Raw genomic sequence first — 56,417 nt, 5'->3', positions numbered from 1 at the left:
TCCCGTCGTGCCTACGACTTCATCTGCATGGCGATCGCCGAGGAAAACCTCAACGTCAAGATCGTCTGCGGCTTGCCGGGCCTTACCACTGGTTACGGCCCCAGCCACCAGGCCACGGACGACCTGGCGATCTTCCGCGCCATGCCCAACCTGATGATCGTCGACCCCTGCGACGCGCTGGAAATCGAACAGGCCGTGCCCGCCATCGCCGCGCACCAAGGCCCGGTCTACATGCGTTTGCTGCGCGGTAACGTGCCCCTGGTGCTGGACGAGTACGGCTACACGTTCGAAATCGGCAAAGCCAAGACCCTGCGCACCGGCAACGATGTGCTGATCGTTTCCACCGGGTTGATGACGATGCGTGCTCTGGAAGCCGCAAAGCAATTGCAGGCAGACGGCGTCGACGTCGCGGTACTGCACATGCCGACCATCAAGCCGCTGGATGAACACACCCTCCTTGCCGAGGCCAGAAAGCCGGGACGACTGGTGGTGACCGCGGAAAACAGCTCTATCATCGGCGGGCTCGGCGAAGCGGTTGCCGGGGTCCTGCTGCGCAACGGCGTGACGCCGACGTTCAGGCAAATAGCCTTGCCAGACGCCTTCCTCGACGCGGGCGCGCTGCCGACACTGCATGATCGCTACGGCATTTCCACCCAGGCCGTTTGCGCGCAAATCAAAGCCTGGCTTTAACGGCAAAGCGCCGGGTACCGGCAACAGGTACCCGGCGGTTTCAAACAAAGGGGAGCGAAACCTGATGCCTGATCAATGGCTCGATCCCGCATTTCGCGGCCTTGTCGCCTCGGGTGCTGAACAATGGTCGCTGAACACGCTGCCGGCCATCCGCACCCGAGTCCATTCGGGCTTCAAACCCGAGCATCGCGCACGATGCGAAGTGCGCTGGATCTCCGGCCCCGATACCGCACGCTTGCGTCTGTGCCTCTATCGGCCGAAAGGCCTCGGGCCAGACGCAAGCCTTCCGGCGATCCTGTCCATCCATGGCGGTGGCTTCGTACTCGGAAGACCCGAGATGGCCGATGACTTCCTGGCCGACCTGGCCGACGAACTGAGTGCGTTCATCGTTGCAGTGGATTATCGACTGGCGCCAGAACATTCCTTTCCAGCGCCCCTTGACGACTGCTACAGCGCCCTCGCCTGGCTGTTCGAAAACAGTCAGGACCTGAGCCTGGATCCCCGGCGCATTGCCGTGATGGGCCATAGCGCCGGCGGCGCCCTCGCCGCCGCATTGGCCATCATGACCCGCGACAGAGCCCGGTTTCCGCTCGCCGGCCAGGTCCTCATCTATCCCATGCTCGATCACCGCACAGGCTCAGCGCAATCACCCTATCCCAGCGGGCAGACCGGGACGTTCAGTTGGTTGCCGGAGCCCAATCAGTTCTGCTGGAGATGCCTGCGCGGTGGCTACGCCCTGGACGATGAACGTGTCGGTCTGTTTTCCCCGGCCCTGCAACCCGACCTGCGCAACCTGCCGCCGACGTTCATTGCCGTCGGCTCTCAAGACCTGTTCCTTGAGGAGGACGTCGATTTTGCAATGCGGCTGTCTCGCGCCGGAGTTGCCATGGAACTCCACGTCTATCCTGGCGCCCCGCATATGTTCGACCAAGTGCCAGGGCGCATCGCGGATCAATTGACCCTTGATATCGTCCGGGCGTTGAAAGGACTTTTGAGCAGCAGTCATGCTTGCCCTCCCTGTCCATCAGCCAGCGCCGCGCCGTTGAGGTAATGGTCGCCCAGCAGCCGACGCTGGGTCAGCAACGCCGGCTCGGCTGCATCCGGCAACGGCCGCGGCAAGCTGCGCCCGGCCAGCTCGAAGAATAGATGGGCGCCGACACGCGCCGCCTCGGCAGCAGCCAGACGAAAGGCAATGGCGGACGATTGGGAAGCGTTGGCGCGTTCGAGCAACGCATCGGCAGCGTCGATACGGATACGCAGGTCACCGACCGCGGCGACCACCAGGGCTTCATGTCGCGCGCTCTGCCCGCGCAGGTAGTCAAGCAGAGCCGCCTCGACGTGGCGGGCATGGGCGAGGTCGTTGCGACCCTGGGAGTGTGAATGGGACATGCGCGATACCTCAGTTCCAGGAGTGACGTTGCGGCTTGATGTCATTGAGAAGCTGGTTGCCGACCAAGTGATATTTCCAGCGCACCGGGTCATGCAGGGTGTGAGTCCGCGCATTGCGCCAGAACCGGTCCAGGCCCTGGCTGGCCGAGACGCTGCGCGTGCCGCCCAGCTCCAGCAGGCGGCTGGAAGCCTCAAGGGCAATCTCGGTGGACAGCACCTTGGCCTGGCCTACGACCACAGAGGCTTCGGCGACCCGTTCCTCACTGGGCTCGGCGACCGCAAGATCGACCGCTTGGGCCGCGCGCTGCAAAATCGCCTCGGCCGCTTGCAGCCGCCAGGCCAGCTCGCCGATCAGCGCTTGGCCTAGCGGATCCTGCCAACCGTGTTGCAGGCCGCTGTCGACCCAAGGACGCGCCTGGCGGGCGACACGCAGGGTCTCGGCGAAGGCACCCCGGGCAATGCCGGTGTCCACCGCGGCCTGGATGATCTGCGAAATCGGACCATCGGCAGTGGGCTGGTCATAGGCTTTCCAGGCAGGTACCACGTCGCGGGCAGGCACGCGTACGCCTTCGATGCGCACCTGGCCGCTGGCGGTGATGCGTTGGCCGAAACCGTCCCAACTGTCGATCACCGTCAGTCCGGCGGCATCGCGCGGAACCAGCGCGATATGCACATGCCCCGCCTCGTCCACCGCGGCTACCGGCACGATATGAGCGAACAATGCACCGGTGCAGTAGGCCTTTTCTCCATCAAGTACCGCCGTGTCCCCCTCGAAGCGAATCTGCGTCTGGAACGTGGTGACGTATTGGCTTCGCGCTTCGGAAAAAGCGTTACCAAAGCGATACCCCTCGAGCACCCTGGCGTAGTAGCGCCGCTTCTGCTCTTCGCTGCCGGTCAAGCCAAGATTGCTGAGTACACCAAAATGGTTTTGCGGCAACTGGCCGAGGGAGGAATCGGCTGCGGAGATGATGGCGATCACTTCGCTCAGCGTGACATAGGACACCCCGGCGCCACCGTAGGCCTTCGGCACGCTGATCGCCCACAACCCGCTTTCGGAAAAGCGTTCGAGTTCTTCCCAGGGCAGTCGTCGTTCTTGGTCGCGGGTTGCCGCCTCGCGAGCAAAATCCCCGGCCACACGGTGCGCCACCGCGATCGCCTCGGCGTCGCTGCGAATGAGATGGGCCGGGCGCCGAGGCACCGGACGAACCTGCTCGGACGGATCAATAGTCGCTGAATGGCTCATGTGCTGCTCCTTTCGTAACGGGTTCATCAACAGCCAGAGCACAGTCCGTACCAACCCGTTAAACCCTTTCTCTTCAAAGAGGTGTGAACCAGCAGCGGGCTGGACAAAGCCCCTGCGACAGCAAACTGCGGATTCACTGTTGCCCACAAGACAGCGGAAAACCGGCACTCAACCGGTCTTGCCGCCCAGATAGAACTGCTGAATGTCTTCCCGCGCCGCCAACTCCGCACCGCTGCCCTCACCCACGACCCGACCGTTTTCCAGGACGTAGGCGTAGGTGGCATGGCGCAGCGCAACGTTGATGTTCTGTTCGGCCACCAGGAAGCTCATGCCTTCCTGGGCATTGAGCTGGGCGACGATGGCAAAAATCTCCTCGACGAGGATCGGCGCCAGCCCCATCGAAGGTTCATCCAGCAATACCAGCCGAGGTCGGGTCATCAGCGCCCGACCGATGGCAAGCATCTGCTGCTCGCCACCGGAGGTCAGCCCGGCCTGGGTCTTGCGCTTGGTCTTGAGACGTGGGAACCAGGCGTAGATGCGCTCCAGATCCTGTTCCAGTTCCCGGCGCGTCGGGTTACGCAGGAAACCGCCGGTGCGCAGGTTGTCCTCGACGGTCAGGTGGGCGAACACGTGGCGCCCCTCCAGCACATGGACAATGCCCTGGCGGGCCAGCAGGTTGGCTGCGACGCCGGCGGTATCCTGCCCCTGGAAAGTGATCCGGCCGCGGCTGACTTGCGCACGGTCAGCCTGGACCAACCCGGAAACGGCCTTGAGCGTGGTGCTCTTGCCAGCCCCGTTGGCGCCCAGCAGCGCAACGATGTCGCCCTGCCCGACCCGCAGGGAAACCCCGGCCACGGCGAGGATCGCGCCGTCGTAGATGACTTCGATGTCGTGTACCGCCAGCAACTCGCTGCTTGCGGTGCCCGCAAGGGCCGCAATGGTCATGGGTTCTTCCTCCTCGTGCGCACGGCTACTGCGCCGCGCAATCGCGGGCCGTTACGCCCTTTTCTTTCGCATACTCGGCGGCCTTGGCGTCGATCAATGGGCGCAACGTCGCGCGGTCGGCCTGGACCCAGTCGGTGATCAGTTTCCATTGCTCGCCGTCCCATTGTTGTACCTTGGCTGCCCCGCCACCTTCATGGTCGCTGCAAGACAGCTTCAGCGGCTGCATCAGTCCAAGGAAACCGATCTCCTCGAGACGGGCGTCATCGAGGTCGAGATGCTCCAGGCCCCAGCGACCTTCCTCACCGTTGAGCGGACGATTGCCGAACTTCTTCTGCCCGGTGCGGATCGCCTCGACGGCAATGGCGGCATTCACCAGGCCGGAGTTGTAATAGACGCTGCCGAAACTCTTCGGATCCTTGAGATCGCTCTTGCCGGTATCGAGGATGTACTGGCGAATGCGTTGGTGGATGTCGAAATCGGCACCGCCTGGATAGGGTGTCAACGCCAGGTAGCCCTTGCCGGCCTCGCCGGCCGGCAACACGTCCTCGTTGGAACTGGCCCAGATGTCACCGACGATGCGCTCCACCGGGTAGCCAAAACGCGCCGCGGTCTTGATCGCCACCGGCGTGGATACACCCCAGGTACGCAGGAACACCCAGTCCGGCTTGAGCTGCCGCACATGGCGCCACTGCCCGGCCTGTTCGTTGCCCGGATCCGCCACCGCGATCTGGATGTTCTCGAAGCCATACTTCTGCGCCAGCAGCGCCAGCGGCCCCTGGGTTTCCCGACCATAGGCCGAGTCATGGTAGACGGTGGCGATCTTCTTGCCCTTGAGCTTGTCCAGCCCGCCCTCACGCTCAGCCACATAATTGATGAATGCCGAGGCCTCGCTGTAGAACGTCAGCATGGCCGGGAAATTGTAGGGGAACACCCTGCCATCGGTGGCCTCGGTACGGCCATAGCCGAGGGTGATCAGCGGAATCCGGTCGGCTTCGGCCTTGTCCGCGAGGGCATAGGCCGCCGGTGCACCGTTGGGCTGGTAGACCGCCACCGGCGCGCCGTTGAGGCCGTTCTTGAAGCGCTCGTAGCACTCGATGCCTTTTTCCGCCGTCCATTCGGTCTCGCACTCCTGCCAGACCAGCTTGACACCGTTGATCCCACCTTCCACCTCGTTGATGTAGCGCAGATAGTCGATCATTCCGGCCCACACCGGAATGCCGCTGGAGGCATAGGCGCCGACCCGGTAGGTGGCCAGGGGGAAGAACTGTTCGTTGGCCGCCTGGGCAACCGGTACCAGCGTTGCGCAGGCACCCAGTGCCAGGCCGATGGCAGCGAGGCTGCGTTTTAAAGTTGCATGCATGTTGGTCTTCTCGATTGGGTCTTGTGCAGTGTTGGAAACCTCCTTTCCCTCGGTAGGGTCAAGGTTCGTTGGGTTGTGGGAAGGCGCTCAGAACCGCAGCGGCCAGACCTTGATGCGTTCACGCAGGTCGCCGAGCAGGCGTGCCAGCCCTTCCGGCTCCTTGATCAGGAACCAGATGATCAGGCCACCGAAGAGCACCTTCTGCAGGTTCTGCAGTTGCCCGGCATCGACGTTGCCGTTGAACAGCCATAGGCCGGCATGGCTGAGCAGGATCGGCACGAGGCTGATGAAGGCCGCGCCGATGAAGCTGCCGGCAATGCTGCCCATGCCACCGATAATGATGATGAACAGAATCTGGAACGAACGATTGATGTCGAAGCTGCCTGCACTGGCCGTCCCCAGGTACGCGAACGCCCAGAGCGCCCCGGCGATTGCGAGGTAGAACGAACTGACGGCGAAGGCCATGCGCTTGTCGCGCTCCACGGCGATCCCGATGACAGCGGCAGCGGTGTCCATGTCCCGGATGGCCATCCAGTTGCGGCCAATCTGGCTGCGCACCAGGTTGACCGCCACCCAGGTCAACAGCACCACGCAACTGAGGGTCAACAGGTAGCGACCGACCGGGGTGCCGAGGTTATGGCCGAACAGCTCCAGGCGTGGCGCGCTGATGGTGCCGGACGAGGCGTAGTTGTAGAACCAGGGAAACTTGGCGAACACCCACTCCAGGAAAAACTGCGAGGCCAGCGTGGTGACCATCAGGTAAAAGCTCTTGATCCGGGAGCTGGGGATGCCGAACAGCAGCCCGACCAACCCGGCAATCACTCCACCGCCAAGCAGCGCCAGTGGCAACGGCAGCACGGGCACGCGCAGCAGCAGGCCGTATGTGGCGAACGCGCCCACGGCCATGAAGCCGGCGGCGCCGACCGAGGTCTGGCCGGTGTAGCCGGTCAACAGGTTCAGCCCCACGCCTGCCAGCGACAGCACCAGGAAGGGAATCAGGATCGCGTTGAGCCAATAGTCATTACCGAGCCACGGCAACCCGATAAAAGCCACCAGTAGCAGCAACAAGAGGCCCGGCCGCCAACGCCGGCGCACCAGGGTCAGGGGTGAGTCGTCGAAGCTGGCAGTGAGGCGCGCAACAGTAGCGGTCATGGCGTCATACCCGTTCAATGATCCGGTCGCCGAACAGGCCGGACGGACGGATGTAGAGGAAGATCAAGGCGAGGAAATAGGCGAACCAGGGCGTGATGCCTCCGCCGATCAGCGGACCGATGTAAGCCTCGGCAAGATTCTCCGCCGCACCGACGATCAGCCCGCCGACGATGGCCCCGCCGATCGAGGTGAAGCCGCCGATGATCAGCACCGGCAGTGCCTTGAGCACCACCAGCGAAAGCGAGAACTGCACGCCCTGCCGCGCGCCCCAGAGCAACCCGGCGACCAGGCCGACCACTCCGGCCACGGCCCAGACAATCTGCCAGATGCGATTGAGGTTGATGCCCAGCGACAACGCCGCACGGGTATCATCGGCCACGGCGCGCAGGGCGATCCCGATGCGGGTCTTGTTGAACAGCAAGGCCAGCACCGCCACCGTCAGCCCCGACACTCCAGCAGCGATCAAGTCGAACTGGCTGACCATGATCTCCCCCACGTACAGCGGGACGTCCTCGATGCCCAGGTCCAGCGCACGCACCTGGGCGCCCATCAGTCCTTGGGCCAGGCCCTCAATGATGAACGACAGGCCGAGGGTGGCCATGAACAGGGTGATCTGCGATCGGTTGACCAACGGCCGCAGCACCAGGCGCTCGATCAACAACGCGCCGACGATCATCACCAGCACCGTCAGGACCAACGCGAGGGCAAAAGACAGGCCCTGCTCACGCAAGCTGACGAAGGTCAGCGCGGCGAACAGCAGCATTGCGCCCTGAGCAAAATTGAACACGCCGCTGGCCTTGTAGATCAGCACGAAACCGATGGCCACCAGTGAATACAGAGTGCCGGCCAGCAGCCCGCCAACCAGGGTTTCCAGAAAGAAATTCATGAGTGCGAGGCCCCCAGGTAAGCGGCGATCACATCGGGGTTGGCCTGCACCTGCGCGGGCGTGCCGTCACCGACCTTGCGTCCGTAGTCCAGCACCACCACATGGCTGGACAGCCCCATGACCACTGGAATGTCGTGCTCGATGAGAATCACCGTGGTGCCAAGGTCGCGATTGATATCGACGATAAAGCGGCTCATCTCCTGTTTTTCTTCAGCGTTCATGCCGGCCATCGGTTCGTCGAGCAACAGCAGGGTCGGCTGCGCGATCAGTGCCCGGCCCAGCTCCACGCGTTTCTGCAAACCGTAGGCAAGGCTGCCCACCGCTACGTCACGCCAGGCCTGCAGTTCGAGGAACTCCAGCACCTGCTCGGCCCGCTCGGCGAACGCCCGCGCCTCGCGCCGGGCGCGCGGCAAGCCCAAGGCCTGCTCGAGAAAAAACGTACGCTGCAAGCGCGACAGGCCAGTAAGCAGGTTGTCCACCACGCTCATTTTCTTGAACAGCGCGTTGTTCTGGAACGTCCGGCCGATACCAAGCCGCGCCGCTTTCAGTGGATGCGGACGGCGCAACGGTTCGGCAGCGAAGAACACCTGGCCGGCATCGGCCCGGTAGACCCCGTTGAGGATGTTCAGCAACGAACTCTTGCCCGCACCGTTCGGCCCGATCAACGCGCAGATCTCGCCAAGCCTGACGCTGAACGAGAGGTCGTAAATCGCTTTCACGCCCCTGAACGACAGCGACACATTACGCACCTCCAACAGCGCATTCATGCTGCTCGCTCCAGATATTCCTGCAACCAGGCCTGGCGCGCCGAGCCTTGCAACAAGGCGCTTGCGGGCGCGCTTGGCACCTCGATCCGGCGCAGCCGCTGGAACCCGAGCAGACGCCGCACCCGCGCCTTGAGCCAGCGGCGCAGACCACGTCGCGGATCATCCAGGGTCCATTCGCAGAGGCGTCGCCGCCAACTGCCTGCAATCGGCAGCCGGGCTTCGATTTCCGCCGCCAGCGATTCGACTCGCGCAGCGGACAACAGCAAGGCCGTCGGGGCAATCTCGCGGCGATCGCGGCTGGCTGACTCGCGCGCTTCCGGAAAGGCCAGGCCTTCGCCGCCCTCCAGCCAGCGACGGAACAGATGAGTCAGCCCATCAGGCCATTCAGTGCCCTCATCGATCCAAACCACCGCGTCCTTGGCGACCTGGGCCCAGCCCTGGCGCTGCGCTGCCGGCGCCTCGGTGACGAACAGCACCGACAGTGACTGCACCTGCCACAGGCCACGACGCGCCGCACTGGCCTGGGCCGAATACAGCCGCAGCGGCCACTCTTCATCCAGGCCGCATTGCAGCCAGTGCGAGACACTTTCGCGGCGCTGGACAAAGGCGAACGCAGGGCGGATCAGACGTAACTGGCGTTGCAGATCCTCGCCCTGACTGTCGCGGTCGACGACCACGCTGTGTCCACCCAGCTGGCGCGCCGCCAATGTCAGAATCAGCAGGCTCGGCTCGAAGGCACCGCTCAATGCCAACCGTGCGCCAGGGACGAAGCCTTGCTGGCGCAGGCCATCGCAAACCCGCTCGACCTCGCGTTGCACATCGATCCACCGCCAGGCCTTCCAGACGCCGAGGCGTCGATGACGCATGGCGATCTGCGTCGGACGCTCCCTGGCCCAGCGCTGCAACGCCACGAGGGCGCTGTCCGTCACGCTTTCGGGCAATGGAGCATTGAGTTCGAAAACACTCATGCGCTTACTCCTCAACCAGGGCCGGCTCAGCGACACGAGCGCGCGGGGCCAGGCGATTCAAGTCCCGATAACCAGCGCCCGGGTGGCTGGCGGGAAGGCGCGGGCCGTCGCCGAACAGCTTCTCGCGCAGGGTGCCAGGGCGATAGTCGGTCTTGTACACGCCGCGTTGTTGGAGTTCGGGCACCAGCAGCTCGACCACGTCGCGAAAGGTCTCATGGGCCAGGGCGTAGGCCAGGTTGAAGCCGTCCACATCGGTTTCCTCGACCCAGGCCTGCAACTCGTCGGCGACGGTTTGCGCGCCGCCGACGATCAACGGACCAAAGCCGCCGATGCCGACCCAATCGGCCAGTTCCTGGACTGTCCATTGTTTGTCGGGGTCGGCGGTGGAGAAGGTTTCCACGGCCGATTGAATGGCGTTGGTATGGATGTGCTTGAGCACCTGGTCGGGTCGGTACTGGCTGAAATCGATGCCAGTCCAGCCGGAAACCAACGCCAGCGCGCCCTCATAGCTGCTGTAGGATTTCAGCTCCCGCCACTTGGCCTGTGCCTTGGCATCGGTCTCGTCGACGATCACCGTTTGCAGGTTGAAGATCAGCACCTTGCGCGGATCACGCCCGGCCTCGGCGGCACGTCGGCGGATATCGGCCACGGTCTTTTTCAGGATGACCTTCGACGGCGCCGCGACGAATACACATTCCGCATGGCCGGCGGCGAAATCCTTGCCACGGCTCGATGCCCCTGCCTGGTAGAGCACCGGCGTGCGCTGCGGCGACGGCTCGCAAAGGTGGATACCCGGCACCTGGAAGTGCTTGCCCTGGTGACGGATCTCATGGACTTTGCCCGGGTCGCTGAAGATGCCGCGCTCACGGTCGCGCACCACCGCGCCCTCCTCCCAACTGCCTTCGAACAGTTTGTAGAGCACCTCGAGGTATTCGTCGGCGTAGTCGTAGCGTGCATCGTGATCACTGAGCGCCTTCTGGCCGAGGTTACGCGCGCCGCTGTCGAGGTAAGACGTGACAATGTTCCAACCGATGCGCCCCTTGGTCAGGTGATCCAATGTCGACAGGCGGCGGGCAAAGGGATAGGGATGCTCGAAGGTCAACGAGGCGGTCAGGCCGAAACCCAGGTGCTCGGTCACCAGTGCCATCGGCGTGATCAGCGCCAGTGGATCATTGACCGGGACTTGGGTCGCCTGGCGGATCGCGGCGTCACCATTGCCGCCGAGCACATCGTAGATACCGATCACATCGGCAATGAAGATGCCGTCGAACTTGCCGCGCTCCAGCAGTTTGGCCAGGTCGGTCCAGTAATCCAGGTCTTTATACTGCCAGGCACGATCCAGGGGATGTCGCCAGAGCCCTGGAGACTGGTGGCCGACGCAGTTCATCTCGAAGGCATTGAAACGAATTTCACGTGGCATGGGAACTCCTGCTCGATGGGTTCAGCACCCCATCCGGGCGCTTTCTCGTTGCTGTCTCAACATGATTCATGCCAGTTCGTAAATTCCTTTATTTACAGTTGGTTACTCACGAAACCGGGCAATCAGGGTGACTGCCTCCCAACACCGGTGTTGATCAATTGTTCGATAACAAACAGTTCGGCGTTCGCTCGGGACCGTTTGCCAACACCCAGCCGACGGCCTGGTCCGGAACCGGCCATCGCTCATCAATGTTCAATGGCTGAAGGCTTGGTTGAAGGACGTGTCGATAACGCCAGCAGTGGCCAGCGGAGCCGGTAGCGCCTTGACCTTGAACAGGAAGTCCGCCGTGCTCTGCAGGTCGGCGGCGGACTGCTGGTCCACCGGACCAACGCTCATGTGGGCCTGGCGCAACCAATGGCGCGAGACGTCCTGGTCAAGATTGGCCTTCTTTGCCCAGAGGTCCGCGTATTGGTCGGTGTGGTTGTCGACCCAGGCGCGGGCTTGTTTCACGCGGCCGAGGAAGTCGGCGATGGCTTCACGCTTGCTGTCGATGGCCGGCGTCGAGGCGGCTATGGCGCTGAGGCCGGGCATGAGGTCCTTCGCCGTCAGGATCGGCCGGGCGCCGGAGAAGAGGATCTGTTGCGAGATGTAGGGCTCCCACACCGGAAAGGCATCGATGCTGCCCTGGGGCAAGGCAGCGGCTGCATCAATGGGCATCAGCTTGATGAAGTCGACGTGGTCTTCCGGCAAGCCGGCCCGTTCCAGGGCGCGCAGTGTCAGTTGCTGGCTCCACGCCCCGGGCCAATAGGCGACCTTCTTGCCCTTGAGGTCGGCGATGGTCTTGACCGGCGAGTCCTTGGGCACGAGCAGCGCGATGGTGTTAGGGTTCTGCCGCGAGACGCCGATCAACTTCACTGGTGCCTGTTTGGCTGCCAGGAACAAAAAGCCCGAATCGCCGAGGAAACCCAGGTCCAGGTCACCGGTACTCAGCGCCTCGGCCAGTGGCGCGGCCGCTTGGAAGTGCTTCCAGTCGACGCGATAGGGGGCGCCCTCAAGCACACCCGAAGCCTCCACCGAAGCCCGGACGTTGTAATAGTTCTGGTCGCCGACATGCAGTACCAATGGCTCGGCGGACTGGGCCAACGGTGCGGCAAACAATGTGCCGAGCAGTAGACGTTGGAAGAATTGGCCGGGCTTCATAAAAAGACTCCTGAATGAATTTCTTAGAACTTAACGCTCTTGTAGTTCAACTCAGAAATTCTTTTAAGGCATAAGCTCATAAGTCACTTGCGACCGCTGACTGCGCTGCAACAGCGCCGCAGCAGACTGTTGACAGGGCAACATCGCCCTCCAGACTTCCACCCCCTCGCGTCCCCGCCAGCCGCCCTGCTGCGGGTGTGGCACGGAGCCTGCAATATTCCATTCCAGCGGGACTTCTTCCTGCTTGCACCGCTCCCTGGAATACCTATCTGCTGCTACCGGCAGACAGGCCGCAAGGCTTGCTGACACAACGGTTCGGGCAACTGATTCATGAAATGCTCACTGCCGTTGCGACGGATTGGCAATGAGCGACGCCGTCGTGGCCTGGGCATTGCCATGGACAGAACGAACCCGCACCCGCAACGCAATCAGCAACGCAGCCAGCAGCATCAGCACAGCCGCCGCGACGAATACGCCGGCGCTGCCACCGAGGCTGAACATTGCACCGCCAGCGGCAGCGCCCGTTGCGATGGCCGACTGCACGGACGCCACCACCATGCCCCCGGCGCTTTCCGCCTGATCAGGCACCGCGCTGGCGACCCAGTTCGACCACGCCACCGGCACACCGCCAAAGGCCAGGCCCCAGATTGCCAGCAGCACCGCCTGGCCCGGCACCGAGGCCGGCAACAGCACCAACGCCAGTGCGGCAACGCCTACCAGCGCCGGCATCAATACCAGGGTGGCCAGCGGATGACGCTCAAGCACCCACCCGGCCAGGAGCGTGCCGGCGAAGTTCGCCACACCGAAACCCAGCAGCATCAGCGACAGCCCTTGCGCGTCGATGCCGGTAGTCCCTTCGAGAAATGGCCGGACATAAGTGAACATCGCGAAATGGCCGCTGTGCACCAGCACGCAAGCGAACATGCCCATGGCGATGCCCGGGCGCCGCAACACTTCAAGTACGGTGCGCAGGCGTGCCGGCCTGCGTGGCGCAAGGCGCGGCAGCGTGAACGACTGGAAAGCCAGGGTCACCACACCTACCGCCGCCGCTGCAAAGAACGCGCTGCGCCAGCCATACAGCCCGCCCAGGTAGCTACCCAACGGGACCGCAACCACCGTCCCGATGGCGATGCCGCTGAAAATGATCGAGAGCGCTCGGGGCAACAAAGCCGCCGGTACCAGGCGCATCGCCACCGCTGCCGCCATGCTCCAGAACCCGCCAAGGGCAATGCCCAGCAAGATACGCATCAGCAACAGCACCGCGAGGCTGGAAGAAACGGCGACCAGTAGATTGGATGCGATCATCAACGTGGAGAAACCCAGCAGCACCCAGCGGCGGTCGATGCCGCGGGTCAGGCCTGGCACCAACAGCCCAGCGAACAACGCAACCACTGCGGTCACCGTTACCGCCTGGCCAGCCAACGCTTCGGACACTCCCAGGTCGGTCGCCATCGGCGTCAACAGGCTGGCCGGAAGGTACTCGGCGGTCAGCAATCCGAACACGCCCATTGCCAGCGAGAAAACGGCCATCCACGCGGGGGTTGTCGGCTCCACATCCGGCCCGACGCCGGAATGGCTGCCGGGTCCGGCATTACACACACAGTCAGTCATTACACGGATCTCCGAATTTCATTGCGACCCGCAGTCTAGGCGCGCGAAACCGGATGATCTATGATCGAGAACCTCGACTTTTTGACCGAAACACCTGAGCCATGCCCACCGATCAGTTTGCCCTCTCCTCGGATCTCATCAACGAGTTGTTGCGCGGCATGCGCCTACGCGGCGTCGAGTACCGGCGTATCCAGGCCGGTCCAGCCTTCGGCCTGGGCTTCGCTGACAAACCCGGACACGCCTGGTTCCACTTCCTGGCGGTCGGCAATGCACTGCTGCGGATGGAAGACGGAACCACCTATGCGCTGTCGGCCGGCAATGCCGTGTTCATGTCCCATGGGGCGGTCCACCAACTGCTGTCCCATGTGGACGCGCCGGTTCAAGACATCGATCGCCTGGACGGCGCTCCCCTCGGCGATGCCGTCAGCGCGGTGGATACCGGAAACGATGCCAGCCCCACGCCGACGACCATTCTGTTCAGCGGCTGCATGGAGTTCGAACTGGGCAGCATCCATGGCCTGGGCAGGCTGATGCCGGGCCTGATGCTGATTGATGCCGGCGGCCAGCGTTACCCTGGACTGATGCCAATCCTGACCACCATGGAACGCGAAGCCAGCGCCGCACGTGTCGGCTTCGCCGGCATTCTCGCGCGGCTGGCCGACGTGGTGGCCGCCATGGTCGTTCGCGGTTGGGTGGAGTGCGCCTGCGGCAATGCCTCTGGCCTGGTCGCCGCATTGCGCGATCAGCGCCTGGCCAATGCACTTCTCGCGCTCCATCAACAACCGGGCCGAGACTGGACCGTCGCGCAGTTGGCGGAGCAATGCAATACCTCGCGCTCGGTCTTCGCCGACCGTTTCCAGGCGACTATCGGCATGGCCCCGTTGCGCTACGTCACCGAACTGCGGATGCGGCTCGCGAGCCAGTGGCTGACGCTCGAAAGGTTGCCAATCGAAGAAGTGGCGCAGCGCCTGGGCTACACCTCCCAGGCCGCTTTCAGCCGCGCATTCAAGCGCGTTACGGGCAAGACGCCTGGGTTGAGTCGTCAGTCGAGGCAGTCGGCTCTCTAGCCTTGACAGGCGGATAGGACGACGAAGTTGAGTCGGCAGTAAGGAGGCTGCTTCCTGCGCCAACCGAACCTTTGCGCCCAAGCATCGTCCGAGCTTAAGCGTTTAAGCTAACTGCTCGCCACGAGGTTTCCGTTTGAAAGCTGCCATCGTCAAAAATTACCGTCTCATCGTCAAGACCATGGGCTACGTGGGCTGGGCTTTGTTCTGGTTGTTGCTCTGGGACATCGCCGTCACGGTGGACTTCATGCTGTTTCTCAACGCCAAATTGAACCTGCCGCTGATGCCGCTGACCTTGCTCGGCTCGGCGTTGGTGGTGTTGATCAGCTTCCGCAACAGCAGTGCTTACAACCGCTGGTGGGAAGCACGGACGCTGTGGGGAACGATGATCAACAGTTCACGCAGCTTCGCTCGTCAGGTGCTGACGCTGCTGGACGACCCCGGCAGCGAGGTGAATCCGGTCAAGTCGACCTTGTTGCGTCGCCACGTCGCTTATGTGAATTGCCTCGCCGCGCATCTGCAAGGCCAGCCTTGTCCCGAGGAGGTGCGGGCGTTTATTCCGGACGAAGAGTTTGCCCGCAGTGGCACGACCAATAACTTTGCCAACGATATCCTCACCGGCTCGGCGACGTTGCTGGCACGCGAATACAAGGCCGGACACTTGGACAGTATTCGCCTGGCGCGTCTTGAGTCGACGCTGGTGGACCTGTCCAACAGTCAGGGCGGCATGGAGCGGATCGCGAATACGCCGCTGCCCTACCCTTATGTGTATTTTCCACGGCTGTTTATTTCGCTGTTCTGCCTGATTGTGCCGGTTGGACTGGTGGAATCCCTGGGCTGGTTCACGCCGCTGGCTTCGAGCGTGGTTGGGTTCATGCTGCTGGCCATCGAGCGCATCGGCACCGATCTGCAAAGCCCGTTTCGCCACAGCGAACATCAGATCCAGATGGAAGCGCTGTGCGAAACCATCGAAAAGAACCTGCAGTCGATGCAGCGCGATTCCTTGGGTGATGTGCGCAGGATTGAAGAGAACGCTTGAGGTAAGGCAATCAGTCGAGCATGCCGAATCAACCCTTGCTGTGCCTGGCCTCCAGCTTGTTGAACGTCACCTGCCCGCCTTCGCTCTTGTAGCCGGTATTATCCAAGGTGTATGCGCCAGCCTTGAAATACAGCTGTTTGCCCTGCCAGCTTTTGCTGAGCTGCCTGCCCCACCGATTTCCTTGCGAAATCACATGCAGGTAGCCCGCCGAGCTCAAACGAACCTCGTAAGTGAACCGCTTGTTCAACTCGACATCCTCGACAATCACCACCTTGGTGTCCGTACTGCCCGGCTTGAGGCGATAGTTGGCAATCACGCTACCGGTCTTCCTGGCCTTATCGTAGACATATTCGACCTTCAACAGCGGGCCCTTGCCCTGGTAGGTATGAATCTGCCCGATCACCACCCTGCCTTCCGACGGCACCAGGTTGACGGACAGGCTGGCCGTCATCCGGTGATCCGCTTCGGGGTACGTCCAATTGCGCAGCTCACCGTTCTTGTACGTCTCGCGAAGTTCGCTACGTGGAAACTCGGATCTGGACGTAGTCCCGCCCGTCACCGGCGCCCAGAAAAACAACGTATTGCCGGAGCGGAAATACGCATCCGAGTAACCGTCCACCAGGCGTGGCGTCTCGATGACTCGGGCAGGCGTGCCGACCGGGATGGTCAGGTTCCAAGTGCTTAGATCGATCATGGCATGGGCTCCCTGATGGGTCGTGGCTCAATTTTCAGGTATGGCAAAAGCCCTCGTGGACAGGACTTCTGTCGGGCAGTGCCAAGAACCTCCCGTCGTTCCATAAAGTGGCAACCTGATTGAGCCCTGTCTATAGTTTTCGGCGCCAGATAGCTACCGGAGGCATGGACATGAGTCAGAGCATTTCGCCCGCCGCTTCAGCTGCGCGGAACACCGGCATGGTAATCACGACTTTATGGGGCTCGGACACCGTCGCAGGTATTACGGTCGATCCGGACGGTGCCATCTGGCTTGGCGCTTATAGTCGCCTGGGATTAGGAGGCGAAGAAGATTCAGGCTTCACCGCAAGCCTGGTTCGGTTCAATGCCGACGGTAGCCTGGATCGCAACTTCAGTGGAGACGGTAAGTCCCTCCTCCCCGTGTCGCTCGATATCGAGGACGGTGGCAACGCTGCGGTGCAGCCGGGAGGGGGCTACCTGGCGGCGCTCTACGTAAAAGTGGGCGATGCCTGGGTTTCAGGTGTAAGCCGTACCTTGGCTGACGGCAGCCTCGATACCAGTTTCGGGAATGGCGGCACCGCGACGGTGCCTTTCTACTGGAATGAAGATCTGGGCCAGCAAGCGTCGTTCTCCGTACAACGCGACGGCAGCTTTTTCGCAAGCGCCGGGTATCCCTCTGGGGAGATCCATATCGCCCGCTTCGACGCGACGGGGATTTTGGTCTCGTCTTTCGGCGAGGCTGGGGTCCTGCACCTGCCAGCGTCCGTGGGCGTTCAACCCGGCAGCGCGATCGACGTTTCGCTGCAGGGAGACGGGCAAGTATTGGTCACCGGGCGAGATACCCTGACCCGCCTCAACCCGGACGGTACTCTGGATAGCAATTTTGCAAACGGGGGCAGCCTCGCTCTGGATGTTCACCCAGACGCCCTCGTCATTCAGGATGACGGCAAAATCCTGCTGGCGGGCGCCTCGGGCGGCGTGGCGAGCGTCATCCGCCTCAATGCCGACGGCTCGCTCGACACCGGTTTCGGTGATCAGGGTAAGGTGAGTTGGGGCTCGCAAAGCGCTCCTTTCGCAGTCGCCGACATGATCCTGCTGGCCAACGGCAAGCTATTGATTGGCGGAAGCCAAGGAACGAGCGCGGACGGCTATCTGGCCGCCTTGGTCCAGTTGAACCCCAACGGTAGCCTGGACCTCGGCTTTGGCAATCCCGACGATGGCTATCACCACCTTGACGGTGGCCGCGAGGATGACTTCCTGCTCGGTACCGCCTCGTTCGACGATGCGATCTCTGGCGGGGCCGGTGACGATCTGCTCGATGGCCAGCAAGGTCGTGACCTGCTGACGGGCGGCGCCGGGGCCGATACGTTCCGTTACCAGTCAGCCGCAGACAGCTACCGAACCGCAACCACGGCCCATAGCGACCGAATCACCGACTTCGACCCCAGCACCGATACGATCGACCTCTCCTCCCTCGGCTTCCTCGGGCTGGGCAATGGACATGACGGAACGCTGGCGATACGCGTCAATGAAAGCGGGACCCGGACCTACCTCAAGAGTTTCGAGGCCAACGCGGATGGGGAACGCTTCGAAGTGATCTTCGACGGTAACCTGGGCCAAGCGCTGAATGAAACCAACGTCCTGTTTCAACAAGCCAGACTGGTGGGCACCGAAGGGGCTGATCCTTTACAAGGCAACGCTCGAGGCGAAATCATCGAAGGATTCGCAGGCGATGATCGCCTTAATGGCGCACTCGGGAATGATGTATTGGCCGGCGGAAATGGTCGGGACCTATTGGCGGGTGGCGGCAACAACGATGTGTTCCGGTTCGACGCATTGAGCGACAGCTACCGTACCGCCACCGAAAACCACACTGATCGCCTGATTGACTATACCGCGGGTGAAGACACGATCGACTTGTCCGCCTTGGGCTTTACCCGATTGGGAAATGGTTACAACGGCACGTTGGACGTGGTTTTTAATGAGGCCAGGAACCTGACTTACTTGAAGAGCTACGAAGCCGATGCATCCGGGGCTCGATTCGAGTTGAGCCTGGCAGGGGATCACTCCGGTTACCGTGACTTGAACATCATCTTCGCCGAGCCCTTGGAGGAGGATCTCTTTCAGTTGATCGGAGTGGCTGACTCCCTAGTGTGAAACGCAAGCCTGGATAGTTTTGTCTTAGGCAGTTAGCACTCCTGACGCGGGAATGTCATCCAACGGAACAGGTCGCTCTTCGTTACTCCCGCAGTCGTTCTTCCGCGCCGCGAAGCTTAACGTCATCCGATGCGCGAATTTACTTCAACGCAGCCACCACGGCATCGAAGAATACCATCGGGTCGATCGGCTCTTTGTCAACCGGCTTGGGCTGGGCACCGAAGGTGACAATCACGACGTTATTGGCAGGGTTGACGTAGATGTTCTGGCCCTGGATACCGACCGCCGAATAGGCGCCGTCTTTTACCGACGGCTCGGTCCACGCCGTCCACCACATGTAACCGTAGTCCAGGGACTTGCCGCCTTTGAGGGTGGTCGGCAGCGTCGCCTCCGTGACCCAGCCTTCGGGCAGAATCGAGGTGCCATTGATCTTGCCGCCGTTCATGAAAAACAGCCCGAAGCGTCCATAATCGCGCAGCGTGGCACTGATACCACTGCCACCGATTTCCACGCCGTCAGGCGAATCGAGCCACCACCGGGCATCACTCTCCATACCGAACGGCTGCCAGATCTTCTGCGATAGATAATCGGCCAGCGGCATCTTCACAGCGCCACGGACGATCTCGCCGAGTACCTGCGTTTCGCCAGTGCTGTAAGTGTTGGCCGTGCCAGGCTCGGCTGCTCGCGGCAAACTTGCCATCAAGGCCATGGCCGAACGCGGTTTCTGCGATATCTGCGCTTTGAGTAGCGCGCGACGATCGGACGCCGGATCGGTGTAGGTCTCGTTCCACTTCACGCCCGAAGACATCATCAGCACGTTGCGCACGGTCACGCCTTCGTAGGCGCTGCCCTTGAGCTCGGGAACGTAATCTACCACTTGCGCATCAAGGCCCTTGATAAGGCCGTCTTTGATCGCTGCAGCCGCCAGCGTCGACGTAATGGACTTGGCTATCGACATCGACATCCATCGGGTTTTCTCGGTGTTGCCACGCTGGTAGGTCTCGAACACAATCTTGCCGTCCTTGAGCACAAGCATCGCCGTAATGCTGTCCAGTGCGACGAAGTCATACAGGTCGTACTTTTTGTCCCCGACAGTGAAGCGAACGTTGGGCAACTGTTTGTCTGATTTCGGCAGCGCATACGGGTGATCGCTGGCTTTGATCCTGTGGGTAGGGAACAGCCGGTCGATGTTGCGGTAGGTACTGACCGCCAGATCGGGGAGCATGGCGCCGTCATAGATCTGCTCCACGGTGCCAATCGGTTCCTGGGCGTGGGGATAATCCTCAGCCCATGCGCCTGCGGTGATACCCGCAGCGAGCAGACCGAGCGAGAGAAGCAGCGAGCGACCAGCCGCAGCCACACCAAAAATAGCGGATGAGTGCATAACCTATCCTTATTTTGATTTGCTATTCACGCACGTCAAGACACGCGCCCGCTTGAACCATAGCCTACTCATTGAAATCACGCCCGGGCTGAAGGACGATGCTGTTACGCAGAAAAGGGAACAGATTTATTTGCTGGAAACATCTTTCCTCTTTTACTTCGCAGTTGTTGGCTAGCCTTGCGGAGCCCAAAAAAAGCCTGCTTTTGCAATTTCACCACTCTGCCATCGACGTGTTTTCACTGATGGCTGCATCGGACAATTCCGGCCCGCATGATTTCTCACCCTATGAATACCTGTTTCCGAATCAAATTCTGACGTTATGGGATGCCGACGAACCGACAGCCGCCGCCCCAGGGCCCTCTTCCAGCCTCTTTTGAAGCACCTTCTCGTCCAACTGCCCACACCACTTGGCAACCACGATTGTCGCCACCCCATTACCGATCAGATTGGTCAATGCCCGCGCTTCAGACATGAAACGGTCTATCCCCAGAATCAAGGCCAGCGCAGCAACGGGCACATGCCCTACTGACGACAGCGTCGCCGCCAAGACGATGAAGCCACTGCCCGTTACACCCGCCGCCCCCTTTGATGTGACTAGCAAGACCAGCAACAACGTAATCTGGTGCGTAATGTCCATGGGCGTATCGGTGGCTTGGGCGAGGAAAATCGCCGCCATGGTGAGGTAGATGGAAGTGCCATCAAGGTTGAAGGAATAACCGGTCGGGACGACCAGGCCCACGACGGACTTATGCGCGCCGAGCTTCTGCATCTTGACGATCATGAGTGGTAACGCGGTCTCGGACGACGAAGTGCCCAGGACGATCAGGAGCTCTTCGCGGATGTACTTGATGAACCTGAAAATGCTGAACCCATGCAGGCGCGCTATCGATCCCAATATCCCCAGTACGAAGACCACGCAGGTGAAGTAAAAACACAGCATCAGATAGCCCAACTGGACTAAAGAACCGACACCGTACTTACCGATAGTGAAGGCCATCGCACCCAGCGCACCGATGGGCGCGACTTTCATGACCACACCCATGATGCTGAACAACACCTGGGAGATGCTCTCGATGAACTCGAACACCCGACGCCCATAATCACCGATGCGATGCAGCGCGTAGCCAAACAGTACAGAGAAGAACAGCACCTGCAGAATCTCACCCTCAGCAAACGCGCCAACAATCGTGTTGGGGATAATATGCAGGAGGAACTGAATGGTGCTCTGCTCTTTGCCTGCGGCAGCGTACACAGCAATACCCGACGCATCGAGCGTGGACGGATCGATATGCATTCCAGCGCCCGGCTGCACGAAGTTGACCACAGCCAGCCCGATCAACAGGGCAATTGTCGAAACAATCTCGAAATACAGAAGCGCATAGCCACCGGTCTTTCCGACCGCTTTCATGTTTTGCATGCCTGCGATGCCGGTGACCACAGTACAGAAGATGATGGGGGCGATGACCATTTTGATCAGCTTGATAAAACCATCGCCGAGCGGTTTTAACGTGGTACCGGCTTCCGGATAAAAGTGGCCAATCAGGATGCCGATTGCGATCGCGAACAAGACCTGGAGATAAAGAATCTTGTAGAACGGTTTGCGGTTTTGAGTTTCAGCGGACATGACGGAACCTCGTTTGGGACACGTGCGAGGTCCTCGGACCACAGCACCCGTTACATACACCTTCCTTTGATGGAAGAATTTGTTTTGAATGAAAAACAGGAATAACTGAAGTTACGGGCCGCGTGTGTTCGCGGCAGGTTGAAGGTGCTGTCCTGTGGAGACGCCACTGTAAGCGCCCCCTCTATCGGGACTGATTCAGAGAATGACGGAGATGAGCAGCACCCCGTTTATTTGCCGCTCAGATTTTTAATATCCTCAACCAGGCTATCCAGTGTCGGACGCATGATTAATGGATCAGGCGCACCTGCGGGCGCATCGAGCCCTATTCTGTTGTGCCAAAAGGTTGGCAAGCCAACTTTCTGCGTGCCAAACAGATCGTAAGCAGAGCCCGCCACGAATAGGGCGTGAGCGGACTCCACCCCCGCTATTTGCAGGGCGAGCCTGTAAGGTTCCGCATCGGGTTTGTAGAAGCCGGCCTGTTCAGAAGTGACAATTACGTCAAACGGCACTCCCAGAAGATCCGCTGCGATACGCCCCAACCGCTCCGAACAGTTGGTCACCACACCGAGCTTGTAGTGCGGCGCCAACTCGGTGAGCACGCGTTTGGCCTCAGGCCAAGGTTGCAACTGCATCCAGCGTGCCTCCAGATTCTGCGCGGCCTCCTTGCCTAGTCCGACACTGATCGCAGCCTCTTCGACTAACGTTTCATAAGGCCGGTAAGCACCACAGCCGTAAGTCGCCTTCAAATAAGCCATACGCCAGGTGCGGCCCATTTCATCGGAGCCTGCCACGCAATTCCATAGCGTCCATGAGTCCAGCAGAGCGGTGAGCAAATCAAACAGGACGAGCTTCACAGGTGTTTGCTGAAGCTTGTTTTCAATCGAATTCATAACAACTGCCCTTCTTGAAAAGTATTTAAACTTCAGCCACTGCTGAAATTTCCACCAAAGCCCCGTGATGGAGTGGACCACACGGAATGATCGCTCTTGCGGGACGGTGCGGCCCCATCAGCGTTGAATACGCAAGATTCACGGTCGGCCAGTCAGCAACATCAACGATGTATATTTGCACGTTGACCAAGTGACTAAGCGAAGCACCCGCTGCCTGAAGCACCGCTTCTACATTTGCCATTGCCTGAATAGCCTGGGCTTCTACGCCATCGGGGAACTCTTGTGCATCAGGCGGAAACGGCAACTGGCCAGAAATGAAAAGAAGTTTTCCTGCCATGACCCCGTGTGAGTAATGCCCACCGGGTACAGGCAACTTTTCTGCTGTGATCAACTTCATTGGCCCCTCCTTGATCGATCAAAGTGAGTTCAGCTGAATGAATTACCAACCCGCGATGCGTGGCCAGTAGCCCACACTGTGCCCCTCGCTGATAACGTGATAACCCGCGTGCTGCGCCGAGGTGGCGCAGGCGTGGTTCGGCAGGATCCGCAGCAGCGTGCCCAAGGGCAGTAAGCTTGAGGCTTCAAGCTTCCCGGCCCGCGATGAAATGATCCCGTGCTCCTGATTGGTGGCGCTGACGATCAGGTCGCCGATGGGCTGGCCGCTGGCGTCACAGACGATGCCATAGCCCTGATCGACCGCCTGTCTGGCGGTACCACGATCACGGGAAAGTGCCATCCATCCCGCATCTGTAATGATCCAGCCTTTTTCAATCTGATGACCGATGACAGTCGTCAGAACCGAGACGGCGATATCTTGCACCTGACAAACGCCCAAGCCCGCCATGACCAGATCGAAAAAGGCGAATACACCCGCGCGTACTTCAGTCACCCCGGATAGATCCTCGGTAAAAAGTGCCGTGGGTGTCGAGCCGACACTGATGATCGACAGGTCGAAGCCTGCATTCGTCAGCATTTGGCTGGCATCGATAATCGCCGCGCGTTCATGCCGGGCGCTGGCTTCGATTTCAGCGATTGACTGACTGTCGTAAGACTTGCCGGCATGTGTCATCAGGCCGCTGACCCTGACGCCATTGGCGCTCAGCAGCCGCGCGATTTCCACCAGCAGCGGTGACTGCGGGCCAAGACCGGAACGGTGACCGTCGCAATCGATTTCCAGCAGAACATCAAAAACATGACCCGACGTTTCGGCGAATTCGGCCAGTAACCTGGCGGTATCCAGATTGTCGAGTACCAACTTTAGCTGTGCGCCTTTACCGATCAATGCACCGGCATGAGCGAATTTGTTGGGCGCAATGCCGACGCCATACAAGATGTCGGTGAACCCGGCCTCGAAAAAGAAATCGGCCTCCCGCAGGGTTGAAACGGTGATCGGGCCGCGCCCGCCTGCAAACAATCGCTCGGTAACTTCTAACGACTTATTGGTCTTCACGTGTGGCCGCAATACCACGTTGAATGCTGCCAGCTTATTGCGCATCCGTTGGATGTTCGCATCGAGTTGATCGCGATCCAGCAATAAGGCGGGGGTTTCGATATGAGTGAATGCTGTCATGTCTGGTCTCCTGGAATAGCGCTATTCTAAGCCTCCAGTTTCAGATTAAAATTTAAACCTTCTAATTCTAATATTCAGTGATTCTTAATGAACGAGACAGTTGATCTCCGCTTTCTCTTGGTCATCCGGGAAAGCGAGAGTTTGTTGGCCGCGTCACGTAAGCTGGGTCTGACGCCTTCAGCGGTGACCCAGCGACTTCAGCAAATGGAGAAAAAACTGTCGATTCGATTGCTGGATCGGTCAGCCCGGCAGCTGCGCTTTACCGACGAGGGCGAGTTCTTGTGCCAGCGTGGGGCCGAGCTGGTCGAGCAGTTCGATTCCCTATTGGCGGATTTGCAAGAGCGGCGCAGTGGCTTCGTCGGCAAGTTGAAAATCAACGCACCGTTCGGATTTGGGCGACTGCACGTGGCACCCGTCGTGGCAGCTTTCCAGCGCCTGCATCCAGATGTAGAGATAGCATTGAGTCTGTCGGAACAGCCTATGGTCGAAGCGACTGACCGATTTGATGTGGTTATCCATATTGGGGAACTGCGCACCTCCAACCTGGTGGGCCATCCCATTGCCCCCAACCGTCGCTACGTATGCGCCTCACCGGACTTTATTGAACAGCACGGGCTGCCGGAACATCCCGACCAGCTCGCTACCTTGCCCTGCATCGCGCTGCGGGAAAACAACGAAGACGTCACGCTCTGGCATTTCACGCGCGCGGGTAAAACACACAACGTGCGAATCCGCCCAGCGTTGAGCTGCAACGATGGAAGTGTTATTCGGCAATGGGCTTGCGAAGGGAACGGCATCATCATGCGTTCTGAATGGGACGTTGCCGATGCTCTGGCGGAGGGGACGTTGATACGACTATTGCCGGGTTGGAAACTGCCAGAGGCCAATATTGTTGCGCTGACGCATCAACGCGAAGGGCTGCCCGCAAGAACGCTCAAATTTCTGCGCTTCCTCCAGGATCACTTCCGGCCGCAACCACTCTGGCGACAATAGATTTTGCACCGCAAGCCAAGATTGATTATTACCATGGGCTGGAGGCCAAGGGGGATGCCTAGCGTTTGCTCAGCGCAGCCTCAACGGGAATATCAAGGATAAAAGTCGCGCCCTGCCCGGCCCCGTCGCTGTGCACGGTCAAGCTGCCGCCCATTTCCTGCGCGGCGAGCGCGCAGCTGTGCAGGCCGAAACCGTGACCATCCTTGCGAGTAGTGAAGCCATGGGTAAAGATCCGCGCCAAGTGCTCTGGCGCGACCCCGTTGCCGTTGTCGGCCACCGTGATACGCAATGCTGATCCGTCGACAAGGGACGCGCAGAACGTGATACAGGAGCTGCGATCGTTCACGCCATCCAGCGCCTGCCTGGCGTTGCGGATCAGGTTCACCAGAATCAGCAGCACCCGGTGCCGGTCCAGCGACAGCAGGGGCAAGTCGGCGATGTCCTTGACCACCGTCACCTCCTTGCGTGCCAGTGATCCGGCACTCATGCGCAAGGCATCATCGATCAGCTCCGAGACCGGTACTGTCTCGACGACGCTGACAGCAACGGCATAGGACTGCTGGGCAGCGACGATGGTTTTGATGTGGTCGATGCCTTTGATGAGTTGCCCGAGCTCTTCGATGATGCCCTGCTGCTCTTCCGTCACCACTTGCGCCAGCTTGAGCAGGTAATCGGGCAGCATCCTTCCCTTGTTGTCCGTGGTCAGAAAATCGCTCAGGTCGTGGACGTGTTCGTTCATCAGTCGCGCCACTTTGCCCAGCCCCTGGGCCTTGGAGGTGCGCATCTGGCTGCTGACCAGTTCTGCCGATACGTTCACGCTGTTGAGGACGTTACCGACGTTGTGCAGCACAGTCGTGGCGATTTCGGCCATGCCCGCCTGGCGGGATTTTGCCTGCAGTTCGCTTTGCACCTGGCTCATGCGCAGCGCCGCGCGTACGCGAGCCTTGAGCTCCAGCGGCGAGAAGGGTTTGGCGATATAGTCGTCGGCGCCACTTTCCAGCCCGGAGATGCAGGCCTCGCTACCGCCGCGGGCGGTCACCAGGATTACCGGTAAATGGGCAAAACCGGCGCTGGCCTTGATCCTGGCGGTCAGGCCGAAACCGTCGAGCTTGGGCATCATCACATCCGAGACGATCACGTCGATGGGTCGAAGCTGCAGCAGTGCCCAGGCCTGCTCTCCATCCGTTGCGGTGGCGACGATGTAGTCGTTTTGCAGAAGCTCGCTGAGATAACTGAGCATTTCCGGGCTGTCGTCCACCACCAGCACTCTGGATCGCAGGGCATGTTCCGGATGCGGCTCGTCGTCTGCGCCTTGCGTCGAAGCGAGGTCGTTGCGACTGCCCTGGCGGCCATCGTCAAAACGCAGGTGGCGCTGCTCCATCGTACTGGTCGTGCCCGCCGATGATCGCTCAAGCATATGGCTGGCTTCGGTCGGCAGGGTGTTCTGCTCAGCCCCCAGCGGAAGCCGGACAAAGAAGCGCGAACCCCGTCCAGGCTCGCTGTCGACGCCAACTTCGCCGCCCATCAGTTCAGCCAGGTCCTTGACCAGGGCGAGACCGATGCCGGTGCCGCTGTAATGGCGCGTGGCGGAATTGTCGATCTGGGAAAAACGCTGAAACAACAGCGGCAGTTTGTCCGGCTCTATGCCGATTCCCGAGTCTTGCACCGCTAACTCAAATCGCTCGCCTTCGATCGGCGTCACTGCCAGGTGTACGGTGCCGCCGCCGGGCGTGAACTTGATGGCATTGCTCACCAGGTTGAGGAGGATTTTCTCGAAGTGCCGGGGGTCCAGAAACACCGTGCCGAGCGCGGGATCGATGCTGCAAGTCAAGGTGCAGCCTTTGCCCTCGGCAACCATGGCGGCGTCCTCGGCCAGCACCCCCACCGCCTTGTTCAAATCAACCGGCGAGGGACACAGCTCGAACTTGCCAGCTTCGGCCTTGGAAAAGTCGAGGATGTCGTTCACCCGGTTCATCAAGCGCAATGCGTTGCGTTGGGCACGTTCGACCTGCACACGCCAGTCCGCTGGCGGAGTGTTCGCCGCCGAGAGCTGTTCCAGGGGAGCGAGGATGAGGGTCAGGGGGGTGCGCAGTTCGTGGCTGACCGTGGCGACAAAATCGCTCTTTGCCTGGTTGGCCGTCTCGGCCTGGTTGCGCGCCTGAATGAGTTCGACGGCCTGCGCCTCCAGTATGTCGGTCTGTTGGTGCAACGTGTCGGTCCGTTCGGCGACCATTCGCTCCAAAGAGGCCTGGACCTGCTGTCGCTCGGCCTCGGCCTCGGCCTCCAGCACCCGGATGCGCAGGGCATTCTCCTGGAACACCCGTACGGCGCGGGTCATGATTCCAATCTCGTCACCGCGTGCGGCGCTGGCCATCTCGGCGTTCAGGTCGCCGGCCGCAAGCCGGCGCATGACCGAGGCCAGGGCCACGATGGGCTGCGCGACAAATCGTGACGTGCTCCAGGCGATGGCACCGGCCAGCAGGACGGCGACGGTGCCCGCAACTATCGTCGCAAGCATGCCGCGATCGTTGTGGACCAAGGCGTCGGAGCGCGCTTCACCCGCAAAGCGCGCAACCAACAGGCCGGCGCTCCGTGCCTCGTTGCGAACCTCGTCGCGCGCCGCGCTCAAGGCATTGCTCGCCTGATGGAACCTGGCAAAGGCCGCCCGGTAGCCGGCAATCTGATCACTGACCGTCAGGGGCGTCGCCTTGGCTTGCAGTCCTACGGACGACGGCAGAACCCGAGCGAGACGGGAGAGCTCGTCGAGAATCAGGCCGACAGAGCGGGCGGTTTCGGCCGACGGTGACAGGCGAAACGACAAGGTCTGCGCTTCCAGCGTGGCGACACGCTCGGCGAAACGCTTGGATAACGCGGCGGCGTTGTGCAGCAAGCCGGTCGCTGCCTGAATGTCGCTTGCGTCGTGGCCGACGAGCCCATCCGCGTCAGCTAGCATCGCCTCGAGGCGCGCGGCCGCATCCCCGACGGCGGCGAGCTGCCGCAAAGCTTCGTCTCCCTGGCGTCTGGGGGCCTCGCCAAGGTGCTCTACCGCGACGCTGGCAGCAGCGACCGCCGCCGCCAACTGATCAAGGATCTCCGTTGCCTGCGGCGCCCCCATCACCTCGCGCAGTTGCTCGATCACCGGCAGGAGCGCCGCGCAGGCGTTGCGCGCCGCCATGGCAGCCGCCGCATCCTCGGTCACCAACATCTTGGCCACATGGGCGGTGATGATCCGTTCGCCGTTGCGCAGGACATCCAGGATGCGGTGGGCGCTTTCGATGTCGCTCACCCGCGCCTCGTGCCCGGCGGTGCGGGCATCGAGCCCCTTCAGGCCATCGGCGATGCCCTGTTCGACGAGGATCGTCGCCTCTCGCATCCGCCCGTAGTGGGCGGTCATGTTCTCCGTTTCGCCATCCATGGTCAGGGTCGCCGCGCGCAAGGCAGTGATCGCTGCGGCGAGCCGCTCCAGGCTGCCTTTGAGCGATTGCGCCTCGGCCGCCGGAATGGCGCTGAGGCCGGCGATCGCCGTCGCCACCATGCCTTCGGCCTGGGACAGACTCTCAGAATCGCGGGTGGCGATGAAGTTTTCCACACGCCCGGTGGCGCCGTTGACCGAGGCCAGGATCTCCGCCGAATGGCTGGCGGAATCCACCGCGCGGACCATGCCTCGCAAACCGTAGAGGTTCACCAGCGACACCGCCAGCATCAGGAACACCAGCGCGGCGACCGCCAGCCCGATCCTGACGGCAATGGGCCTGTCGGTGACGGGCTTGAATGTCACCATGGCGCTGCGCCTCCCCACTCCCCCGCCACTACTGCTTCGTAACCTCCGGCAAAGGCGTCGCCGGCGGCGCCGTATTGTTGTTGGCCGCGTCGATCATCGCGGCCACGGAAGCCTGGCTGTAAAAAGGATTGGCGGCGCCACCCACCGGCATGGTCGCGAGCCAGGCGTCCAGGTCTTTCGCATCGATACGCACCAGTGGCACTTCGACGAACTTCGGCACCTGCTTGCCCGCCAGAATCTGCTGGGCTACCCAGAAACCTACCTGGGAAACGCTGGGGGAGGCAGAAACAGAGACGGTCTCGTAGCCGTTGGCATCGCGCTCCTGTTTCCACAGGGCGAGTTCGTCCTGACGATTGCCCATCACGATGATCGGCAAAGGCCGCCCCGCCGCCTTGAACGCCATGGCCGCGCCATAACCGTCGCCCCCTTGAGTCGCCACGGCATCAATGCTCGGCAGCGACGGCAGTGCCAGCGCCACCTCCTTGCGGGCGACGGAAGCCGTCCAGTTCCCATACACGGTCTTGGCGAACTTCAGGCCCGGATAGTCGCTGGCGGCCTTGCGAATGCCGTCGCTGATGTTTTTATCGGTGGCATCGCCGGCAATGCCGCGGATCTCCAGCAGCGTTCCGTTGCCCTTGAGACGCTCGGCGATGTAATCCATCTCCACGCGGCCCATGGCGGACCAGTTGTAGTCCACGGTATAAACGCAACTTTCGCTGACCAGGCTGGCCATGACCACCACCACGATGCCGGCATTGCAGGCATCGCGGATCACCCCGTTCAGTGCCGTGTCGGACGCGGCCAGGACGACGATGGCATTGACGCCTTTGACGATCATGTCCTGGATATGGGCCGCTTGTTCCGACGCCGAATTGTTGGCGCTGACCACCGGAGCCTCGCGGATCAACCCATCCTTTTGCGCCTGGAGCGCGATCTCCTGCCAGTTGCGCACCATCACCTTGCGAAAATCGCTGCCTGCGTATGAATTGCTGAAGGCAATGCTATAGCTTGCGGTAGAGCCGCCGGCGACACCGCCGTCGGCCGCTTGGGCTGGATGGGCGGCAAGCATCGCCAGCCCGGTCACGCAACCGGCGAGGCGCCAAAGGACGCTGTGGATCAAAGGCCATTTCAATAATGGAACCGGGCATGAAGTATCAGACACGTACAGACTCCTTTCCTTGGCGGCGACTGAAACCCGTGCAACGACGGTAGTGGCAATGAGCATAGTCCCAACGTGCCTGCTTCGCGCGGCCACGGAGGATTTCAGCCAGCCGAGCCCGCTAATCGCGCCACCTTCACAACGCCGCAGCCGCAACCCCTCGGGCACGCCAGGCAAAAGCCAGCACCATCAGCAGCCCCAGACCCGCCATTGCCGCGCCGGCCAGGGAAATCGCCGGGTAACCCAACCCCGCGTTGATCACCGCGCCGCCCAGCGCCGCACCAATCGCGTTGCCGAAGTTGAAGGCGCCGATATTCACTGCCGAGGCCAGGTTGGGCGCGTCCTTGGCGGCTTCCATCACGCGCATCTGCAATGGCGGTACCAAGGCAAAACTGGCGACACCCCAGATGAGGATGGCAACCGCGGCCGGCAGCGGCCAGCGCATCAGTACCGTGAACGCCAGCAGGACGAGAATCAGCACGCTAAGGGAAACGATCAGGGTGCGGTCTATCGAACGATCCGCGGCCTTGCCGCCCCACATATTGCCCAGCGTCAGCCCCACGCCGAACAGCACCAACATGGCCGTGACAAAGGCACTGGAGGCATGGGTCTCGCTGGTCAGGATCGGAGCGATGTAGGTGAAGACGGTGAACATTGCGCCCGAGCCGACTACCGTCAGGGCCAACGCCCCGAGCACCGGGCCACGGCCCAGCACCCGAATTTCCGCCAGCACCCCGCTGCTTTGCGGCGCCGGCAGGTTGGGCAGCGCGAACCACAACGCAGCCATTGCCATTACGCCCAATCCGGTAATTCCCCAGAACGCGGTGCGCCAGCCAAACAAATCGCCAAACCAGGCCGCCAACGGCACACCGCCGATGGTCGCCAGGGTCAGGCCCATGAACATGGCCGCGACCGCCCCGGCACGTTTTTCCGGGGCGACCACGCTGGCGGCGACGATGGAGCCGACGCCAAAAAACGCACCGTGGTTCAGTGAGGTCACCACCCTGGCGACCATCAGGCTGTAGTAATCGGTCGCCAGCGCTGACATCAGGTTACCCAGGGTGAAAATCGCCATGAGTCCGATCAGCAGATAGCGTCGGGGAATTCTGCCGGTGGTCAAGGTCATCAGCGGCGCGCCGAGCAGCACGCCCAGGGCGTAGGCACTGACCAACAGACCCGCGGCGGGAATGGAAACGCCGAGATCCGCGGCGATGCCCGGCAACATGCCCATGGGGGCAAACTCGGTAACGCCGATGCCAAAGGCACCAATGGCGAGTGCGACAAGCGGTGGATTGATACGCATGGGAAGCCTCCTTATCTATGCCGCAAATGCTACGATTCGGCCTTTGCAAGCGGTAGATAGCATTTCTGGCAAGCACCTTTGCGTACGGAGCACAAATGGACTTCAACGGCAGATCAGGTGAAATGGCCATGTTCGCCACGGTGGCGCAGGAAGGCAGCCTGTCGGCCGCAGCGCGTGTATTGGGGCTGACCCCTTCGGCGGTCAGTCGGATCATCGCGCGAACCGAACAACGGCTCGGCACCCGCCTGCTGTTGCGCACCACCCGCTCGATCACCTTCACCGCCGAAGGCGAGGCTTACCTGCGCGCAGCCCGGCGTATCCTCGCCGACATGGCTGAGGTCGAAGAGGCCATCGCTGACCAGGGCGTGCCCAAGGGCCGTTTGCGGGTCAGTGCCGCCCTCGGCCATGGGCGGCAGACCATCGTTCCTCTGGTGGCCGCATTCAGCGCCCGCTACCCGAACATCGTCGTCGACCTCACCCTTGGCGACGAAGTGGTCGATATTCTCGGCGGCCAGGCCGATGTGGCGGTGCGGTTTGGCCACCTGCCCGACAGCCCGCTGACGGCCCGCAGGATCGGCGACACCGGCCAGGTGGTGGTGGCTTCTCCCGAGTATCTGCAACGACACGGCACCCCTCAGGAACCGGAAGACCTGCTGCGGCACAACTGTCTGCGCTTCAACTTCCGTCGCGCCGAACCCAACTGGCCGTTCACCCGCGACGGCAAAGAGTTTTCCCTGAAGGTCAGCGGCAACATCGAATGCAGCAGTGGCGAGGCGCTGGCACAGTTCGCACGGTTGGGGGCTGGCATCGCCCGTATCGGCGAGTTCAGCGTGGCCGAGGACCTGCAACGCGGCGATCTGGTATCGCTGCTGGATACCTGGAACCCCGGAGACCGGGAGCCGATCCATGCCGTCTTCGTGGGGGGTGCGGCGATGCCGGCGCGGGTACGGGTGTTTGTGGACTTTCTGCTGGAGCAGCATCGGATGTGAGGTTGAGCTGTATCTCACGCATAAACAGATTCGGCCCCTGCGCAGAAAATACCGACAGCGCAGGATGCTTTGACAATCCAGCTGCTAAGCTCAGTTTCGCTCCAGACCATAAGCCATAACAACTCAAAGAAAGGTAAGGCAGCATGAGCACGGTACAGCCTCCGACCACGTCAAAGTCCGCGAAATGGCGCTTCAAGGCAGGCATCGCCATTCTTTGCCTGATGCTCACGTTATGGTTGCTGGTGCCGCTGGCAGCGGCTGCGGATGTACCCCGCTCCACCATCGCGGCGATCACCGGCGCGCTGTTCATCATCAACAAGGTGCTGTTGCTGCTGGTCATCGCGGTGATGGGCAAGGCAGGTTTTCAAGAGCTCAAGCAGAAGGTGTTCGGTTATGTGTCGGGCCTTGTACCCAGTGCCGAGCAGGAGGTCAGCGTCACCCGCCACCGTATTGGCCTGGTGATGTTCTGCCTGCCGTTGCTGTGCTCTTTTCTTGAACCTTATATCGATGCCTTCGCGCCCGGCTTTCGCCCCAACAGCTGGGCGTTGCAACTGCTTGGCGATGTCCTGTTGATCGGCAGCTTCTTCGTCCTGGGTGGCAACTTCTGGGAGAAATTGCGCGCGTTGTTTATCCGCACCGCACGGGTCAATACCGCTGCCGACGCGGTCTGATCCGATACCAGGGTCGCCGCCCCCGGCGCTCTGTCAGCTGTTTTTTGGATGGCCATGACTTGCAGGTGCCGATATGCCCGATTCGCCCAGTTCCGTCGAGCCTGAGTTACAAACCGAACCGCTTCCTGAAAAGCCTGCGCCAGCCAATCCGCTAAGGCGCATTGCCCTGGGCGTTGCAGTGTTGATCGCCGTGCTGTTCACCCTCTCGATTTTCATGGAGCGCCGCACGCCCTCGACGTCACAAGCCGTGGTGCAAGCCTATGTGGTGGAAATGGCTGCCGAGGTGGGTGGCCGTGTGACAGAAATTACGGTGCTCGACAATGCCCGGGTGAAGACCGGCCAGGTGCTGTTTCGTATCGACCCGCAGCCTTACAGACTTGTCGTCAGCGAGGCAGAGGCACGGCTGGAGGAAGCCGGCCAGGCAGTGGGCGCCAGCACCGCCTCGGTGGATGCCGCCCAGGCGCAGCTGGTATCGGCGCGAGCGCAGCGCGACAACATTCGCGAGCAAGCCCGACGGGTGAATCAACTGGTTGAGCGTGGCGTGTTTGCCGCCGCCCGCCAGGATGAAGCGAAAGCCTCGCTGGGCTCCGCCGAGGCGGCCGTCAGCAAGGCCCAGGCCGACCTGGAACGGGCGCGCCAGCAACTGGGGCCCAAAGGCAACGACAACCCGCAGTTCAAGCAAGCCCTGGCCGCGCTGGAAAAAGCCCGGCTCGATCTGGTGCGCACCGAAGTCATCGCACCCGCCGACGGCGTGATCACCCATCTCCAGCTCGCGGTCGGTCAGGTCGTCAGCGCCGGCCAACCGGCACTGACCTTCATCGACAGGGGCACGGTATGGGTGTCTGCCGCGTTCAAGGAAAACAGCCTGGAACATGTGCAGGCCGACGATCCGGCGGAACTGGTGTTCGATGTATTGCCGGGCCGTGTGTTCAAAGGCCGTGTTGAAAGCGTCGGCTGGGGTGTCGCGCAACAGGGCAGCAGCAACTCGGCCCTGCCCTCGGTGCGCAACCAGAGTGGTTGGGTGCGCGACCCGCAGCGCTTTCCGGTACGCCTGATAGTGGAGGAACCGCACCCCATCGGCCCGCGTTACGGCTCGCAGGTGAGCGTGGTGATCTATACCGATGACAACCCCATGACTAACGCACTGGGGGCATTCATGACACGCCTGGGCGCCTGGCTGAACTATGTCAATTGACGGGCAGGCCGAACTTGAGCTGCTGCGGATCAAACGCCAGGGACTGCGTGTCGCCCTGGCAGTGACCGTGGGCTTGTGCGCGGGTCTGGTCCTGGGCGACGTCCTGCCGTTTCTCGCGCCCTTGTTCGCCATCCAGTTCCTCTTGGCCAGCCGCCGCGCGCCAGCGCTGTCTCAAGGGTTGATTACGTTGCTGGTGAGTATGCTCACCGGCGCGCTGCTGGTGGGTGTGACGGGTATGTTCGGTGAACGACCATGGATATTGCTGCCGCTGCTTTGGCTGTTTTATCTCGCCTGTTTTACCGCGCAAGGCCGGCAACCTGGCGGCGCGGGACCAGCGCTGATGCTGGTGATCGCCATTGTGGTGCCGATGCTCGATATCGCGCAGAGCGATCTGGGCGAGTCCATTGTGCTGGTACTGGTCAAGGCGGTCGGCCTGGGTTTGCTGCTGGCCTGGGGCGCCCATGCGCTGCTGCCCGACCCTGCTGGTGAACATGCCAGGCAGGCCTCCGCCCAGCCGCACGAGCAGACGCTGGTGATTCGCCAGGCCATGGCCAGCGCGACAATTCTGCTGACCATGGTTGCCCTGTGCCTGAGCGACCCACGGCTGGCCACGGCGATCGTCGTCCCGATCACGGTGGCCTCGTTGCTTAGCCAGTTTTCCCTGGGCATGAGCAGCCGCACCGCCCTTGGCCTGGTGCTGGTCAACCTGCTAGGCGGGATGGCGGCGTCTGTGGCCTTCACGCTGTTTGAACTGCGCCCGACCCTGTGGCTGGTGGCGCTGATCCTGTTGCTGGTAAGCCTGCTGTTTGCCGGCAAAGCCGCCATCGGCAACGCCACTGGGAAGATATTCGGCGGCGGGCTTATCACCTTCGTTATTCTGTTCGGGCTCGGTGTATCGCCACTGCCAACAGAGACGCCACAGCTGTTTTCCAGCCGAATCGCCTACGTGCTGTTTGCAGTGGTCTATGCCATTGGCCTGGCCGCGCTGCTGTGGCCAAGAGCGCGCGTATCGGAGCCTCGTCCGCAATCGGTGTAGGTGATCCACTCCTGCAGGACGCGCGTCTGCTTGCGGTGCGGCCGTTGTCTAGTCTGGTTTTACAACAGCCGGCACAGCCATTCGGGCAAAGACATACAGCAGCATCCCCACCAGGATAAGTGCCCCGCCTCGCAGCCACGTACCCAAGTCTTGCTGACTCAGCAATAAGAGGCAAGACAGGATCGCCAGCCAGGGTACCCAGGTGGGAACCTGAAAATGTTCTTCCGCAACCTTGTCCTTGCGTAACACCAGCACGGCCATGTTGGTGCTGAGGAACACGAACAGTAAAAGCAGCACCACGGTTTGCGCCAAGGTCGCCAACGTTCCTGTCAGCGTCAGTGCGATGGCTACGAGCGTCGTTGCAATAATCGCCGCCCAGGGTGTGCGCCTATGCGGCAGAACCCTTCCCAGGACATCTGGCAACAGCCCCAGATTGGCCATCCCATAAGTGAGTCGACTGGCCATGATCATGGTCAGCAGCGCTCCGTTGGCCACCGCGATGAGCGCGATAAAGGCAAACAGGCGCGGCGAAATGTCGAGCCCGGAAGCCCGAACCACTTCGAGTAATGGGGCCGATGTGGCAAGCAGTTTTTCCGTTGGCAAAACTGAAGACGCGGCGACCCCAACAGCCATGTAAACCACCCCTGCGGTAATCAGCGCCGCAAACAAGGCCCGTGGGTATACCTTGCGAACATCCTTGATCTCTTCCGCGAGATTGGCGGACGTCTCAAAACCGACAAACGAATAGAACGCGAGCAACGCCGCGCCCAATACCGCCAGCATCGGACTGACCCCAGGCTTGAACTCCAGCGCCCTTGCCAGTTCAGCTTCGCCAGAACTGAAAAAGTAACCCGCAGCCACGATGACCAACATCAGCCCTGACAGCTCGATCACGGTCATCAGCAGATTCGCCCCCAGAGATTCCTTGATTCCTCGCGCATTCAAGAGGGCAATGACCAGCAGGAAAATCAGCGCAGCAACGTGGGGTGATACCTGGATGAATGCGCCAAGATAGTCCCCCGCGAAGGCCAGCGAGAGACCGGCCGCGCTGGTCACCGCCGCGGCGAGCATGCAAAAACCAACCAGGAACGATATCAGCGGTGACTTGAAAGCCTTTTCGGCAAACACCGACGCCGCGCCCGCGTGAGGATATTTCGAGACAAGTTCGGCGTACGAACCTGCCGTCAACATGGCGAAGAACAACGCGATCAACAACGGCACCCAAATCGCCCCGCCTACCTCTCCGGCGATGGTACCCGCAAGGGCATAAACGCCAGCGCCCAGTACATCGCCCAGGATGAACAGAAACAGCATCGGCCCCGTGATGGCGCGGCGCAAAGAGGGCTTGGGTTGTGACCGGTTCACTGTCATTTGAGGCTCTGCCAGGGGGATTTTTTTCGCAAGATTCATTCGAGCGTCATGCCCTCGCATAACCTCTGAGCAGTGGAAAAATTCGCAGGGTAAAAGTTCACTAAATTGCCAGCGGAGGAAGAGCTCCCGCCAGGCACTATCATGCATCTGTAGGATGGCAGTCTTGCTTTAGTGGGCCAATAATCGCTCCCAGGCCCTGCCCACGTCCAAACGACGTTCCGGCCCTCAATGACTTCGTGACGAAAACAATAAGAACGTCGCATAGAGGTACATACGAATGAGCCGTCATGATCATGGTCACGCCTGCCTCCTTGAGGCCTTCAGCGCAATGACACTGGAGCTCCAGCGCCTGGCGCAGGACAAGAACATCGAGCATTTCCACGAAGCGGCGCTGAGCTGCATCAGCCAGCTGTTGCCCTTCGAGAGCGCCTGGTGGGGCCGCGGCGCGTTGGTTGACGGACTGCCTGAAGAACACAGCTCCTATCTACATGAACTGCCCCGCAGCTACCTGTCGGACTGGCAGTCGATTCGCCATATCGATGTGACTGTCGCCAGGGCCCACGATGTTCCGGGGCGAGCGGTCATCGTCGACATGCGCAACCCTGCCAGCGGCTCCGGGCTTAACTGGCTCGGCCAGACGTACGCCATCGGCGAGTTGCTGTGCGTGGTGTACATCGACCCGCAAACCCACCTCAGCGACCACCTCGCACTCTATCGCGCCCCAGACGCGGCACGCTTCACCGAGCAAGACTGCCTGTTGCTGAACAATCTCATGTTGCACCTGGTGGCGGCGGTATCCGCCAATCAGATTCGCACCCTGGTGGCGATGCGCGAGGCCCTCACGCATCCGCGCAACCTCGCGCTCGCCGTGTGCGACCAACGCGGCACCCTGCACTGCGCGGAACGTGGCTTCGTCGACTTATTGTTGAGCGAGTGGCCGGACTGGACCGGCCCTTGCCTGCCGGTGGCGATGAACGCTGACGGCTATGAAGGCAAGCACTTGCAGATCGAGGCATCGACGGTCGGCGACCTGCTCCTGCTGGCCGCTCGCAGCCGCACGGTGCTGATGCAACTGAGCCCACGGGAAAACGCCGTGGCCCAGGGTTTCGGCGAAGGCAAGACCTACAAGGAAGTCGCCCGCGACCTGGGCATGTCTCCCAACACCGTGCGCCATCACATCCGGGCGATCTACAGCAAGCTCGGAGTCAAGGACAAGGCCCGTATCGCCCATCTACTGCATGCCCCATCCGACTAATCCGCACCGCTGACTTGGGCTGAATTTTTCGCTGTCGTTTTGACGGCCTCGGGACGCCTTTGTCCTTTTTTTTTTTTCCCCTCTGCCATCGACAGGCGAGCCATTCGCCGCACAACAACTCAAAGAAGAGATGCAATGCCAATGACCAAGACTTTCACGCGCAATGCCGCACTGGCCCTGATCGGTGGCTTGTCGAGCCTGCACGCCAGTGCCGCCGACCTCAATGCCCGGGATTTTTTCGGCGCGCCTTCAGGCACCAACCTGGGCGTGGTGTATTTGCCGGCGAGCCGCGCTGACGACTTTCACGGCCCGGCCGACAGCACCGGCAAGGCCGACCTCAAGGTCAACGCCATGGCTTACCGTCAGGTATTTTTCACCGACGTCTGCGGCACCCTGTGCACTCCGCAGTTCATCGTGCCCTTTGCCGACATCAACGCACGCCTGCCAGGTGCCAGCCAACACACCGGGGAAAGCGGCTTTGGCGACCCTCAGGTCGGCGGCACGCTGTTCATCATCAATGACCCCGCCTCACGCACCTATAGCGGCTTGCTGACCCTGATCACCCTGCCAATTGGCGAATACCACGGCAAAAATCCAGACGTATCGCCCGGCGCCAATCGTTGGGGCGCGACCTTCGTTTACAACTACACCCAGGGCATCGGCGAAAAATGGGTATTGGAGGCGAACCTCGAAGCCCAGCTCTACGGCAAGAACGACGATTACTTTGGCAGCGAGCTGAAACAGGACCCGCTGTATCGCCTGCAGGCCTTCGCGTCCTACGACTTTACGCAAAGCACCTACGGGGCTTTGCGGCTGATCCACGCAGATGGCGGCGAACTGCGGATCAACGACCAGCGCATCGATGACACCCACAAGCGCTACACCCAGGTGGGCTTCGAAGTCGGCCACTGGCTGGATAAACAGAACCAGGTGATGTTCGGCCTTTCGCAAAACGTTGCCACCGATAACGGCTACCACGGCACTGACGCACTGCTGCGTCTGGTCCACGTGTTCTGAATTCATTCATCGGAGTTTCCCCATGAACACCCAGACCCAACCGCTTGTGGATGAGCGTTTGCGCGCATCATCTGAACGGGCGTTGCTGGCAGCCATCGTGCTGTTCGCCGCCATCACCCCGACCATTCTCATGACCGCACCGGCCATTGCGGCGCAACTGGCGACTCAATGGCAGTTGAGCCCGTCACAGATCGGCGACCTTTTCTCCACCGAACTTGGCGCCATGAGCCTGGCCACCCTGCCCGCCCTGTGGTGGCTGAAACGTATCGACTGGCGCCGCGCCGCATTGCTGGCGGGTGTCGTGTTCATTGCAGCAAACCTTTTATCAGTGCTTGCTGCCGACTACTCGATACTCCTGGCGTTACGCTTTTGCAGTGCCCTGGCGGGCGGTTCGTTGATGATCATCTGCCTGTCCAGCGCCGCGTCAACAGCCAATCCCGGTCGCGTCTATGGGTTATGGGTGCTGGGGCAACTGGTCGTCGGGGCGATCGGTTTGAGCATCCTGCCTCGGCTCTTCGAACACTTCGGGCTATCGGCGTGCTACGTGATCCTCGCAGGGTTGATGACGGTCTTTTTGCCACTGGCCCGCTATTTTCCGCAAGGCAGCCCATCGGCTGAAACAACCGCCGAACATGTCGTCATCGCCTCGCTGTGGAAAGCCGCGCTGGGCATTCTGGGGGTCTTGAGTTTCTACATTTGCCTGGGCGGTGTGTGGACCTTTATCGGCTCCATCGCCACCCAGGCAGGTATCTCCGCCGAGTCCAGTGGCAAGGTTCTGGCGCTCGCCACGGTGATGGGCATTGTCGGAGCGGGCTGTGCCTCACTGATCGGCGACCGACTGCCACGCTTGCTGCTGTTGCTGCTGGGCTACGCACTGATGGCCGGCTCAGTGCTGCTGCTGCGAGGTCAACCCGAAATAATGCAATTTGCCGTGGCGGCCCTGCTGTTCAAGTTCACCTGGACCTTCATCCTGCCGCTGATTCTGGCCTGTCTGGCCGACCTCGACCGCTCCGGGAAACTGATGAACGCCTCCAACCTTGTGATCGGCGGTGGCCTGGCTATCGGCCCGACAGTGGCGGGCCGGCTGATCGAAGCCAGCGGCGGCTTCCAGTCGCTGCTGATCGGCGGGACGTGCATCACCCTGCTCTCCCTGGCGTTGATGCTCGGCAGCCGCCCAAACGCATGAGTGGCCTTATTACCCCTAAAGAAATGGAAGGACGATGAGCCGAAAAAGTGCATTTTTCTTCGACGAACTCAGCCTCTGGCACAGCGCCGGGTTGCATGCCTTGACCTTGCCGGTGGGAGGATGGGTACAACCACCTGCCGCTGCGGGCCACGCTGAATCGCCGGAAACCAAACGCCGTCTGAAGAGCCTGCTGGACGTTTCCGGCCTGACCCGTCATTTGCAGGTACGCAGCGCCAACGCGGCGACCGATGAAGATCTGCTGCGGGTTCATACATCCGGTTACCTGCAACGCTTCAAGACGATGAGCGATGCCGGGGGCGGTGAGTTGGGGCCGCACGCCCCCATCGGGCCTGGTAGTTATGAAATAGCCAAGCTCTCTGCCGGGTTGGCCATCGCCGCGGTCGATGCCGTGCTCGTCGGGGAAGCCGACAACGCATACGCCCTGTCGCGCCCGCCAGGCCATCACTGCCTCGCCGACAGCGCCATGGGCTTTTGCTTCCTGGCCAACATTGCCATCGCCATTGAAGCCGCAAAAGCCCGCCGTGGCCTGGGCAACGTCGCGGTGATCGACTGGGACGTACACCATGGCAACGGCACACAATCCATCTTCGAAGAGCGTGGTGACGTGCTGACCATCTCACTGCACCAGGACGGTTGTTTCCCGGCGGGTTACAGCGGTGAAGCTGATCGCGGCCGTGGCGCGGGGTTGGGTGCGAACATCAATATTCCACTGCCGCCCGGCAGCGGCCATGAGGCTTACCTGTACGCGATGGAACGCATCGTGATCCCGGCACTGGAGCGCTTCGAGCCCGAATTGATCATTGTCGCCTGCGGCTACGACGCCAACGCCGTCGACCCGCTGGCCCGCATGCTGTTGCACAGCGACTCGTTCCGGCAGATGACCTGCCTCGTGCGTAAAGCCGCCGAGCGCTTGTGCCAGGGCCGTCTCGTGCTGGTGCACGAAGGTGGATACTCAGAAGCGTATGTACCGTTTTGCGGGCTGGCGACCCTTGAGGAACTGGCGGGCGTGAGGACTGTTGTCACCGATCCCATGCTGGAATTTGTCCAACTGCAGCAACCGAAGGAGGCGCTTGCGGCGTTTCAGCGGCACTTGATCGATGAGTTGGCCCACACACGCTTGGCCTAGGCGCTGGCACGCCTGAGCGAGAGACAAGAACCGATGCCATGACTGGCATCGGCTCTTGATACGCGCCTGACACTTCTACGCCCGCACGCTGCGAAGCCAACCCTTGAGTCAAGCGTTGGAGGTCGGGCTTGCAAGGTCACTGTTCAGACAAAGTTCCGCACAAACGCCACCGCCCGCCAGGTTGTAAAGGCGTAACGTGCAGCCAATCTTGTTTGTCACCATCTGCACGATGGCCAATCCCAGGCCCGCGCCATTGGCATTGCCGCGACTGTAAAAGCGCTCGAACAGCCTTGCGATTTCCCCTTCATCGATCCCCGGGCCGGCGTCTTCAACCCTCAAGCAGACCCTGCCCGCCTCGTCCTTGCGCACCACCACAGCCACCTCGCTCCCTGGTGGAGAAAAGTTGAGGGCATTGGTCACCAGGTTCTGCAGGACAATGGCCAGTGCTACCGGCTCGGTTTGCAGCCAACACTCTTCATCACACTCCAGTACCAACTCCACGCTTTTCTCCATGGCCAGTGGCGTGAGTTCAGCCAACTCTTCGCGGACCAGTTCGGCGAGTTGCACGCGTTGATACACGGGGTTGTTCAGTTGCGGTTCGATGCGGGCCATGGTCAAGAGCTGGCTGGCGATGCGGGTGGCGCGATCGACCCCGTTGACCAGGAAATGCAGCGCCTCGCGCCGCTGTTCTTCAGTCACCGCGGTTTGCGCGTTCTGGGCATGGATGCGCAGGATCGCCAAGGGTGTACGCAGCTCGTGAGCGGCGTCGGCGATGAAGCGGCGCTCGCGCTCCAATAGACCATCGACCTGGTCCAGCAGGCGATTCAGCGCGGTTTGCATTGGCTCCAGGTCGCTGGGCAGAGGCTTGAGATGCAACGGCTGCAGAGTCTCGGTGGTGCGCCCACGGATAGAAAGGGCCATGGCCCGCAAGGGGCTGAGGCCCCAACCGATGACCAGCCAGATCAACAGCGCCAGCAGCGGCACTCCGATCAGGCTGGGCCAGAGGGTATGACGCACGATGCGCTGGATCAGGTCCTGGCGAATGTCGTCGCGCTCGCCCACCCAGATCAGCAGGTCCTGTTCAGGGTCGGCAAGGAGAAAGGCGCACCAGTCGTTGCCGTTATCGACGATGTCGTGGGAACCCAGGGTGGCCAGCGACGCATCGAGAACCGGTGCGCCGGCGGAGCGCACCAGTAGCTGACCATCCCTGCGCCACACCTGGAAGGTCAAGCGCGTTTCATAAGGATGGGCAACGCCGTTTTCACCGACACGACTCATGGCCTGGTCGAAGGCCTGGTACAGGCGGTCCCAGTCAGCTTCGCCGGGGTCGCGTTGGCGCAGCACGCCTTGCAGCAGCCGCGCGCTTTGGGCCAGTTGGGCGTCGTAGACTTCTTCTATTTCCTGGTGGCTATCGCGCAGCACCAGCCAGCTGATCAGGGCGTCTCCCAACAGGATCAGGGCCAATACAGGAATGAGGATGCGCGCCCGCACGGAGGTCATGGTTTGAGCGCCAATACGTAGCCAACGCCGCGCACGGTGCGGATCAGCTCGCTGGATAACTTTTTTCGCAGGTTGTGGATCAACACTTCCAATGTGTTGCTCTCGACGCGGTCCTGCCAGCCGTACAGCGCGCGGGACAAGCGCTCGCGGGTTACCACTTTGCCGGGGCGCACCATCAGTTGGTGAAGCAGTTGGTATTCCATGGGGGTGACGATGATATCCGCATCCTGATAGCGCACCTGCTGAGTGGCCGGGTCGAGGCTGACGCCGGCGTGTTCAAGCATCGGTTGCGCGCGGCCCTGGCTGCGGCGCAGCAAGGCGCGCACGCGGGCCTTGAGTTCTTCGACGTCGAAGGGTTTCACCAGATAGTCGTCGGCACCAGCGTCGAGTCCCGCGATGCGTTCGGCGGTACCGTCGCGGGCGGTGAGGACCAGCACCGGTAAATCGTGCTGCTCGGCGCGCAGTTGTTGCAACAGGTCGAGGCCGTCGAGGCGTGGCAGGCCGAAGTCGAGCAGCAACAGGTCAAAGCTTTCGCTGCGCACGGCGTGCAGGGCCGCGACGCCATCCTGCAGCCAGTCCAGCGTGTAGCCTTCGGCACCCAGGGCTACGCGAATTCCCTGGCCGAGGGCACGGTCATCTTCGACAAGGAGCAGGCGCATGGCAAAATCTCTGTAGGAATCGGCGGCATCATGCCGAGTTCTGGCCGGGGGCATTTCAGCAAAGTGTTACGACTCGTTGCCAACTAAGGTTGCCCTAAGGTTGGTTTTGCACTGTGCAATCTCCCACATCCGCTGAGAGCTTTTCCATGCGCAAAATTCTCCTGTTGTCCCTGATTATCGCCAGCCCCCTGGCTGTCGCCGGTCCGCAATGCACCACCGCGGAGCGTTCGCAATGGCAAGACGAAAAAGCCTTCCAGGACAAGCTCAAGGCCGAAGGCTACGAGATCAGCAAGTTCAAGGTGACCGATGGCAACTGCTACGAGATCTACGGCTTCGACAAGGACAAGCGCAAGGTCGAAATCTACCATGACCCGGTCACCGGCAAAGCCGTGAAGACCGAGATCAAAGGCTGATGCCAGGCGAATCCTTACGCCTGTGGGACCCGTTGGTGAGACTGTTTCATCTGTCTATCGCCGGGGTCTTTGTCGCCAACTACTTCTTCAACGAAGCAGGCGACGACTGGCACGTCTGGCTGGGCTATTACGCCATGGCCTGGCTGCTGGTACGAACGGTTTGGGGATTCGTCGGACCACGTAGCGCACGGTGGGCGGACTTCTGGCCCACGCCAGAACGTCTGGGTGCTCACGTGCGCTCGTTGCTCAACGGTCGGCCACAACACCGCCTGGGCCATTCGCCGCTTGGCGCGCTGGTGATGTTGTCGATGTTGCTGGCATTGCTGACTATCGGCATCAGCGGCTTCCTGATGCAGGAAGTCGATGCCCTCTGGGGCGCCGATTGGCCGCTGCAACTGCACGAAACCGCCGCCAACACGCTGCTCGGTCTGGTGTGTGTGCATGTGCTGGCAGCCGTTATTGAAAGTATCCAGGTCCGCGACAACTTGCCGTTATCCATGCTCACCGGTCGCAGGAAGCGCCTGCCCGACGAACGTGCGCAGTAAATTTAATGACGCTTCGGTGCCAGCCATCCTGGTTAGCGCGCCGTAATCAACAGATCCTCATTTGACGTACTGAGGCCCTCATGACTGGCCGACCTGCAGGGTGACTATTGATGGGTGTCCGCTTCCTCGGCCGGATAAAACTCGCCCTCCTTCCCCATCTTGTTCAGCCGTTCGCGCGCGATCAGCTCAACGCTGGCCACCGCGGCCTGATCGTCAGGGTCGACCAACTGCAAGCACAGGCGCTGGACATTCTGATCATGGGTGCCCTCGCTGAGCATTTCGTGGGTGAACACCTGGGCACCACGCCATAGGCATAGCTGGGTATGAGTTCCACCGAGCCATATCTCGTTGAATGGTCCAAGGTCGGTGGTAGCCAGCTGATCCACGGTGATTGTCTTATCCATTGCGCTGTACCTTGCCAAGGAGTAGATACAGGTAGACTTACAGGCGCAGCGGGTCGTTCCCAGCGTCTGACGAAAGCCCAAGACAGGTCTGGCTTAAAACACGGATTGAACCCCTTACTTCTCGATGATCTCGCCGCGCATCGGTGCCAGCCGTGCGATCAACCGATTTTGCACCGGCACCGGAACACGCTGTTCATCCATTGCAGCGATCAGGTCTTCAACCAAGGCATTAAAGTCACTGCGGCTGATGTTCTGCCCCTTGTGACTCTCGGCCATGCTGTCACCGGTGTAGGTGCAGGGGCCGCCGGTTTCCAGGCAAAATTGCTCGATCAATTTGTCGCGCAGCCGCTCGATATCAATCTTGCGAAAGCGCTCTACGATACGTTCATCACGCGCGATGTTCAGCAGCATGCCCTCGACGATCCGGGTGATCCCGGCCTGTGCGCCGAGGTCTTGATAGAGCGAGTCGTCCCTGGGCAAGGATTGTGCGCAGGCGCTCAACAGCCCGATCAGCACCAGCAGGACAATGCGCATCAAAAACTCCCCTGCACCGAAAGATATGTGCCGTTCTGGCGGTCGAGCGTCGCGATTTCGCCCAGCCGCGCGTAGGCCAGCACCACCGACAGATGTTTATTGGGAAAGTAACCGACGAACAGATCAGCCCAGTCACTTTCCCCGGCAAAGGACAGATTGTCCGGTTTCTGCCGATACTCGACGCCCAGTGCCCAGCGCGGATTGAGCAGCACCGCCAGGGAGCCCTCCTTCAGCACGCTACGAGTATCGCGACGGTCACCGCCGAACCCGAGCAACCCCAGCTCATTGGCACGGCTGTAGCGCAGGCTGCCATTGAGCAGCAGGTTGTAGCCAAACGCCCCGCCCATGAATAACCGACTGGCAGCCAGATAGCCTTCGGTGTCGCTGTCCCGCCTGGCGCCGACCAGGCTCGGGATCAGGAAGTTGTTCTGGTGTTTGTACTCCAGACCAAGGGAAACCTGCGGCAAATCGTCGTAGATCACGTCACCGAACAAACGCACCTTCATGGCAAAGATGTCCTGGCCGAGGTTATCGTCGGGCAGGTTCAGCTTGTTCACCAGCGAACCCAGGTCGAAACGCTGCCGGGCAAAAGACAGCTCGACCCGGTTGTCGTAGGCCACGGCCAGCCCGGCGACATCCAGCCGATAATCCGGCAGATTGACCGAGGTCGCGAACGCAGTCGCCCCCCATTCGTTTTTTTCGCCGTAACCGGCCAGCACTGCCCACGGCGTGATCCCGCCGCCGGCGGCACCCTCCAGGCTGCTGGCGCCACCGGTCGCGATCAAACGCCCGCCGTCGGCAGAAACAACCTGAAGGGCGAGTCCTGTGCAACAGGCGATCGATAGCCACAAACGTGAACTCATGATGTTCAATGAACCAGCGAAGAATGAAGATTCAAAGGCAACGCCACCCAGGCCTCGAACGCCGCGGCGGTCAGCGGTCGGCTGATCAGGTAGCCCTGCGCGGTATCGCAATGCCAACGCTCGAGTAATCTCAGGCTGTGTTCATATTCAACGCCTTCGGCAACTACCTTGAGCCCCAGGTTATGACTCATTTCGATGGTCGAGCGGACAATTACCGCATCTTCGCTGGTGTCATGCAGGTCTCGGACGAACGACTGGTCGATTTTCAACTCTTGCACCGGCAGTCGCTTGAGGTGCGCCAAGGACGAATAGCCGGTACCGAAGTCATCCACCGACAGACTGATGCCGCAATCGCGCAACAAATGGAGGTTCTTCAAGGCCCGCTCGGGCTCGCGCATGACAGCGCTCTCGGTGACTTCAAACACCAGCTGCTCGGCTGGCAGCCGATGCGTGCGCAGCAACACCACGACCCGACCAGGCAGATCGTCGCTGATCAGGTCTTCGGCGGATATATTCAATGACAGTTGCAAGCGTAACCCTCGCCCATTCCACTCCGAGAGCTGGCGCATGCCCTCGTTGATCACCCAGTGGGTCAGCGCCTGAATGCTTCCGGTCCGTTCTGCCAAGGGAATGAATTCGGCTGGAGAGATCGGGCCCAGTTGCGGATGCTGCCAGCGCAACAGGCCTTCAGCCTGGCGGACATGACTCTTCAGAATGTCCATCTTGGGCTGGTAATGCAGGAGCAGCTCACCGTTGTTCGCCGCGTGGCGCAAGTCTCGAATCAGGGCGATCTGGCGGCGGTGGGCCAAATCACGCCCGTGCTGATAAATCTGTAGATGACCTGGCATCTGCGCCGCGTCTTTCATGGCGATGGAGGCGCGTTCCAGCAGGGTCTGCGCGCTTTGCCCATCCGCCGGGTAGGCCGCTATTCCAAGCCTGCAGTCCAGGGCCAGGTCGTGGCCGTTGATGTGCTGGGGCTTGAGCAATACTTGCTGCAACCGGTCCGCCAAGGCGACCGCCGCATCGCTGTCCATCCCATCGAGCAGAACCAGGAACTCCTCGGCGATCAGATGCGCCACGGTGTCGCCAGGGTGCAACAGGGCTTGGGTTTGCTGGCCGGTCTGACGGAGCAGCCGGTCGACCGTTTCGGGGTCGACCGTTTCGTTGATGGCCCGCAGGTTATGGATGCCCATGCAGATCAGGGCAATCGGCCGGTTGGCGGCAATTGCACTGCCCAGGCGCTCCATGGCCAATGCGCGGTTGGGCAAGCCAGTGACGGGGTCATGGAGGGCGTTGTGGGCCAGCTGCTGCTCCCGCTCGGCGATGCCGCTTTGCATCGAATTGACGGCTTTGGCCAACACCCCGAGTTCATCCTCCCGCTCCAATACCACGGGGGTCTGGTAATCGCCTTGACCGATGCGCTCCGCCGCCAGGGCCAGTGACTTGACCGGACGCGACACACCTCGTGCCAATAGCAAAGCGCCGACCAACGAGGCGATCAGTGCGACCAGGGTAATCGCCAGGATTTTTTCGTCCAGCGGAGCAAACGCTTGCATGGCCACGTCCAGCGGACTCTGCAAGAGTGCTATTACTTGCCCATCGTATTCGTTCGAACCGTCAGCCAGCAGCAGAAACTGACTGAGGAAATTGCGATCCAGGTGCTCCGTCAGTACCGCGCTGTTGCGGTTGGACGAGTTGAGCATCAAGCTGGAGACAGGCCCGCGCAGAACGTCTGGTTGCGTGCTGACAAGCTCACCAGGCCGTTGGTGATCAACGGCAAGAAACGAAACCTCAAGGTTGGTGAGTGAGCGCAACTCACTGGCAAAGGCCTTGTCCATGCTGAAACCCATCACCACCCTGGCAACAGGCAGAGGTGCGAGTACGGGCGTTTCCACCAACAGATGCGGTTTACCCTGCAACGGTACGATTACCATGGCCTGGCGCGCACGTTGTGCCAGGCGCAGCGCGCCATCGTACTGGAACAATGAACCTTCCGGCATGTTGTCGAGGGTACTGGCGAGCACCTCGCCGTCCATGCTCAGCAGAATCATGTCGCTGGCATTGATGCGCTTGCCATGGTTGACCAGCACTGAACGGATGGTTGCAGCATCCCGGCTGGCCACCGCTTCGCGAAAGCCGAAGTCGGCCGCCAATAACTGCACGCCATCGGCCAAGCGTCGGCCCTGCACTTCCAGCAGCCGCTCGAAGACGCGCGTACCGACGTCCAACTGCGCCTCGGACTGGCTACGCACCGCAGAACGGGTCGCTGCATTGACGCTGAAATACAACACGCCGATCACCCCCAGCGACAACAGGATCATCACCGCTGCGACTTGCGCCTGGAAACTATTGCGCAGTTTCACGAGCCGCTCGCTTGAATGTATCGCCGAAGGCACTCGAAGCCGGAGCGGTTGCGGGCTGCTCAGGTAAAGGCTCCAGCGTCAGGGTGTAGTTCTGCTTGAGGCCGGTCGCAGGAAGTTTCACAGAACCGGCATCGATCGGTTGCATCCCCTTGAGCCGGGGATGCCAAAGCGTCACGCGGTACTCGCCGACTGGCAAATCGTTCAGCACCACATTGCCTTGGGCATCGCTGACGGCAAAACGCGGATCGTCGGTGACAAAGACGTAGCCGAGCATCCGGTCATGGATGTTGCAGCCCAATACCACCACGCCGGGCTTATCGAACAGCACCGGCTCGGAGGGGGTGCCCTCGTACAAGCGCAACTCAAAGCGCTTCGCCGGCGAAAACGAGTAGACCTGATGGCGGATGTTGTCGCTGTTGGGGAATTTGATCGGGGTGCCGGTGTGCACCGCCAGCACATGAGGCGCAAATTGCTGGTTGCGCTGATCCATATTGGCGGCGGGAGGCGCCAACGGCGCACCGATCGGGCCTTGCAGCGTGACCACCGCGTCGGGCAGCCGCTGGCCCGTGCCTTCGTGCATCGCCACATCAAGCTTGGCCACCCCCGCCCACCCGACGGGGCACGCGAACAGTAACAGCAGTGCAAAAAGCGGGTTATTCCTGGACATGCCCATTCCATTGAAAACGAGGGTGAATCGTCCTGGTGACGAGACTCCTGATGGCGGCATCGGCAGTCACGCACTGATCGCCCATTTACCTAGGTATCGACCGCGTAGCAAAAACCTGAACAGGCAGGCCCGACATGACCGACTGCCGGCCTTGCGAGCCCCGCTGAAACGGCCGTTGATATTTTTATTCAGCCAAGTGCATCCAGTCCGCGTTCCAGAGGGTAGTACATGTAGCGGCCATGAACCGCTGCACTGATCAAATCCTCAGGAGAAGCTTGTATGAACGCTAAACGATTGTTCTGCATTATCGGTACTGCATTGACTGCCAGTTGCCTGTTCGTCGCGATGCCTGCTGCTTACGCGCAAGCAGGCTTGCCTGAAAGCATCAAGGTCCCGGCCGGGCATAAGGTCGCGCTCGAAACTGCAGGAGTCGGAGAAATCACTTATGAATGCCGTGACAAGGCCAATGCCGCAGGGCAGACAGAATGGTTTTTCATCGGCCCGAAAGCGCTGCTGAACGATCGAAGCGGCAAGGCTATCGGCACTTATTTCGGCCCACCTGCAACATGGCAAGCCAACGACGGTTCCAAAATCACCGGAACCCAATTGGCGGTCGCATCGGTCAGCCCCAAAGACCTCCCCTTGCAGCTGGTCAAGGCCAACCCCGCCGAAGGGAAAGGCGCAATGAGCGGGGTCAGTTACATCCAGCGGCTGGCCGTGAAGGGTGGCGTAGCGCCGATGGCCGAATGCTCCAGCGCCAACAAAGGCAAGCGTGAGGTAGTGAAGTATCAAGCCGACTATATATTCTGGGCTGCCCAATAGATCACGCTCGACGGCCAGTGGTCAGGGCAAAGTCGGCTACTCTTCTCCAATGAATACCCCCTTGCCTCCGGGCTTGGGGTCATGTTGCTGCCAATGGCTGGAAACCTGTCCTTGCCCGAACCTTACTTCGACTATGAAGCCCACCTTGCGGCATGCGCCCAAGGCGACCAACAGGCGTTGCGCGCCTTATACGATCAGGAAAGCGCACGCGTGATGGGCGTTGCTCAGCGAATCGTGCGCCATAAGGCGTTGGCGGAAGACATCCTCCATGACGTCTTCATCAAGATATGGACTCGCGCCGCCAGTTTCGACCCGACCAGAGGCTCGGCCCGTGGCTGGATATTCAGCATAACCCGACACCTGGCCCTCAATGTAGTGCGCGACAACGCCAGGCAAATTCAGCTCGACGAGCACAGTGAAATGGCCTCGGACGCTTTGGCGTCCGTTGACGCGCCGAACAGCGACACGTTTGAGTACCTGACTCGTTCAGGTCGTATCTATACCTGCCTTGAACGATTGGAGCCGGCCCGGCGCAACTGCATACTTCATGCGTACGTGGACGGTTATTCACATTCCGAAATATCGAAAAAAGTGGGCGCACCGCTGGGAACCGTAAAGGCGTGGATCAAACGTAGTCTGGTGGCGTTGCGGGAGTGCATGGGATGACGACGAGCGCAGAGGATGATCTTCCCGAAAGCATCGAAGAACTGGCGAGCGAATATGTGTTGGGGATATTGCCGGCCGATCAGCGCAAGCAGGTTCGACAGCGTCTCGCGCACGAACCCGCCTTGCGCGACGCGGTCGATGCCTGGGAGCAGCGCCTGGCTGCCTTGACTGAGCAGGCAGAACCGCAAACACCTGGGCCCCTTGTCTGGAGGCGTATCCAGAACAGCCTGGACAGTCATGGCCAGCGAGCGCCGAATGCCCCACGGTCGAGATCATTGTGGGATTTTCTTCCGTTATGGCGCGGGCTCGCCGGGGCAGGCATCATTGCAACCCTGCTGCTCGGAACGTTGCTCCTGACGCGCACGACCGCGGTCAGCCCAACCACTTACCTGGTGGTGCTGGTAGCGCCGCAAAACCAGGCACCTGGATGGGTCATTCAAGCGACCGACTCCAAGCAAATTCAACTTATACCGCTGGCGGTGGCACAGGTCCCCAGCGATAAAGCATTGCAATTCTGGACCAAGGCGGATGACTGGAAAGCGCCGGTATCCCTGGGTTTGGTCCGGCCTGGACAAACGCTGTCGGTCCCGCTCGATAAGTTACCGCCGTTGGAGCCCCATCAACTTTTTGAACTGACTCTTGAAAGTGTCAATGGCTCGCCGACCGGAAAACCCACAGGGCCGGTGCAGTTCATCGGCCGGGCCGTGAAAGTCCTCTAGCACCCTCCTCAAAAAATCATGCAGCCCACGCTGGGCATCGGTGGGCACTCGATAGACTCGCTCTCGTGACGCCTACCGGAACGAACTACTGCGCAGACAAGAGCTTTTTCACTTCTGCGATGATGGCGCCTATCTCGAATGGCTTTGGCAGGACTGCATCAAACAGATCCGATCTCTGCATACCTATGTGCGCCTGAGCACCGCTCATGAGGATGATTGGCAAACGATTGATGGACGGAAGTGCTCGCACAGCCGTGGCGAACTCCAAGCCGTCCATGACGGGCATCATGAAGTCGGTAACAATCAACGCTGGACGCTCCCTTTCGAGAACTTCGAGTCCCTTTCGACCATTGCTGGCTTTTACGACCATGAAGCCTTCATCCTCCAGCGCGAAGCTGAGGATGTCAGCGATCAGATACTCGTCGTCGACGACCAGGATGGTGGTCATGTTAATTTTTCAACCTGTCCAAAGACTTATGAAATCGAACCAGGCAAGGACTCAGTGGCAACTGAAGGTTCATTCCTCAAAGCCTTTTTCAGGAAAACATCTTGATCACGAATCACCACCTCGAATCGCGAGGGGTCATAGGAGCTATCTCGTACCTTAAGAATGGAAAGCGTCCTGCTTAGTTCAGCGCGACTCTCAAAGAAACGCATCAGCATCAGGTTGTCGACGATGCTCGACAGGTCGGAGTTCGGTGAGCTGACCTCGGAACCGAACAGGTCGCGCATTTCCCAGGATGCAAATACCGTAACGCCTCTGGAGCGCAGCTCATTCATGAGCGCACTGTAGAAATCGGTAATCCGTCCCGGATTTGTCGAAACGCGTGTCATCCCGCTCAGACTGTCGATGAACAGGCGTTTGATACCCTTTTCCTTGACGATGCTCAGCAGTCTTGAGCCGAGTCCATCCAGCAGCCCTTCGGTGGTTGGCTGCCAGACAATGCTCAACGCCCCGCTTTCCTCCATGGCTTCGATATCGATGCCCAGTGAGGATCCTTTCAGGCGCAGCCGCTGTGGACTTTCATAGAACCCAAAATGCAAGCCTGGGGCATCAGGTGTGGACTTGGCCAGGAATTTGAGACCCAGCGTGGTCTTGCCGATCCCGGAGGGCCCCATGACCAGAGACACACTGGAGCTGTGTAGCCCTCCGCCCAATATATCGTCGAGTGAATCAATCCCACTGGCGATACGCGTCATGTCCGCACTGTCGGACGAGGAAGGACGGCTGTACAGGCTCTCGAGACGCGGATAGACAACCAGGCCGTCATCAGTGATTTCACATTCGTGAAGACCGGTCAGTGCGCTGCTGCCTCGCGTCTTGCGTAGTTGTATACGTCGTACGGAACGAGTGCCGAACAGCTCCTCTCCCATTTCGATCACACCATCAACCATCGTGTGCTCTGGGCTACCGTCGTCAAGCCGTGAACTGGTGAGGAACAGTACGGTACATCCGGCAAACGCTGCGTGGCCTTGCAACTCCAGGATGAATTTCTTGGTGTCGATAGGCGAATCGGCTTTGGAGCGCGCATTGAGCAAACCGTCGACGACCATGACCGTAGCCTTCTGCCGACTGATCTCACGCCGAAGCAGTTTTACTACTTCATCGAGACCTTCATTTTCCAACGTATCGAATGCGCTGACGAACTGGATTTCAGCGCCCACTTTGGATGAGTCGAAAAAGCTCAGGGTAGAGAGAAACTGAAAGAGACGGTCATGCGACTCGGCCAGCAGTGTGGCGACTAAAACACGGCCTCCATTACGCACGTGATGGAATCCAAGCTGATTGGCGAGGATCGTCTTGCCGGAACCTGGACGACCTTGAATTATGTATGAAGCACCCGCGACCAGCCCTCCGTTAAGCAGAGCGTCGAGCCCTTCGATTCCGCTTTGAAGGCGTTTTAGCTTTTCCACAATGTGACCCTGATCTAAAAAAAACAGGCTTTTAAGCCGGATGAATGAAATGCTAACGCCAATTCGAATTCGAGGCCATTCAGGTTCAATAGAAAGTAGACGTGGGAGATCGTTCGCTTTGGGTCGTAAGTAATCATTTGAAATGTCCGATCCCTGGACACCAAGGAAAACTGAAGTGAGCGACAAGGAAAGGCTGCTAAACGATATCTCCGTCATCCTGGGCAGTCGGACGCGCAGGTGCTGAGGAAGATGCCTGGACCTGCGTACCCGCGAGCGGCTGCATCGGTATGCTCTGACCCTGAGCGGCCTGGCTTTGAGGGGTGACCGCGGAGCGTTGCCTCAGGGCCCCAACGCTTTTATTCCAGGCTGACTGGGAGGTGGTGCCAATGGCGCTGGCAACGCTAGTGACTCCATCCCCTACCGCTTGAGCTGCATTTTTTGTGTGGTTGGTCGCTGACACAGCTGTCTCTTTGGCAAATCTGGCGCCGGTGAGCGATGTCTTGAGCGCAAGCTCACCGCCCTTGACCGCCACCCTGCCCGCTGCATCTGCGCCCCCTTCTACCGCTTTTGGTACATGGGCATCGACCACAGCGGTGGCTTTTTTCGGCACTGATCCACCTAGCGAGGCGCCAGCTGCCCAGAGCCCGAAAGCCAGGGTACCCAATACGTTTTTTACACCCTCCGAGGCTGCGGTAGCCGCCATTTTTCCCAGCTCCGTGGACTTCGCCAGGTTGGCTGTGGCGGTTGTAGCCGCGCCCATTGCAGAAAAACCGCCAATCAGCAGACCATTTCCTACGACACTGACCGGGTCTACTATCTCCTTCAAGGCATCGCCGCTGATGACCGCATTCAGCGCCGTCGCCGCGCCTTCACCCAGCCGCGCGGAGACCATCTTGACCAGGGCAGTGGCATCGAGATCCTTTAAAGTCTCGAAGTCATCCAGCCATTCGGTATCTTGATCAATAGGCTTATAACCAGGCTTGAAGCCCGCGATCGTCTTGTTACCGGCGGCATCCGCCATACCGGCATACAAGCATGACATAGCGTTCTCTATAGCCGCTTGGCGTACCGTATTGGCATGCTGGCCCGCTACCTGAAGGATCGACGGTTTGAAATTACCGGCCTCGGTCAGCGCCGCAAAGGGCGTCCCCCCATCCCTGACTTTATGGACGCAAACACTCTGTCGGCCCTGGCTGCGTTTTTTTCCGCCTTCTCCATGTCATGGACGGTATAACCCCCGGCCTCCAGCCGTTGGGCACGGTCATCGCGAATGGCGTTCAGCTCCGCGTTGCGGGCGCTTGAAGCAGGGGCAGCGGGTTGATCGGAGTCAGCTTGTGTTTCAACGTGAGCCTCGAAATGGTTATGAAGCCGCGTGCGCATTGCTACCCCGATATCGCCGAGGACCGGAGAGTGAGAGGCCCGCAGTGTTGTTTCCTGCTGTATCTCATCAGGTGGACGGTTCAGCTCGCGGCTTGCACCTACATTAATCGTATCCATGGCTTTGTCCTATTGGCATCGGCAGATAGATGAATGCGAATGACCCCGGTATGAGCGGCGGCATCCTCACACCTGAGTGGCCGTGCCGGAAGAAGCGTTCCAAGGATGTAATAAATTTGAAAAACCGACGGCCACAACTGAAAGGCTGACCGTTCTATTTTTTTCATCGTAGAAGGCGATTCGAAGGCCAGGCCGGTCCTTGGAAACAAGAATGTCGATGCGATAGCTAAAAGTCGCTGAGCAATGGAGCTACTGATAAGAAAGAACCCATGGCTTTCCCCCAAGACGGGCCCTTCTCATCTGAAAATCTTGCATTCCATGCGCGATGCACACATATTTAGCCCATGAAAGATATGAAACTCGAAAACATAGTTGGGGCGCTGTCGCTGGCGATTTCTGACTCTATCCACCAAGGCACTCAAGACCAAGCTCCGGAAGTTGGTCCGGCAGCTGCGGCTATTGCCTTGCTCGGTCACGAGCCAGGCATGTCCATAGAGCGCTTGAGGCGAGCCTTGGGGTTGTCTCATCCTGGAGCTGTGCGCCTGGTTGATAGGCTTGTCACCCAGGGTGTAGTGGAACGTAGACAAGCAGACGCTGATCGGCGTGCCGTTGCGCTCCACCTTACTACCGCAGGAAATGCGAACTGTGCTGCCGTGCTAGCGGTCCGCCAGGAACGTATAGCTCGTGTATTGGAAGTGCTTGATCCGGATGAGCGCGAACTTCTCGGACGGATAACCGAAAAGCTACTCAACGGCCTGGTGAATGATCTCGATCAAGGCTATTCAGTGTGTAGACTGTGCGACCCTGCGTCTTGCACGAATTGTCCAGTCGCAGATGCGTTGAATGAAAATCCCTGCACTGGCCATCTCTGAAAGGTATGCGTCTGGTCAAGGCATCTGATCTGATCGATACCAATATTGGGGCGATCGAAGCCGAGCTTCAGGCTGTGTGGCCCATGCGCGGCGCAAGTTCTTCGAGTTGCACGCTGCCAACAAGAGCACGCTCGCCGAGCAGGCCTTGCGCTATATCCAAACAATTGGGCTGAAAACCAAAGCAGATCATGGGCTCTTGGGCGCAAGAAATGGCATACGCTCCGACTGACCGAAAGAATAAATATCGGCGGTGTCCATGAAGTTGATTCCTTGCGCCAGAGCGTGGGCGATCAAACTGTTGGCTTCGCCCTGTTCAACCGCGCCGATTGCAGACCACATACCCGGTTGGCATTACCACCGAGCGTCATCGTGCCCAGGCACAGCTCGGATACATACAGGCCCGTACGGCCAAGTCGCTTGTATTTCATGACTTCTCCTTCGAGATCGATGGATGAAAATGAGCACAGCAGCGGGCCAGTATCGTCGACGCGAGTGGACATCAGACAGACTGAGATTTACCGGCTCGGAACTGTCCGGCAATCAATGCGACGCGCGCGCCATACAGACGCGCGGTCTCCAGATCTCCCGATGACATCTCGTCAGGAGAGGCATCCGCCGGCGTCTGCGCCATAGGCGCGATATAAGAACCCATGCGGTTCAAATCGTCGCGTTTCGACGCCTTGACGTTCGCTGGTTTGATGTCCAGACCAACCCAGATCCCGGCGTGCTGCCCAGAGAGCAGGAAGAAATACTCAAGAGTATTGAGCTTGTCGCCGTTGATGCTCGCGCTATTGGTGAAGCCGCCAAAGATCTTGTTTTGCCAT

General features: G+C 60.6%; 53 protein-coding genes and 4 pseudogenes (2 of these 57 cut by a window edge). 21 read left to right on the top strand and 36 right to left on the bottom strand.

Features of this window, described 5'->3' with window-relative positions:
- Together J3P86_RS11450 and J3P86_RS11445 are read left to right on the top strand one after the other, a co-directional pair.
- On the top strand, window positions 1-690 hold the 3' portion of the coding sequence (locus tag J3P86_RS11450; RefSeq protein ID WP_434605109.1) for a transketolase family protein. 333 nt of this gene lie to the left of the window's left edge; 690 of the gene's 1,023 nt are visible here — the last part of the coding sequence; its start codon lies off the left edge, out of view; its stop codon occupies window positions 688-690.
- A gap of 64 nt (window positions 691-754) precedes the next feature.
- On the top strand, window positions 755-1,741 hold the full coding sequence (locus J3P86_RS11445; protein ID WP_434700299.1) for an alpha/beta hydrolase: 987 nt from the start codon (window positions 755-757) through the stop codon (window positions 1,739-1,741).
- Here the strand turns inward: J3P86_RS11445 and J3P86_RS11440 are convergent.
- The 11 genes from J3P86_RS11440 to J3P86_RS11390 form a co-directional block, all read right to left on the bottom strand.
- A complete protein-coding gene (locus J3P86_RS11440; protein ID WP_434700298.1) occupies window positions 1,693-2,079 on the bottom strand; it encodes a hypothetical protein in 387 nt (128 codons plus the stop codon). The genes J3P86_RS11445 and J3P86_RS11440 overlap by 49 nt on opposite strands.
- Before the next feature lie 10 nt (window positions 2,080-2,089).
- Window positions 2,090-3,322, bottom strand: coding sequence for an SfnB family sulfur acquisition oxidoreductase (locus J3P86_RS11435; RefSeq protein WP_434624270.1), 1,233 nt, complete (start codon window positions 3,320-3,322; stop codon window positions 2,090-2,092).
- Between the two features lie 168 nt (window positions 3,323-3,490).
- The gene (locus tag J3P86_RS11430) at window positions 3,491-4,267 is read right to left on the bottom strand and encodes an ABC transporter ATP-binding protein (RefSeq protein WP_434700296.1); all 777 of its coding nucleotides are present in this window, start codon (window positions 4,265-4,267) and stop codon (window positions 3,491-3,493) included.
- Between the two features lie 25 nt (window positions 4,268-4,292).
- On the bottom strand, window positions 4,293-5,627 hold the full coding sequence (locus J3P86_RS11425; RefSeq protein WP_434700294.1) for an ABC transporter substrate-binding protein: 1,335 nt from the start codon (window positions 5,625-5,627) through the stop codon (window positions 4,293-4,295).
- An 87-nt stretch (window positions 5,628-5,714) separates the two neighbouring features.
- Window positions 5,715-6,779: a branched-chain amino acid ABC transporter permease gene (locus tag J3P86_RS11420; RefSeq protein ID WP_434700293.1), complete on the bottom strand. Its 1,065-nt coding sequence runs from the start codon at window positions 6,777-6,779 to the stop codon at window positions 5,715-5,717.
- Window positions 6,780-6,783: 4 nt separating this feature from the next.
- Entirely contained in the window at window positions 6,784-7,665 is an 882-nt protein-coding gene (locus J3P86_RS11415; protein WP_434700291.1) for a branched-chain amino acid ABC transporter permease, read from the bottom strand.
- On the bottom strand, window positions 7,662-8,432 hold the full coding sequence (locus J3P86_RS11410; protein ID WP_434700289.1) for an ABC transporter ATP-binding protein: 771 nt from the start codon (window positions 8,430-8,432) through the stop codon (window positions 7,662-7,664). Before J3P86_RS11410 ends, J3P86_RS11415 begins: the two co-directional genes overlap by 4 nt.
- Window positions 8,429-9,400 carry an AMP-binding protein gene (locus J3P86_RS11405; RefSeq protein ID WP_434700287.1) on the bottom strand — a complete coding sequence of 324 codons (972 nt, stop codon included), beginning with the start codon at window positions 9,398-9,400 and terminating at the stop codon, window positions 8,429-8,431. Before J3P86_RS11405 ends, J3P86_RS11410 begins: the two co-directional genes overlap by 4 nt.
- A 4-nt stretch (window positions 9,401-9,404) precedes the next feature.
- Window positions 9,405-10,820, bottom strand: a complete 1,416-nt coding sequence (locus tag J3P86_RS11400; protein WP_434694606.1) for an LLM class flavin-dependent oxidoreductase — start codon at window positions 10,818-10,820, stop codon at window positions 9,405-9,407.
- Between the two features lie 252 nt (window positions 10,821-11,072).
- On the bottom strand, window positions 11,073-12,020 hold the full coding sequence (locus J3P86_RS11395) for an ABC transporter substrate-binding protein (protein WP_434700285.1): 948 nt from the start codon (window positions 12,018-12,020) through the stop codon (window positions 11,073-11,075).
- 339 nt (window positions 12,021-12,359) lie between these two features.
- Window positions 12,360-13,631 carry an MFS transporter gene (locus J3P86_RS11390; RefSeq protein WP_434700284.1) on the bottom strand — a complete coding sequence of 424 codons (1,272 nt, stop codon included), beginning with the start codon at window positions 13,629-13,631 and terminating at the stop codon, window positions 12,360-12,362.
- A 101-nt stretch (window positions 13,632-13,732) separates the two neighbouring features.
- Between J3P86_RS11390 and J3P86_RS11385 the strand changes: the two genes are divergently transcribed.
- Together J3P86_RS11385 and J3P86_RS11380 are read left to right on the top strand one after the other, a co-directional pair.
- Window positions 13,733-14,698 carry an AraC family transcriptional regulator gene (locus J3P86_RS11385; RefSeq protein WP_434700282.1) on the top strand — a complete coding sequence of 322 codons (966 nt, stop codon included), beginning with the start codon at window positions 13,733-13,735 and terminating at the stop codon, window positions 14,696-14,698.
- 133 nt (window positions 14,699-14,831) lie between these two features.
- On the top strand, window positions 14,832-15,734 hold the full coding sequence (locus J3P86_RS11380; protein ID WP_434700280.1) for a bestrophin family protein: 903 nt from the start codon (window positions 14,832-14,834) through the stop codon (window positions 15,732-15,734).
- 28 nt (window positions 15,735-15,762) lie between these two features.
- Here the strand turns inward: J3P86_RS11380 and J3P86_RS11375 are convergent, their stop codons facing one another.
- The gene (locus tag J3P86_RS11375) at window positions 15,763-16,428 is read right to left on the bottom strand and encodes a polysaccharide lyase family 7 protein (protein ID WP_434700278.1); all 666 of its coding nucleotides are present in this window, start codon (window positions 16,426-16,428) and stop codon (window positions 15,763-15,765) included.
- Window positions 16,429-16,598: 170 nt separating this feature from the next.
- Between J3P86_RS11375 and J3P86_RS11370 the strand changes: the two genes are divergently transcribed.
- Window positions 16,599-18,584 carry a M10 family metallopeptidase C-terminal domain-containing protein gene (locus J3P86_RS11370; RefSeq protein WP_434700276.1) on the top strand — a complete coding sequence of 662 codons (1,986 nt, stop codon included), beginning with the start codon at window positions 16,599-16,601 and terminating at the stop codon, window positions 18,582-18,584.
- A 139-nt stretch (window positions 18,585-18,723) separates the two neighbouring features.
- On the opposite strand, the gene J3P86_RS11365 is transcribed toward J3P86_RS11370, so the two are convergent.
- The 5 genes from J3P86_RS11365 to J3P86_RS11345 all read right to left on the bottom strand — a co-directional run bounded on the left by J3P86_RS11365 (window position 18,724) and on the right by J3P86_RS11345 (window position 24,052).
- Window positions 18,724-19,968 carry a serine hydrolase domain-containing protein gene (locus tag J3P86_RS11365; RefSeq protein WP_434700274.1) on the bottom strand — a complete coding sequence of 415 codons (1,245 nt, stop codon included), beginning with the start codon at window positions 19,966-19,968 and terminating at the stop codon, window positions 18,724-18,726.
- A gap of 304 nt (window positions 19,969-20,272) precedes the next feature.
- Entirely contained in the window at window positions 20,273-21,592 is a 1,320-nt protein-coding gene (locus J3P86_RS11360) for a dicarboxylate/amino acid:cation symporter (RefSeq protein ID WP_434700272.1), read from the bottom strand.
- 227 nt (window positions 21,593-21,819) lie between these two features.
- Window positions 21,820-22,482 carry an HAD family hydrolase gene (locus J3P86_RS11355; RefSeq protein ID WP_434700270.1) on the bottom strand — a complete coding sequence of 221 codons (663 nt, stop codon included), beginning with the start codon at window positions 22,480-22,482 and terminating at the stop codon, window positions 21,820-21,822.
- Window positions 22,483-22,507: 25 nt separating this feature from the next.
- The gene (locus J3P86_RS11350) at window positions 22,508-22,879 is read right to left on the bottom strand and encodes a RidA family protein (RefSeq protein ID WP_434604366.1); all 372 of its coding nucleotides are present in this window, start codon (window positions 22,877-22,879) and stop codon (window positions 22,508-22,510) included.
- Between the two features lie 42 nt (window positions 22,880-22,921).
- Window positions 22,922-24,052, bottom strand: coding sequence for an alanine racemase (locus J3P86_RS11345; protein ID WP_434700268.1), 1,131 nt, complete (start codon window positions 24,050-24,052; stop codon window positions 22,922-22,924).
- A gap of 87 nt (window positions 24,053-24,139) precedes the next feature.
- Between J3P86_RS11345 and J3P86_RS11340 the strand changes: the two genes are divergently transcribed.
- Window positions 24,140-25,045, top strand: coding sequence for a LysR family transcriptional regulator (locus J3P86_RS11340; RefSeq protein WP_434700266.1), 906 nt, complete (start codon window positions 24,140-24,142; stop codon window positions 25,043-25,045).
- A gap of 58 nt (window positions 25,046-25,103) precedes the next feature.
- On the opposite strand, the pseudogene J3P86_RS11335 reads toward J3P86_RS11340, so the two are convergent.
- The 5 genes and pseudogenes from J3P86_RS11335 to J3P86_RS11315 all read right to left on the bottom strand — a co-directional run.
- A pseudogene (locus tag J3P86_RS11335) lies at window positions 25,104-25,397 on the bottom strand (ATP-binding protein); the annotation flags it as partial.
- A 567-nt stretch (window positions 25,398-25,964) separates the two neighbouring features.
- Window positions 25,965-26,252: pseudogene (locus tag J3P86_RS11330) on the bottom strand (response regulator transcription factor); the annotation flags it as partial.
- Window positions 26,253-26,561: 309 nt separating this feature from the next.
- Window positions 26,562-27,455: pseudogene (locus J3P86_RS11325) on the bottom strand (sensor histidine kinase); the annotation flags it as partial.
- Between the two features lie 1,399 nt (window positions 27,456-28,854).
- Entirely contained in the window at window positions 28,855-29,895 is a 1,041-nt protein-coding gene (locus tag J3P86_RS11320; protein WP_434700628.1) for an ABC transporter substrate-binding protein, read from the bottom strand.
- 226 nt (window positions 29,896-30,121) lie between these two features.
- Window positions 30,122-31,288, bottom strand: a complete 1,167-nt coding sequence (locus tag J3P86_RS11315) for an MFS transporter (protein WP_434568835.1) — start codon at window positions 31,286-31,288, stop codon at window positions 30,122-30,124.
- A 95-nt stretch (window positions 31,289-31,383) separates the two neighbouring features.
- Here J3P86_RS11315 and J3P86_RS11310 point away from each other — a divergent pair, with 95 nt between their 5' ends.
- From J3P86_RS11310 to J3P86_RS11295, 4 genes are all read left to right on the top strand, one after another.
- Window positions 31,384-32,277, top strand: a complete 894-nt coding sequence (locus J3P86_RS11310; RefSeq protein WP_434700265.1) for a LysR family transcriptional regulator — start codon at window positions 31,384-31,386, stop codon at window positions 32,275-32,277.
- Window positions 32,278-32,420: 143 nt separating this feature from the next.
- Complete coding sequence (locus tag J3P86_RS11305; protein ID WP_370870930.1) at window positions 32,421-32,948, top strand: transporter suffix domain-containing protein; 528 nt, start codon at window positions 32,421-32,423, stop codon at window positions 32,946-32,948.
- A gap of 73 nt (window positions 32,949-33,021) precedes the next feature.
- Entirely contained in the window at window positions 33,022-34,143 is a 1,122-nt protein-coding gene (locus tag J3P86_RS11300; protein WP_434624335.1) for an HlyD family secretion protein, read from the top strand.
- Window positions 34,133-35,179: a DUF2955 domain-containing protein gene (locus J3P86_RS11295; protein WP_434700263.1), complete on the top strand. Its 1,047-nt coding sequence runs from the start codon at window positions 34,133-34,135 to the stop codon at window positions 35,177-35,179. The genes J3P86_RS11300 and J3P86_RS11295 overlap by 11 nt, the downstream gene beginning before the upstream one ends.
- Window positions 35,180-35,227: 48 nt before the next feature.
- On the opposite strand, the gene J3P86_RS11290 is transcribed toward J3P86_RS11295, so the two are convergent.
- On the bottom strand, window positions 35,228-36,550 hold the full coding sequence (locus tag J3P86_RS11290) for an APC family permease (RefSeq protein WP_434700627.1): 1,323 nt from the start codon (window positions 36,548-36,550) through the stop codon (window positions 35,228-35,230).
- A 277-nt stretch (window positions 36,551-36,827) separates the two neighbouring features.
- On the opposite strand from J3P86_RS11290, the gene J3P86_RS11285 reads away from it, so the two are divergent.
- The 4 genes from J3P86_RS11285 to J3P86_RS11270 all read left to right on the top strand — a co-directional run bounded on the left by J3P86_RS11285 (window position 36,828) and on the right by J3P86_RS11270 (window position 41,155).
- Window positions 36,828-37,805 carry a helix-turn-helix transcriptional regulator gene (locus J3P86_RS11285; RefSeq protein ID WP_434700262.1) on the top strand — a complete coding sequence of 326 codons (978 nt, stop codon included), beginning with the start codon at window positions 36,828-36,830 and terminating at the stop codon, window positions 37,803-37,805.
- 135 nt (window positions 37,806-37,940) lie between these two features.
- The gene (locus tag J3P86_RS11280) at window positions 37,941-38,822 is read left to right on the top strand and encodes a transporter (RefSeq protein ID WP_434700261.1); all 882 of its coding nucleotides are present in this window, start codon (window positions 37,941-37,943) and stop codon (window positions 38,820-38,822) included.
- A 22-nt stretch (window positions 38,823-38,844) separates the two neighbouring features.
- The gene (locus J3P86_RS11275; protein ID WP_434700260.1) at window positions 38,845-40,008 is read left to right on the top strand and encodes an MFS transporter; all 1,164 of its coding nucleotides are present in this window, start codon (window positions 38,845-38,847) and stop codon (window positions 40,006-40,008) included.
- 34 nt (window positions 40,009-40,042) lie between these two features.
- Complete coding sequence (locus J3P86_RS11270; RefSeq protein ID WP_434700259.1) at window positions 40,043-41,155, top strand: class II histone deacetylase; 1,113 nt, start codon at window positions 40,043-40,045, stop codon at window positions 41,153-41,155.
- A 108-nt stretch (window positions 41,156-41,263) separates the two neighbouring features.
- Here J3P86_RS11270 and J3P86_RS11265 read toward each other — a convergent pair whose 3' ends face one another.
- Together J3P86_RS11265 and J3P86_RS11260 are read right to left on the bottom strand one after the other, a co-directional pair.
- The gene (locus tag J3P86_RS11265) at window positions 41,264-42,655 is read right to left on the bottom strand and encodes an ATP-binding protein (RefSeq protein WP_434700257.1); all 1,392 of its coding nucleotides are present in this window, start codon (window positions 42,653-42,655) and stop codon (window positions 41,264-41,266) included.
- Window positions 42,652-43,314 (bottom strand): response regulator, encoded by a 663-nt coding sequence (locus J3P86_RS11260; protein ID WP_434700255.1) that lies wholly within the window; start codon window positions 43,312-43,314, stop codon window positions 42,652-42,654. Before J3P86_RS11260 ends, J3P86_RS11265 begins: the two co-directional genes overlap by 4 nt.
- A 146-nt stretch (window positions 43,315-43,460) precedes the next feature.
- On the opposite strand from J3P86_RS11260, the gene J3P86_RS11255 reads away from it, so the two are divergent.
- Together J3P86_RS11255 and J3P86_RS11250 are read left to right on the top strand one after the other, a co-directional pair.
- Window positions 43,461-43,727 (top strand): PepSY domain-containing protein, encoded by a 267-nt coding sequence (locus J3P86_RS11255; protein WP_048722823.1) that lies wholly within the window; start codon window positions 43,461-43,463, stop codon window positions 43,725-43,727.
- The gene (locus J3P86_RS11250; protein WP_434624355.1) at window positions 43,727-44,272 is read left to right on the top strand and encodes a cytochrome b/b6 domain-containing protein; all 546 of its coding nucleotides are present in this window, start codon (window positions 43,727-43,729) and stop codon (window positions 44,270-44,272) included. The genes J3P86_RS11255 and J3P86_RS11250 overlap by 1 nt, the downstream gene beginning before the upstream one ends.
- A gap of 104 nt (window positions 44,273-44,376) precedes the next feature.
- On the opposite strand, the gene J3P86_RS11245 is transcribed toward J3P86_RS11250, so the two are convergent.
- The 5 genes from J3P86_RS11245 to J3P86_RS11225 all read right to left on the bottom strand — a co-directional run bounded on the left by J3P86_RS11245 (window position 44,377) and on the right by J3P86_RS11225 (window position 49,103).
- Window positions 44,377-44,676 (bottom strand): hypothetical protein, encoded by a 300-nt coding sequence (locus J3P86_RS11245; protein WP_434700253.1) that lies wholly within the window; start codon window positions 44,674-44,676, stop codon window positions 44,377-44,379.
- 114 nt (window positions 44,677-44,790) lie between these two features.
- Window positions 44,791-45,210, bottom strand: coding sequence for a group I truncated hemoglobin (locus J3P86_RS11240; protein ID WP_434624359.1), 420 nt, complete (start codon window positions 45,208-45,210; stop codon window positions 44,791-44,793).
- The gene (locus tag J3P86_RS11235) at window positions 45,210-46,073 is read right to left on the bottom strand and encodes a DUF3034 family protein (protein WP_434568847.1); all 864 of its coding nucleotides are present in this window, start codon (window positions 46,071-46,073) and stop codon (window positions 45,210-45,212) included. Before J3P86_RS11235 ends, J3P86_RS11240 begins: the two co-directional genes overlap by 1 nt.
- A 5-nt stretch (window positions 46,074-46,078) precedes the next feature.
- On the bottom strand, window positions 46,079-48,436 hold the full coding sequence (locus J3P86_RS11230) for a putative bifunctional diguanylate cyclase/phosphodiesterase (protein ID WP_434700252.1): 2,358 nt from the start codon (window positions 48,434-48,436) through the stop codon (window positions 46,079-46,081).
- Window positions 48,420-49,103, bottom strand: a complete 684-nt coding sequence (locus J3P86_RS11225) for a methylamine utilization protein (RefSeq protein ID WP_434624363.1) — start codon at window positions 49,101-49,103, stop codon at window positions 48,420-48,422. Before J3P86_RS11225 ends, J3P86_RS11230 begins: the two co-directional genes overlap by 17 nt.
- Window positions 49,104-49,382: 279 nt before the next feature.
- Here J3P86_RS11225 and J3P86_RS11220 point away from each other — a divergent pair, with 279 nt between their 5' ends.
- The 3 genes from J3P86_RS11220 (at window position 49,383) to J3P86_RS11210 (ending at window position 51,310) form a co-directional block, all read left to right on the top strand.
- The gene (locus J3P86_RS11220; protein ID WP_434700251.1) at window positions 49,383-49,925 is read left to right on the top strand and encodes a DUF3455 domain-containing protein; all 543 of its coding nucleotides are present in this window, start codon (window positions 49,383-49,385) and stop codon (window positions 49,923-49,925) included.
- Between the two features lie 111 nt (window positions 49,926-50,036).
- Window positions 50,037-50,591, top strand: coding sequence for a sigma-70 family RNA polymerase sigma factor (locus J3P86_RS11215; RefSeq protein ID WP_434604327.1), 555 nt, complete (start codon window positions 50,037-50,039; stop codon window positions 50,589-50,591).
- Entirely contained in the window at window positions 50,588-51,310 is a 723-nt protein-coding gene (locus tag J3P86_RS11210) for an anti-sigma factor (protein WP_434700248.1), read from the top strand. Before J3P86_RS11215 ends, J3P86_RS11210 begins: the two co-directional genes overlap by 4 nt.
- Window positions 51,311-51,395: 85 nt before the next feature.
- Here J3P86_RS11210 and J3P86_RS11205 read toward each other — a convergent pair whose 3' ends face one another.
- The 4 genes from J3P86_RS11205 to J3P86_RS11190 form a co-directional block, all read right to left on the bottom strand.
- Complete coding sequence (locus J3P86_RS11205; protein ID WP_434700247.1) at window positions 51,396-51,758, bottom strand: response regulator; 363 nt, start codon at window positions 51,756-51,758, stop codon at window positions 51,396-51,398.
- Between the two features lie 26 nt (window positions 51,759-51,784).
- Window positions 51,785-53,227, bottom strand: coding sequence for an ATPase domain-containing protein (locus J3P86_RS11200; RefSeq protein ID WP_434658208.1), 1,443 nt, complete (start codon window positions 53,225-53,227; stop codon window positions 51,785-51,787).
- A gap of 193 nt (window positions 53,228-53,420) precedes the next feature.
- Window positions 53,421-54,266 (bottom strand): hypothetical protein, encoded by an 846-nt coding sequence (locus J3P86_RS11195; RefSeq protein WP_434700245.1) that lies wholly within the window; start codon window positions 54,264-54,266, stop codon window positions 53,421-53,423.
- An 86-nt stretch (window positions 54,267-54,352) separates the two neighbouring features.
- Entirely contained in the window at window positions 54,353-54,721 is a 369-nt protein-coding gene (locus J3P86_RS11190; RefSeq protein WP_434700243.1) for a hypothetical protein, read from the bottom strand.
- Window positions 54,722-55,065: 344 nt separating this feature from the next.
- Between J3P86_RS11190 and J3P86_RS11185 the strand changes: the two genes are divergently transcribed.
- Both J3P86_RS11185 and J3P86_RS11180 read left to right on the top strand, forming a co-directional pair.
- Window positions 55,066-55,593: a MarR family winged helix-turn-helix transcriptional regulator gene (locus tag J3P86_RS11185; RefSeq protein ID WP_434700241.1), complete on the top strand. Its 528-nt coding sequence runs from the start codon at window positions 55,066-55,068 to the stop codon at window positions 55,591-55,593.
- 70 nt (window positions 55,594-55,663) lie between these two features.
- A pseudogene (locus J3P86_RS11180) lies at window positions 55,664-55,750 on the top strand (IS66 family transposase); the annotation flags it as partial.
- Between the two features lie 29 nt (window positions 55,751-55,779).
- On the opposite strand, the gene J3P86_RS11175 reads toward J3P86_RS11180, so the two are convergent.
- Both J3P86_RS11175 and J3P86_RS11170 read right to left on the bottom strand, forming a co-directional pair.
- Window positions 55,780-55,932 carry an aldo/keto reductase gene (locus tag J3P86_RS11175; protein WP_434700239.1) on the bottom strand — a complete coding sequence of 51 codons (153 nt, stop codon included), beginning with the start codon at window positions 55,930-55,932 and terminating at the stop codon, window positions 55,780-55,782.
- 160 nt (window positions 55,933-56,092) lie between these two features.
- Window positions 56,093-56,417, bottom strand: the 3' portion of a protein-coding gene (locus tag J3P86_RS11170; protein WP_434624377.1) for a flavodoxin family protein. Its footprint extends 272 nt past the window's final position; only the last 325 of its 597 coding nucleotides appear in the window; the start codon falls outside the window, past its right edge; the stop codon is at window positions 56,093-56,095.

The organism is Pseudomonas sp. D1-1, from assembly GCF_051132225.1.
Classification (GTDB): Bacteria; Pseudomonadota; Gammaproteobacteria; order Pseudomonadales; family Pseudomonadaceae; genus Aquipseudomonas.
Note: the sequence above shows the minus strand (reverse complement) of the source record. Positions and strands in the feature narration are given on the sequence as shown.

Coding starts and splice junctions, on each gene's coding strand:
- J3P86_RS11445 (WP_434700299.1), top strand. CDS start 755: ATGCCTGATCAATGGCTCGATCCCGCATTTCGCGGCCTTGTCGCCTCG.
- J3P86_RS11440 (WP_434700298.1), bottom strand. CDS start 2,079: ATGTCCCATTCACACTCCCAGGGTCGCAACGACCTCGCCCATGCCCGC.
- J3P86_RS11435 (WP_434624270.1), bottom strand. CDS start 3,322: ATGAGCCATTCAGCGACTATTGATCCGTCCGAGCAGGTTCGTCCGGTG.
- J3P86_RS11430 (WP_434700296.1), bottom strand. CDS start 4,267: ATGACCATTGCGGCCCTTGCGGGCACCGCAAGCAGCGAGTTGCTGGCG.
- J3P86_RS11425 (WP_434700294.1), bottom strand. CDS start 5,627: ATGCATGCAACTTTAAAACGCAGCCTCGCTGCCATCGGCCTGGCACTG.
- J3P86_RS11420 (WP_434700293.1), bottom strand. CDS start 6,779: ATGACCGCTACTGTTGCGCGCCTCACTGCCAGCTTCGACGACTCACCC.
- J3P86_RS11415 (WP_434700291.1), bottom strand. CDS start 7,665: ATGAATTTCTTTCTGGAAACCCTGGTTGGCGGGCTGCTGGCCGGCACT.
- J3P86_RS11410 (WP_434700289.1), bottom strand. CDS start 8,432: ATGAATGCGCTGTTGGAGGTGCGTAATGTGTCGCTGTCGTTCAGGGGC.
- J3P86_RS11405 (WP_434700287.1), bottom strand. CDS start 9,400: ATGAGTGTTTTCGAACTCAATGCTCCATTGCCCGAAAGCGTGACGGAC.
- J3P86_RS11400 (WP_434694606.1), bottom strand. CDS start 10,820: ATGCCACGTGAAATTCGTTTCAATGCCTTCGAGATGAACTGCGTCGGC.
- J3P86_RS11395 (WP_434700285.1), bottom strand. CDS start 12,020: ATGAAGCCCGGCCAATTCTTCCAACGTCTACTGCTCGGCACATTGTTT.
- J3P86_RS11390 (WP_434700284.1), bottom strand. CDS start 13,631: ATGACTGACTGTGTGTGTAATGCCGGACCCGGCAGCCATTCCGGCGTC.
- J3P86_RS11385 (WP_434700282.1), top strand. CDS start 13,733: ATGCCCACCGATCAGTTTGCCCTCTCCTCGGATCTCATCAACGAGTTG.
- J3P86_RS11375 (WP_434700278.1), bottom strand. CDS start 16,428: ATGATCGATCTAAGCACTTGGAACCTGACCATCCCGGTCGGCACGCCT.
- J3P86_RS11370 (WP_434700276.1), top strand. CDS start 16,599: ATGAGTCAGAGCATTTCGCCCGCCGCTTCAGCTGCGCGGAACACCGGC.
- J3P86_RS11365 (WP_434700274.1), bottom strand. CDS start 19,968: ATGCACTCATCCGCTATTTTTGGTGTGGCTGCGGCTGGTCGCTCGCTG.
- J3P86_RS11360 (WP_434700272.1), bottom strand. CDS start 21,592: ATGTCCGCTGAAACTCAAAACCGCAAACCGTTCTACAAGATTCTTTAT.
- J3P86_RS11355 (WP_434700270.1), bottom strand. CDS start 22,482: ATGAATTCGATTGAAAACAAGCTTCAGCAAACACCTGTGAAGCTCGTC.
- J3P86_RS11350 (WP_434604366.1), bottom strand. CDS start 22,879: ATGAAGTTGATCACAGCAGAAAAGTTGCCTGTACCCGGTGGGCATTAC.
- J3P86_RS11345 (WP_434700268.1), bottom strand. CDS start 24,052: ATGACAGCATTCACTCATATCGAAACCCCCGCCTTATTGCTGGATCGC.
- J3P86_RS11340 (WP_434700266.1), top strand. CDS start 24,140: ATGAACGAGACAGTTGATCTCCGCTTTCTCTTGGTCATCCGGGAAAGC.
- J3P86_RS11320 (WP_434700628.1), bottom strand. CDS start 29,895: ATGCTTGCCGCCCATCCAGCCCAAGCGGCCGACGGCGGTGTCGCCGGC.
- J3P86_RS11315 (WP_434568835.1), bottom strand. CDS start 31,288: ATGCGTATCAATCCACCGCTTGTCGCACTCGCCATTGGTGCCTTTGGC.
- J3P86_RS11310 (WP_434700265.1), top strand. CDS start 31,384: ATGGACTTCAACGGCAGATCAGGTGAAATGGCCATGTTCGCCACGGTG.
- J3P86_RS11305 (WP_370870930.1), top strand. CDS start 32,421: ATGAGCACGGTACAGCCTCCGACCACGTCAAAGTCCGCGAAATGGCGC.
- J3P86_RS11300 (WP_434624335.1), top strand. CDS start 33,022: ATGCCCGATTCGCCCAGTTCCGTCGAGCCTGAGTTACAAACCGAACCG.
- J3P86_RS11295 (WP_434700263.1), top strand. CDS start 34,133: ATGTCAATTGACGGGCAGGCCGAACTTGAGCTGCTGCGGATCAAACGC.
- J3P86_RS11290 (WP_434700627.1), bottom strand. CDS start 36,550: ATGACAGTGAACCGGTCACAACCCAAGCCCTCTTTGCGCCGCGCCATC.
- J3P86_RS11285 (WP_434700262.1), top strand. CDS start 36,828: ATGAGCCGTCATGATCATGGTCACGCCTGCCTCCTTGAGGCCTTCAGC.
- J3P86_RS11280 (WP_434700261.1), top strand. CDS start 37,941: ATGCCAATGACCAAGACTTTCACGCGCAATGCCGCACTGGCCCTGATC.
- J3P86_RS11275 (WP_434700260.1), top strand. CDS start 38,845: ATGAACACCCAGACCCAACCGCTTGTGGATGAGCGTTTGCGCGCATCA.
- J3P86_RS11270 (WP_434700259.1), top strand. CDS start 40,043: ATGAGCCGAAAAAGTGCATTTTTCTTCGACGAACTCAGCCTCTGGCAC.
- J3P86_RS11265 (WP_434700257.1), bottom strand. CDS start 42,655: ATGACCTCCGTGCGGGCGCGCATCCTCATTCCTGTATTGGCCCTGATC.
- J3P86_RS11260 (WP_434700255.1), bottom strand. CDS start 43,314: ATGCGCCTGCTCCTTGTCGAAGATGACCGTGCCCTCGGCCAGGGAATT.
- J3P86_RS11255 (WP_048722823.1), top strand. CDS start 43,461: ATGCGCAAAATTCTCCTGTTGTCCCTGATTATCGCCAGCCCCCTGGCT.
- J3P86_RS11250 (WP_434624355.1), top strand. CDS start 43,727: ATGCCAGGCGAATCCTTACGCCTGTGGGACCCGTTGGTGAGACTGTTT.
- J3P86_RS11245 (WP_434700253.1), bottom strand. CDS start 44,676: ATGGATAAGACAATCACCGTGGATCAGCTGGCTACCACCGACCTTGGA.
- J3P86_RS11240 (WP_434624359.1), bottom strand. CDS start 45,210: ATGCGCATTGTCCTGCTGGTGCTGATCGGGCTGTTGAGCGCCTGCGCA.
- J3P86_RS11235 (WP_434568847.1), bottom strand. CDS start 46,073: ATGAGTTCACGTTTGTGGCTATCGATCGCCTGTTGCACAGGACTCGCC.
- J3P86_RS11225 (WP_434624363.1), bottom strand. CDS start 49,103: ATGTCCAGGAATAACCCGCTTTTTGCACTGCTGTTACTGTTCGCGTGC.
- J3P86_RS11220 (WP_434700251.1), top strand. CDS start 49,383: ATGAACGCTAAACGATTGTTCTGCATTATCGGTACTGCATTGACTGCC.
- J3P86_RS11210 (WP_434700248.1), top strand. CDS start 50,588: ATGACGACGAGCGCAGAGGATGATCTTCCCGAAAGCATCGAAGAACTG.
- J3P86_RS11205 (WP_434700247.1), bottom strand. CDS start 51,758: ATGACCACCATCCTGGTCGTCGACGACGAGTATCTGATCGCTGACATC.
- J3P86_RS11195 (WP_434700245.1), bottom strand. CDS start 54,266: ATGTCATGCTTGTATGCCGGTATGGCGGATGCCGCCGGTAACAAGACG.
- J3P86_RS11190 (WP_434700243.1), bottom strand. CDS start 54,721: ATGGATACGATTAATGTAGGTGCAAGCCGCGAGCTGAACCGTCCACCT.
- J3P86_RS11185 (WP_434700241.1), top strand. CDS start 55,066: ATGAAAGATATGAAACTCGAAAACATAGTTGGGGCGCTGTCGCTGGCG.
- J3P86_RS11175 (WP_434700239.1), bottom strand. CDS start 55,932: ATGTGGTCTGCAATCGGCGCGGTTGAACAGGGCGAAGCCAACAGTTTG.